We start from the raw sequence: 57,671 nt of genomic DNA on the forward strand, positions 1-57,671 counted from the left end.
AATTCTCGTGGATATGAACCATTGACCGTTAATGTCTGCTCTGTAGCCGAAAAATTAGCAGTGTTACTCGTAATGATCTGATCATCTGTTAAATTGAACAGGACTAAGCCATCTTTTGCACCATATTGGATATACTGATTTTGATACCCATGATTCCCTGCATAATCACTGACTAAAATTTCTATTTGATTTTGACCAACACTAGGTTTTTGTGAATGATCTAAAGAAATTGCAACCGTTTCGGCATTTTGATCACTAAGATCATAGGTTTTGATTTTCCCATTAACAGAAACTGTTACTGACCGTAAGTCCACTCCACTTAATTGATCGCTTAAATTTACTTTTAAGGTCGGTTCTGTCGGAGAATTATCAAAAGTAATGTGTTCAATTTTTGGTTCTGTAGTATCAACTTTGATCGGTAAAAACATTTCTTGAGCTTTTGCATCATCAATAGTTGCCTTTGCCACAACTTTCAAGTGATACTGACCATCTGGAACAATTTCATTTTTTCCTGTTTTCATATTATAAATCATACCGTCCCAATTAGCCGATTTAATGGTATGCGTCGAAAAGCGACCTATTTTGGAACTAAAGGTGTCTTTCCGAATTTTTTTTTCTTCAGCTAAGCGACGAATTACTTTTTTATTCCCATCAACAATTTCATACGTCACATTCTTGGCATTACGCAAAAAATTCAAAACGGGCTTCGCTTCATCTTTACGATTATCTTTATTTGGTGAAATAGCAACTAAATTAGGATCAATCTCATTACCTTTCAAACCTAATAACGTATTGTTTTTATCTGTAAAATGACCAAATTTTTGGATTGAAGCACTATCATAACTTGGGGCATCAATAACAGGCGCTAGGCTGTAATCACCATAAAAACCAACAAATGGCATCGTTAAGTTAGGTTGGCTATCACTCGTAAATCCAATATATCCTTCTACAAATTGCTGCTTTGAAAAGGAATCAGGTAACTTCAATTGAAGTTGGACTGTTTGTATTTCACCAGGTTGGATCGTGACCTTTTTTTGATTTGGTATGATTTGAGCATCTTCGATTTTTGTTTCATAGACTTCAGCTGTACTTGTTTGAGTTTCTGTATACACGCCGCCAAAATCAGTAAATTGGTATGTTTGAGATTTTTTTCCATTGTTTTGAAGTTTGACAGAAATTGTGGTGTTCTTACCAATTTGTTTTAATGCTAAGGCTCCATCGCCATCCATTGAATCAGTTAAACTAGTAGTGTTTTCAATTGCTTTGTCCACTTTAATTTGTCCTGCGCCTTGTCTACGTGGTGAAATGATCACATTATCGTGGTCTTTATCAAACATCGGTAAAGCCGTATTCATTACTGATAATTTAGCAAAACGAGTCAACTCGGTTCCACTAAGAGTCGTTTCCCCCTTTTTTAAAGCTTGATAAATAAGTGCTTGTGAACCTGCGACAAAAGGTGAAGACATTGATGTCCCGCTTTTTGTTTGGTAGCCGTTATTGTTGACTGTGGAGTAAATATTACCTCCTGGTGCTGAAATTTCTGGTTTAAATTCTAGATCAGGCGTTAGTCCCCATGAAGAAAAATCAGACATTTTTCCTGTTTTTGGATTGGCGAATTGATAACTACTAATATCAAAACTAAACTTTTGATCCTTCGTTTCTTGTGCTAGTTTAACCAGAGCTTCCCCATCCTCTTTTGTTAAACTTAATGTTAAATAGATGGGATTATCAAGTTGCATATTGATTGGCGCACTATTTGGTGTATTGTTGTAAATGAACGCTGCACTTGCTCCATGTTCTTCAGCAATTCGTTGTTTATCTGAAAAAGTAATTGAGCCACGCTGAATCAATACTATTTTTCCTTTTACATCTTTATTGTCATAGTCCCCATCTGTTCCCATACCAACATCAATCAAATTGGTCGGCTGATTTAGTCCACTTTTATCAGCAATTGTTGGATTAGAAAAAACGATAGCCCCTGATGGAGAAGTAGAAGTTTCCATTTTATGAACATGTTTCGTTCCATCGGAATCAACTAATTGAACAAGCAATCCTTCACTTGTAATGTAGGTATTTTCTGCAGAAGCAACTGTTAAAGCTTCTGTAGTGACCCCAGGAGAACCCAATGTTCCAGTATCAATCGTTCCTAATTTATTTTGCGGATTAACATTCGCATTGTCTGTGGTGCTAAGGCTACTATTACCAGCGGAAATTACCGATAGCACACCAGCTTCAGCAGCTTGTTTAATAACTAATTGCTCTGGTGAATCTGGATCCACAGTACCAGAAACAGAGCCTAAACTCATGTTTAACACATCTGCACCAAGTTTCACTGAGTCTTCAATAGCAGCGATGATATCATCATCTAAAGCAGTTGCTACTCGAGTATTATTCGGAAAAACCTTCATTGCTAGTAACTGCGCTTCTGGAGCTACACCTAATACAGCCTTTGCAGGATCCTCACCAATACCATTGGCAGCCACAATTCCCGCAACATGCATACCATGCATATTAGTTCCTGGATTTGTGTCTACGATATCCTCATTGTTATCAGCATAATTATGGCCATAAGGAACTTTTCTTGTGAAAGCTTGACCATATCCAATGTTTTTAACTCCTTGTTCACCTAATTGGAGTGAAATTTTTTCTTTCGTACTTTCGGACAAGCGTAAGTCTTTATGAGTCGGATCGATCCCTGAATCAATAATAGAAACGACCATTCCTTCTCCTTTTAGTTGGTGATTTTTCCACACTTGTTGTACATTTGCTAATTGATTGGCATCAATGGATGTTGGATAGTAGACTTTTGCAGCTGAAACAGACTCAACGCCACTGATGGATTTGATGGTTTCAACATCTTTGTATTTTGCATCAATCGAAAAACCATTGATTAAATATCCAAAAGCACGGTCACTTTTATTCCCAGTAAGTGTTTCAATTTTCTTTTTCACTGCAGTTTGACTCTCAATAACAGAATCGCTTGCTTTTTCAATGGATTGAACGGACGTTTTAGAACCCGTTGGTGGAGCTAATTTTTCAATTGCGGCATCTTTTTTCAATTGTACGATCAAACGAATTTCTTGGTTATCGTCAAAAGCGTTTTCATTAAATTGACTTACATCGAAACCTCGACTTGCTAGTTGGGCTTTTACATTTTCTTCGAAAGCTTTTTTGCTAAGCTCATTTACCGATGATTCGTTTTTTAGATGGGCATCTAATAATTTTTGATAATTTGTATTTTGCTTTAAAGATGTCCCTTCTTCTCCCCAAACGATTGCTAAAGAAGTATTACAACTTATTGAAAGCATTAAAACTGTCAATAAAAATAAGCTACTCCATTTCCTGCTTCTTGTGCGCCAAAATTTCCCCATGTCAAAATCCTCCCTTTTCATTTTTTACAAAAAGTTAAATAAAATAATTACATACATTCTAATCTAATTTTAATTATAATTCAATTGTTTTTTACCTTTATTCGTTTTATTAACTAATTAAACTCCTTAACTTCTTAAAAAAATGTAAAAAAAAGAACCTTTACTTTTTTAGTAAACAGTTTTCATAAAACAAAATACAGCCACCTTTTCTTCAAAAAAGATAGCTGTATTTTAGTAATCTTCATAAGTACTACTGGTTTCGACTTGGTATTTTTTTAAAGAGAATTTTCCTGATAGTAAATTTGGAAAAATATAAACTTGAATTGCGGTTACTAAAATGGATCCAATTAAGATAATAACAAACTTTCCTCTCCAAGAAGTTTCAGGTCTTATTTGATTAAGCACTGAGATGGCAAATATATGCCAATAATATATTTCTAGAGAATGTTTAGACATCCATGTTAAAATATTAAATTTGCTAATTCCAGCTTCTATTTTTCTGTTTGAAAGAATGGTATATAAAATCAGTGAAACTCCTATTCCATAGGCTAAAAAATAAGGTGATGGTGGATATTTGAACATTTGCAGTTGTCCAAAGTTTACATTTAATCCACTTAGAATAAAAATAAATACTAGTATTAATGAAAGTTGAATATTTTTTCTTATTCCTTGTTCACTAGCCTTCATCCCAACAAAGGCTGCAATACAATAACCAAAAGGTATAGCAATGTAGCTTTGAAAAATTTCTTTTGTGTGTCCAATCATATTACCAGATATATCACAAAGAACAATCTGAATAGCTAGTAAAATTAACAAAAGACCTGTTACCTTAAGAATGGTATTACTTTTTTGGGTTAAAAAGTAAATCACCGGTGATAATATAGATATAATAAAAAATACTCTAATAATCCAAACATAATTTATTCCTGATTCTAGCGTATAAGAAGTTCGTATTATTTCTGTAGTAAAAGGATACTCCCTATTCAAAAATAGGACCCCTACCCACATAAGCACAAAATACAAAGTTAGAAAAATCCACGCTGGAATAATTAATCTTTTAAACCTTTTCCACAAATATTTATGAAACTGTTCTTTCTTACTTTTTCGTTCGCTTAAAACATATGAAGCTCCCATAAGAAAAGCCATAAGCGGAACATCAAACGTTCTTATCTGAAACAAAAAGTTTGGTGGATATACATGAGCTAATAGTATTAAAACTATAGCTACTGACCTCAACAAATCTATCCTACTATCTCTTTTCACAATTTCACCCTTTTTTTCATAATACTTATACACATTAAAATTTTACCACACACCCCTAGAAAATAATATACATTAAAAAATTCTATGTAATGGATTAGAAATAATCTAAGGCTCAGAATGTAAAACAAAAGGAGTTGGTAATCAAACCCACTCCTTTATGTCTACTCTGAGAATTCTATACAAAAGAAGCTCAAATTATTCCTACATCATACCGCCCATTCCCATTGAAGGGTCCATTGGAGGCATTGCAGCTCCTGCTGGTTCTGGTTTATCTGCAACAACAGCTTCTGTTGTTAATAATAATGCAGCCACAGACGCAGCGTTTTGTAATGCTGAACGTGTTACTTTCGTTGGGTCAACGATTCCTGCTTCGACCATGTTAACCCATTCTCCATTTGCAGCATTGAATCCAATGCCCAAATCAATATTTTTTAGTTTATCAACAATTACTGAACCTTCATATCCAGCATTTTCAGCAATTTGGCGAATTGGTTCTTCTAGAGCGCGAACAACGATTTTCACACCTGTTGCAACATCGCCTTCGGCATCTAAAGCAGTTACTTTGCCAATAACATTCACTAACGCTGTACCACCACCAGAAACCATACCTTCTTCAACTGCAGCACGCGTTGCATTCAAAGCATCTTCGATACGTAGTTTTAATTCTTTTAATTCTGTTTCTGTTGCTGCACCGACTTTAACTACCGCTACACCACCAGCTAATTTTGCTAAACGTTCTTGTAACTTTTCACGATCAAAATCAGAAGTTGTTTCAGCAATTTGGTTTTTAAGCAATTGAACACGTGCATCAATAGAAACTTTTTCGCCCGCACCTTCAACGATTGTTGTATTGTCTTTATCAACAACAACTTTGCTTGCATTACCAAGATTTTCAATCGCAGTGTCTTTTAATTCAAGACCTAAATCATCAGTAATAACTGTTCCACCAGTTAGAATAGCGATATCTTCAAGCATTGCTTTACGACGATCACCAAAACCAGGAGCTTTAACAGCGACTACATTAAATGTTCCACGAATTTTATTTAAGACTAATGTTGGCAAAGCTTCTCCATCTACATCATCAGCAATGATCAATAATGGTCGGCTTTGTTGTAAAATTTGCTCTAACAAAGGCAAAATGTCTTGAATGTTAGAGATTTTTTTGTCAGTAATCAAGATATATGGATTTTCTAAAACTGCTTCCATTTTATCGTTATCTGTCACCATATATTGAGATAAGTAGCCACGGTCAAATTGCATCCCTTCAACCACGTCTAATTCTGTTTCAATCCCTTTTGATTCTTCAATAGTGATGACACCATCATTGCCAACTTTTTCCATTGCATCAGCAATCAATTGTCCTACACGGTCTGAACCTGAAGATACCGCTGCTACTTGGGCAATGGCTTCTTTAGAATCAACGACTGTTGAAATATTGTGCAATTCTTCAACCGCTGTTTTTGTTGCTAATTCGATACCACGACGGATTCCTAATGGATTAGCACCAGCTGTTACGTTTTTCAAACCTTCACGTACGATTGCTTGTGTCAAGACTGTAGCAGTTGTTGTTCCGTCACCTGCGATGTCATTTGTTTTAGAAGCAACTTCAGAAACTAATTTAGCCCCCATGTTTTCAAAGTGATCTTCTAATTCGATTTCTTTTGCAATCGTTACACCATCATTTGTGATCAATGGAGAGCCAAAAGATTTTTCTAAAACAACGTTACGGCCTTTAGGACCTAATGTCACTTTTACTGTGTCCGCTAAAATATCTACTCCACGAAGCATTGCTGCACGTGCATCTTCTGCAAATTTAATTTCTTTTGCCATAATTCCTTCACCTCAAAATTTTATTTTTTTATTTATAATTAAGTAGTTTGTTTATATTCGATAATACGTTTATTCAACAATCGCAATGATGTCTTTGCCAGAAAGAATCAAATAATCTTTTCCTTCATATTTTACTTCTGTACCAGAGTATTTTTCAAACATCACTGTATCGCCTTCTTTTACATCCGCAGGAACTTTTGTGCCGTTCTCTAAAACACGGCCTTCACCGACTGCGATAACTTTTCCGGTTTGAGGCTTTTCTTGAGCAGCAGATGCTAATACGATGCCTCCTACTGTTTTTTCTTCTTCTTTCGCGACTTCAATAATGACGCGATCGCTTAATGGTTTTAACACAATAAATCCCTCCATAAAAATTTAATTTCATTTTTAGCACTCTTGCATTAAGAGTGCTAACTCATACTATTTATAATACTCATTTCATCTTCATTTTGCAAGTCTTTTGACCAATTTTATAAAATAATTGTTACTTCGTTAGAGCGTCAGAAACAATCCTATCACACGTATTCAGCGATCAAAAAAACAAGTTTCTTTAAAGGGTAATCTCGGATCCTCTCTTTGGTGTCGTTTTCATGATAAGATGATAAAAGAAAGTGAGGCGATTAAAATGAAACAACGTGTTACAAGAGCTTTGATGGCGACTGGACTTTACTTAATTATTGCTAATACGGGCAACTTCTTTTTTGGTGTAAACAAACGCTTTGACTGGACGACTACGTTATGGGAGGCTGCTTTCTTTTTTATTTTTATCTTTCTATTGTTAGGTTATCGCAATAATCATAAATAATTGGTTGGTGTTTTAAGGATAGCTGGTTCCAATAGAACCAAGCTATGGTATAATTTTTATATTCTGCAATTATTGAAAGGAGTTTTCTGTCTATATGACAACAAACATGTCTATTAAAAAAATAAGTCTTATAACTATCCTATTGTATGTGCTCGTCTTTTTGTCTCCAATTGTTTTTAGCCCTTTTCCGCCAAATATACTTATTGCCGGCACAACAGTTATTTATATTCTTGGTGCAGCTCTGATGATTTGGCTTTACCTTAAAAACAAAAGTTCTGCCATTACTATGGTGGAAAAAGACACGAAACTGACTTCTCCTGTGTTTATGCTTTTATTAGGTATAAGCGGGATATTTATTGCTATGATTATTCAAGCTATCGTCTTCGGTATTGAAACGGCGATCACAGGTGCAGAACCTAGTTCCCAAAATACGAAAAATATTATTACAATTATTTTAGCGAACCCACTATTTATCTTAGCAACAACAATAGGCGGACCAATTATGGAAGAATTTGTTTTTCGTCGTTCGTTGATTGGTTTGACTGAACCGTATACTGGTTTTTGGATTTCAGCTATTATCAGTTCTTCTTTATTTTCTTTGATTCATCAAGATGGGCATTTCTTTGTTTATTTTTTCATGGGGTTCTTTTTTGCTCTATTATATAAAATGACTGGAAAAATTTGGACTTCAATCATTGCCCACTGTGGAATGAATACCCTTGTTGTAATCGCTCAACTTTTACTACACTTTGGAAACATTGAATTACCTAAATAAAGAAAAGAATAAAAAACTGTGAGTGTGTCTTTTAAAAAAAGTACACTCACAGTTTTTTATTCTTTTTCGTCGTCGATTTCAGTATCGACTAATTCACTATCATGGTGTAAGAAGTAAATCAATGTTTGGAGTTCATTTGTCAAATCTACATTTTGAATCAAAACATCTTGGGGTGCTACTAAACGGGCAGCTGTAAAGTTTAAAATCCCTTTGACTCCAGCATCAGCTAGCTGACTAACAACTTCTTGTGCTTTTCTCGCTGGCAATGTCAAAATTGCTACTTCGATTTGTTGCACACGAATCTGTTCCATCATATCTGTCATTGGATAAACTGGGATACCGTCAACAATTCTGCCGACAATGTCATCATTGACATCAAACGCACAACTGACACGAATACTATTACTTTGATGAAATTTATACTTCAGTAAGGCACTTCCTAAGTTACCTACACCGATTAAGGCTACATTTGTTAGTTCATCATCATTCAATGTCTTCGCAAAGAAATTCATTAAATTTTCTACATCATAACCATACCCGCGCTTACCTAATTCGCCAAAATAAGAAAAATCTCGTCGAATCGTTGCGCTATCTACTTGTACAGCTTCACTTAGTTCAGTAGAAGAAACTTTATTTTTGCCTGCATCATGCAGAATTCTCAAATAACGATAATATAGGGGAAGGCGTCTTGCCGTTGCTTTTGGAATAATTTGGTCTTTCACAATCGTACCTCCAATACTCTAAATATAGACAAATATCCAACTCTCATAATATCAGGTGTTCAAGATAAAAAGCAATATTACAGCTCAGAAAAAGAAATAATTTGCAAATTTTTTGAAATCGGCCAAATAATTTTCGACTCTAGCTGTAGTATAGGTGCTATTTTCAATTAATTTATGCTACACTAAAGGCATTGAAATAGAAATGAGGATGCCCCATGATTTTACTCCAAGCAAATCAAATCGCCCGCTATTTTGGCGCAGACACTTTGTTTGAAAACATACAAATGGAGATTAGCACAAACAGTCGGATCGCTCTAGTCGGTCGCAATGGTGCTGGTAAATCTACTCTTTTAAAAATAATTGCTGGCATTGATGCGCCAGACGCTGGAACAATTGCTAAAAATAAAACTGCTAGTCTAGGATACTTGGCTCAAGATACTGGACTTGATTCTGATAAAACGGTTTGGGACGAGATGTTGGAAGCCTTTGAAGTAGTAATTACCATGGAAAAACGAATGCGTGAACTAGAGCAGATCATTAGTGAATTACTGCCAGAAGCTTCTAATTACGAATCCGTTATGAAGGAGTATGACCGTCTCCAACATGAATTTTCAGAAAAAAATGGCTATGGTTATGAAAATGAAATCCGATCTGTCTTACATGGTTTTGGCTTTAAAGAGGACTTTTATGCAAAACATATCAGTACACTATCTGGTGGTCAAAAAACTCGTTTGGCTTTAGCACGTATGCTGCTGCAAAAACCAGATATTCTGATTCTCGATGAACCTACTAACCATTTAGATATCGATACCCTTTCTTGGTTGGAAAATTATTTACCTAGTTACTCTGGCGCTCTTTTAATTGTCTCCCATGACCGTTATTTTCTTGATAAAGTAGTGACAGAAGTTTATGAAATCAGTCGTCATAAAATGCGTTATTATAAAGGCAACTATTCTAAATATTTAGAATTAAAAGCAGAACAGCTAACAAGCGAATGGAAAGCTTACGAAAAACAACAAACTGAAATCAACAAACTGGAAGATTTTGTTGCACGAAACTTAGTTAGAGCATCCACAACCAAAAGAGCACAAAGCCGCAGAAAAACATTAGAAAAAATGGAACGTTTAGATCGACCTCAAGGAGATGAAAAATCCGCTAATTTCCTATTTGCGATTGAAAAAATTTCTGGAAATGTGGTTTTACAAATTGAAGATGCAGCTATTGGATACGAGTCTCGTATACTATCTGAACCTGTTTCTTTAGATATTCGCCGACAAGAAGCTATTGCCCTAGTTGGTCCAAATGGAATTGGGAAATCGACATTGCTAAAATCGATCATTGGAAATATTCCCTTCATTAAAGGAACAGCCAACATCGGTACTAATGTTCAGATCGGCTATTATGATCAAGAACAAGCTAACCTTCATGGTACTAAAACTGTTTTGGCCGAACTTTGGGATGAACATCCGACTACACCTGAAAAAGATATTCGCAATATTTTGGGCAGCTTTTTATTTAGCGGAAATGATGTAGAAAAGACAATTCCTCTTTTGAGCGGTGGAGAAAAAGCCCGTGTTGCTTTAGCAAAATTATCAATGGATAAAGAAAACTTTTTGATCCTTGATGAACCTACCAATCATTTGGATATCGATAATAAAGAAGTGTTGGAAAATGCTTTGATTGATTATGAGGGAACCCTTTTATTTGTTTCCCATGACCGTTATTTCATCAACAGAATTGCTACAAAAGTAATCGAACTTTCTGAAACTGGCAGTAAACTTTATTTAGGTGATTATGATTACTACCTAGAAAAGAAAAAAGAAGAAGAGGAATTGGCTCAGTTATTAGCTGAACAGAATTCTGAAAAACAAGTTGAAACAACAAAACCCAAAAATGATTTTTATCAAAATAAAGAGCAACAAAAAATTCTACGTAACTTGACTCGAAAAATTACACAGATTGAAGAAAACTTAGCAACATTAGACACGACTATCGATCAACTAGAACACTCAATGAGCGACCCTACCCTTGTAGATGACCATGTAAAACTGATGTCTCTAAATGAAGAATTAGAAACACAGCGTAAACAACAGGAAGAATTACTGACAGAGTGGGAAAACCTTAGTTTAGAACTGGAAGAGCTAGAAGAAAATAATTGATGAAAGGTGATCAACCATGACTTCAAAACGGATGAATGTGACGAAACCCAAGTATCAGCAAATTGCTGTTGACGTGGCTGCTAAAATCGCTGATCAAACATTTACAGTTGGCGATAAAATCCATGCTCGCTCTACCCTTGCCAATAAATATAGCGTTTCTCCTGAAACCGCTAGGAAAGCCATTAGTGTACTAGTTGATTTAGAAATCGTCCAAGCTAAACATGGTAGCGGATTTTATGTTCATTCAATGGAAAAAGCCAAGCTTTTTGTCGAACAATACCAAGACGTTCAATCAATTCACGATTTAAAAGAGGATCTGATTGAGAGTGTCCAAAAACAAAAAGAAGAATTAAGTCACTTCTCGGCAATATTAGATAAACTTGTGGATCAAACAAAACGTTTTGATTCCTTCAATCCACTAAATCCAGTGACATTTACGTTAACCGCTGACGCCTCTCATTTAGAGATGACCATCAGTGAATTAAATTTATGGCAAAGTACCTCAGCTACATTGATTGCAATCAAACACGGAGATGAATTACTTGTTTCACCAGGTCCATATGCCAAACTCAGCGCCGGGGACACAATTTACTTCGTTGGGCACGAATCAACATTGCAACGCGTTCAAAATTTTTTCTATCCTAATTCATAATAAAAAAAGAGCAATCGAACCTGTTGAGGTTTTGGTTGCTCTTCTTTTTATACTCCTCTTCTTACTCTAGTAATTTGACAAAGTGACTACACGATGTTAACCTAAAATGGTCACTTTTTTTACAGAAAAGAAAATGATTTTCTTTCCATGAAAATCAAGTTTTATAGTTTCACAGGCTTGCTCTTCGGAAAAAAGATAAAATAGGAATGAGGCAAAAAACGCCTCAATCATATTTTCCTATTTTTCTGTCAGAGCTAAACGAGCTTATTACACTTTATATTATCTAGCGTAATGGGCTTGCTCTTCGGAAAAAAGATAAAATAGGAGTGAGGCAAAAGACACCTCAATCATATTTTCCTATTTTTCTGTCAGAGCTAAACGAGCTTATTACACTTTATATTATCTAGCGTAATGGGCTTGCTCTTCGGAAAAAAGATAAAATAGGAGTGAGGCAAAAGACACCTCAATCATATTTTCCTATTTTTCTGTCAGAGCTAAACGAGCTTATTACACTTTATATTATCTAGCGTAATGGGCTTGCTCTTCGGAAAAAAGATAAAATAGGAATGAGGCAAAAGACGCCTCAATCATATTTTCCTATTTTTCTGTCAGAGCTAAACGAGCCCATTACGCTTTTAAATTTAGGAGGAATTTTGTTTTGCCCAAAGTAAAAGTATCGCATTTAACAAAAATATTCGGTAAGAAATCAAAACAAGCACTGGATATGATCAAAGAAAACAAAGATAAAACCGAGATCTTGAAAAAAACGGGTGCTACAGTTGGTGTCTATGATGTGAATTTTGAAGTAGAGGAAGGCGAAATCTTTGTGATTATGGGACTTTCTGGTAGTGGAAAGTCAACATTAATCCGTTTGTTGAATCGCTTGATTGAACCTACTTCTGGAAATATTTTCATTGATGATCAAGAAATCGCAAAATTGGATAAAGAAGGTCTTAGGGAAGTTCGTCGTAATAAAATGAGCATGGTTTTTCAAAACTTTGGTCTATTCCCTCACCGGACTATTTTGGAAAATACAGAATATGGCTTAGAAGTTCGTGGTGTTCCCAAAGAAGAACGGACAGCTAAAGCAGAACAAGCTTTGGAAAACTCAAGTTTACTAGCTTTTAAAGATCAATTTCCTAATCAATTATCAGGCGGGATGCAACAACGTGTCGGATTAGCCAGAGCTTTGGCTAATGATCCAGAAATTCTATTGATGGATGAAGCTTTCTCCGCCCTTGATCCCTTGATTCGCCGGGAAATGCAAGATGAGTTAGTTGATTTACAGGAAAACGTGAAGAAAACAATCATCTTTATCACTCACGATTTGAATGAAGCTTTAAGAATCGGCGACCGCATCGCCTTAATGAAAGACGGTCAAATCATGCAAATTGGAACAGGTGAAGAAATTTTAACCAATCCAGCCAATGATTATGTCCGTACATTCGTTGAAGATGTTGACCGTTCTAAAGTCTTAACTGCACAAAACATTATGGTTCCAGCACTAACAACCAATATTGAAATTGACGGACCTACAGTTGCTTTAACACGGATGCGTCAAGAAGAAGTGAGTATGCTTTTAGCTGTTGATAAAAAACGTCAACTAAAAGGTGTAGTTCGAGCAGAACGTGCTTTAGAAGCCCGTAAAGCAGGGAAACCACTAACTGACTATGTCGATACAGATATCACAAGTATTGATAAAGATATGCTAGTTAACGATATTTTCCCAATCATCTATGATTCGCCCACGCCAGTTGCAGTAACAGACAACAATAAATTGCTTGGTGTCGTTATTCGAGGCAGCGTTCTTGAAGCACTAGCAGAAACAGAGGTGACGATCAATGACTAATTATCAACTTCCTGTAGCCAGCTGGGTCGAAACAATCACAGAATGGATGACAAATACATTTTCTGGATTATTCAGTTTTTTCCAAACTTCTGGTCAAAGTTTAATGGATGGAATCACGTCTTTATTAATTGGTATTCCACCATTGCTATTTATTATTATTATGACAGCAATTGCTTTCTTTATTTCCAATAAAAAAATTGGATTGAGTTTGTTTACATTTATTGGTTTACTTTTCATCTACAACCAACATTTATGGACTGACTTAATGAACACGGTGACTTTAGTCTTGCTTTCTAGTTTAGTTTCCATCATCATTGGTGTTCCTCTTGGCATTTTGATGGCTAAAAGCAACAAAGCACAGAGTATTATTACCCCTATTTTAGATTTTATGCAGACAATGCCTGGTTTTGTTTATTTGATTCCAGCAGTAGCATTTTTTGGAATCGGTATGGTTCCTGGGGTTTTCGCTTCAGTAATCTTTGCTTTACCGCCAACTGTTCGTTTTACCAATCTAGGGATTCGCCAAGTACCAAAAGAATTAGTTGAAGCATCTGATTCATTCGGTAGTACTGGTTGGCAGAAATTATTCAAGCTTGAATTGCCTTTGGCTAAAAACACAATCATGGCCGGTGTCAATCAAACAACCATGTTAGCTCTTTCTATGGTCGTTATCGCATCTATGATTGGTGCACCAGGACTTGGTCGTGGCGTTCTTTCTGCCTTACAACGTGCACAAGTCGGAAATGGTTTTGTTAATGGTGTAGCATTGGTTATTTTAGCAATCATTATTGATCGTTTTACTCAAAATTTAAACAAGAAAAAAACAGCACCTTCGACATCTAGATTTTCTAAAAAACAAAAAATCGTTGGTACTGTCATTGCTGCTATAGCTATTATTGGTGTTATCGTTGCCCCTTCCCTTTTCTCTTCTAATAAAAATGAAGAAAAGAATATTTCTCTTTCATACGTGGAGTGGGATACCGAAGTTGCTTCAACACATGTGGTTGGAGAAGTTTTAAAAGATGTTGGTTATAACGTTTCATTAACGCCTTTGGATAATGCTATTATGTGGGAATCTATCTCAAAAGGTGAAACAGATGCCATGGTTGCTGCTTGGTTACCTGGAACCCATGGTGAACAATACAAGCAATATAAAAATAAAGTAGATGATTTAGGTGAAAATCTAAAAGGTGCTAAACTTGGCATCGTTGTTCCAAAATATATGAGCGCCAATTCTATCGAAGATTTAAAAGATCAAGCTGGTAAGAAAATCACCGGAATCGAACCTGGTGCCGGTGTTGTCGCTGCTGCTGAAAAAACAAAAAAAGCATACAGTAACCTAGCTGACTGGTCAGTTGAAACTTCTTCTTCTGGTGCAATGACTGTCGCTCTTGGACAAGCAATCAAGAACAAAGAAGATATCGTAATCACAGGTTGGTCTCCTCACTGGATGTTTGCTAAATATGATCTTAAATATTTAGAAGATCCAAAAGGAACCATGGGAAATGAAGAAGCGATTCATACAATGGCTAGAAAAGGATTAGAAAAAGAAAATCCTGAAGCTTATAATATTTTGAAAAACTTCCATTGGACGAAAGAAGACATGGAATCTGTCATGTTAGAAATCAACAATGGAACAGAACCAACACAAGCTGCTAGAAACTGGATTGACAGTCACTCAAAAGAAGTAGCTGAGTGGAAAAAATAAAAAAAAGCAGCCATAATTTTTTATGGCTGCTTTTTTTGTATATATTAACTATTTAACGATCGGTTAGGTTTGGCTTTTTAAACTTTACTTCCTTCGCCAAGTATTGTTCCTCATCTGCTCTGGCAGAGCCAATCTTTAGATTATTACTACTCTACTTTTACTTCTATGAATTTCTCTATTGTCTTTTATTTCCCAGTATAACGGTTAGTGATTCTCTAGTACGGTAACTTCGCTCACTTTGTTCGCCAAGTATTGTTCATCATCTGCTCTGGCAGAGCCAATCGCAGTGATTCACAACAAAAACCGCTCGGTTGGGTGACCGAACGGCAAGGAGTTCTTTTTACTTGAGGAGTAAAAATGAAAAAGTGTTTAGTTTGGGTTTGTTATTGGGTATGTATTTATAATAGCCAAAAGTTTTGAAGAAACTATGCCTAAAAGATTGAGGTTTTCTATAGAATGATTAAGAAAAAGTAAAAAAGTCAGTAACAACATCCAACTATCTGTTTGACGTTATTACTGACTCCTCTTATTTAAAAAAATTATTTTGGTGTTACATAAGCTAAAGTGTCTGCTGTATTTTTATCGATTACTCTAAAGGAAACCATTCCTAAACCAGCAACATTCATTTCTGAAATTAGAATAGAACCATCTTCATAGACATGTTCAACAAAAGCAACGTGTCCATAAGTTCCATCTGCTCCAGCAACAGTTGGTTGGAAGCTTACTGCTGTTCCAGCTTTTGGTTTATTTGTTACTTCATAACCATTCGCTTTTCCAGTTGAACCCCAATCCATTCCGTTACCCATAGTTGTTTCAACATAACCGCCTAATTGCACAATACGGTTATACACATACTCAGTACAGTTTCCTGCTGCATATGCTTCTGATCCAGAGTAGGTTTCACCTGAATATTCAGGGAAATCACTATCTACATGAGTATCCGCAACAATGATACCTGTTGCAGTCTTAGATGGTTCAGCTTTATCATATTCAGTCAAGTTATACTCTTCGATAAACGCATTTAGCTTTTTATCGTAACTTGTATCTGTTGCATAAACACCTGTTAAAGATTTTGTTGCTTCTTGATAAGTAGGTGCATTGGATTTCCATGTTCCAGAATAAATCTCTGAATTTGAATCAATGCCTTCTTTCATCAACTTAGCATAATCTTCAAAAGATTCTTTGTAGCTAGGATATTTCTTGAAGGCTGCATCAATTGTGTACATATTTCCAGAACCATCGTCTTCTTGAGTAGAGAAAACAACATTCTCTCCCTTGTACTCGCCTTTAATTCCGAAAAGATTATAATACGGTTGTTGACTTAATTGACTACCACCAGACCCTGTTTCTAAAACGGCTTGAGCAATCATAACTGAGGCGTATAAGCCATGTTTTTGTCCGACCGATCGAGCTTTTTCACCGATACGGCGAATAAATGTTTCAGTCGGCTCGTTTTTCACGACAGAAATCTCTTCATTCGGGTTAACAGTCAATCCATTATCCAACACTTGTGGCAATGACTCAATCGGTGCCTCTTCATTTGGAATAACTGGCTGTTGCACTTGTGGCTGCTCACTTCCATGATTGTTTGCAGGTGGTTGTACTTCTGTAGAAGATTCTGTGGTAGTACTTGATTCAGTCGTACCAGTTTCTCCTCCAGATGTTGATGAATCTGTCGTTGTTGTGGTGTCTTCAGTAGAAGAACTTTCGGTTGTTTCAGTTGTTCCTTCTTCGATAGTGCTTGAATCTGATGGCATTAATTCGTCTGCATGCCCAATGACTGGGACTAAATTAACACTAAGCAAGACACAAATCATCTGTAATGATAATAGTTTACGCTTCATTCACTTTAGTTCCTTTCATAAAATAGTAAAGTTTCAGAACTCTTTAGAATCTGTCACTCATTTTTTTCAGGTTGACTCTTTGAATATCAAATCTTTTAAATCAGAATCATACTTTCAGCAGTTCTAACTAGTAGTTATTTACAAGGACTGCTCACTACTGTCAGTGGAATTCTTTTGATTTCTCTCCATAAACCCACCTGCCCTTTGTTTCTGAAAATCGTATTTAACCTTCTATAAGTTGAATTAATTTTACCATAAGTATAGCTTAAAATCTTCCACTTGACTCAAAAGTTTGGAAAGTTTCGAAAAAAATTCACTTTTAAAGCAAAAAATAGCCGATTTTTCTTATCGACTTTTTAATTCACCAGTATGAAGTTAACTTTTAATTTAGTCGAAATAAAAAAAACGTCCTTATAAGAACGTCTTTCAATATTATTTAGTTGTCTTTAGCGAATAAAGAAACAACATTTGAGTGATTAAAATAGTCTCTATTAGATTCTTCAAAATACTTACTCAGAAATTTATTCTCAAGTCCAAATAGAGATTCTAAAAATGATCGGTCAATAGAATAGTCATTTAAAATATCATTTAAAGAAAATAGATGATTTTTTAAAATTAAGTCTAGCAACGAACGAACTTTTCCTGGTCTGACAATAGGAATATCTTCATCTAGAGGTTCGTTCTTTCTGTAGTCTTTCCGATTTAGAGTAGCACAAAAGTAACGATTTTCTTCAAATGTTAGTAACCCCATTTTATAAGCACGATACTCTAAGGCACCAATTGAAACCATATATTTCATCTTCATGTCCAAATATGATTCAGGATTTGATTTCTTTGAAATAGCTGAAAAATCTTTTAAGAATGGAGCTTTTGGAAGCAAGAAAAATGAGGCAAAGTCATTTGCTTCTTTTTCAATTGTTTTATGTTCATCTTTTGTTAAGCTATCCATATCAATTTTGTAATGCAGCAACAAATGTCCTAATTCATGTGCTAAATCAAAATTTCTTCGAACAGCTGATTTTTTTTTGTTTCCAAGAATAATAAATGGTTTTTGTTGACTAGTCCAAGTACTGTAAGCATCTATACTAGGACCCATATTTTTTTCTAAAATGGCTATTCCTGAAAGTTCAAGCTTGTAAAGAAGCTCTGAATTTGATTGCACATCCAATTTTTTCCTAGCATTTTCAGCAATACTCTCTAATTGCAAGAGTCTGTCACTTGCCTCTACTGACGTATTATAAAGTTGCATAGATTCGTCTCTTAATAATGGAAGGATGCTCGTTGGTAAATTGAGCTTATTTTCAAATTTATCTAAAAAATAACTAATAAAATCAATAAAAGTCGTCTCCATTTTTGTCTTTTTGCGAGCCTCCCGATCTTCGGCTCGATAAGCAATGCTTTCAACTTTGGAAATATTAGTTACAAATGGTTCCGTGTAGAAAAATTGAGCTCTGACATTAAAAACTTTTTTTAACTCATTAACTACTTCAAATTTTGGTACAGTATATTGATTTTCATACTGCCAGATTGCTTGTTCACTTAAATTTAATTGGTCAGCAAGTTCCTTTCTGGAGAGACCATTTAATTCTCTGACACTCTGTAATTTCTCTCCGAAAAACATTGTAATCACATCCTTGCTTATTTGTTAAAAAATTAGTTTCCCGATTCTTCTTTTTCCTCTTCAGGGATAGAATAACCAAATGCATTTGAATCACCTGAGAAAATAGTCTGATCAGAAACTTTTTCATTCATAATTGGTTCTACATCTTCAGAAGTAATTTCATACTCACTATCTTGAATAAGATAACTTAAATCTTTAACTAGCTCTAGGTTCATCGTTTGACGATTAGGCATTGTTAATTTGATTGATTCAACAAATTTAGTCTCATCATCAATTTCATAAGTCACAATATAAAAGCGTGAATATTTTTGAGTTACGTTCAACGGAGTTCCATCTAGTACAGCTCTTACTTCTTCTGGGTCATTTAATTCAAGTTGGATCTGTTCTGGTTGAACAAGAAAGTTTTGGGTACTATTTTTTAAAATATCTGTATTTATGTCAGCTAAATTCACTAAGTAGTTATCTTCTTTAGCCTTCTTTTTTTGATCATCAAAAGATTTTTGCACTCTTCTAGAATTTTTTACGATAACCATATAATCTTCAGTATTTTCGCTAACTGTAAACTGTAAATATTCCCAAGTATACCCAGCTTTTTCAATTTTAAACTGTACGTTGTGGCTTTGTCCAATTTTAGAAACTTGATCATCAATATGATTCCCTTTTGTCCAAGCGTAAGCGCCACTAACATTCATTGAATCTTTTTTGCTTTTTCTTTCTTCAAGATACTGTAAGTATCCTTTTAAAGTACCATCAACTATTGCTTTACTGATTGATTTATCTAATTTAAATTCATCCATACAACAACCTCCAATCTATTTTCTCCTGTCAGTATACAACATTTTTAAAGTAAAAACATTAATTTTCATTTTTTTTTAAAGTATCGAAATAATAAGAAAGAGACATAGAATAATGTCTCTTTTTTTCTTCAATAACGTTTAAATTTTTCTTTGGTAGAATTTTGGAAAACTGGCAGTAAAAATGGTAGCTTACTCTCCTGAATTTTTGTTGATTTAACGCGTTTTTAATGGAGTTTTCCAATCACTTACGGTACATCTTAAACTCAAGAAATAAATCATTGTAAATACCTAAATATTTTGCACCTAAATCTTCATAAACTTCTAAATGTTTAATCACTTCATCACTTGGATAAAATTGTTCATCACTAGAAATTTCTTTAGGCAGTAACTTTTTAGCTGTTTTATTTGGTGTAGAATAACCAATATATTCAGCATTTTGTGCTGCATTTTCTGGTCGTAGCATGAAGTTAATAAACTCATAAGAACCTTTAATATTTTTAGCTGTTTTAGGAATAACAATATTATCAAACCAAAGATTAGACCCTTCAGATGGAATGACATAATGCAGATGTTCATTACCATCAAGCATTTCAGCGGCTTCTCCTGAAAAAGTTACTGCAACGGCGCTTTCTTCATTAATCATATACATTTTGATTTCATCCGCTACAATTGCTTTGACATTGGTAGTTAATTTGTTTAATTTATCTGTTGCTTCACGCAACTCTTGATTATTTTTGCTATTCAGTGAGTATCCTAGACTATTTAGAGACAGTCCTAGCACTTCACGAGCACCGTCAATCAGCATTAAGTTGTCTTTTAACTCAGGTTTCCACAAATCATCCCAATGGTTGATCTGATCTTTACCGACAAATTTATCATTATAGATGATTCCTAATGTTCCCCAAAAATACGGGATCGAGTACTTATTTTGTGGATCAAAATCTAGATTTAAAAAACGCTCATCTATATTTTTCAGACCTTTTATCTTTGAATGATCAATCGGTAAAAGCATTTTTTCTTTCATCATTTTTTGAATCATATATTCAGAAGGAATTGTGATATCGTAAGCTGTTCCTCCTTGTTGGATCTTCGTAAACATTGCTTCGTTTGAATCAAAGGTTTCATAGTTCACTTTATAACCTGATTCTTTTTCAAATTTACGCAGCAGGTCAGGATCAATATAATCTCCCCAATTGTATATCGTCAACGTGTCTGCACCAGCCATGCCACTGGCTTTTTCTAACTGATGAACGCCTAAAAATAAAATTAAGATAATCGCTAAAATCCCAATAAACAAAGATTGTAGTTTTTTCATTTGAGTTTAGCCACCTCACTTTGTTCTTGACGCATTTTTTTCAGTCTCTTAGGTGTATTGTCTTGGCTGATAAAATAGTAACCAATCACTAAAATCATAGAGAAAATAAACACTAAGGCACTTAACGCATTGATTTCTAAACTAATCCCTTGTCTTGCACGAGAATAGATTTCCACTGAAAGTGTGGAGAAGCCATTTCCTGTAACGAAAAAGGTTACTGCAAAATCATCCAAGGAATACGTAAATGCCATGAAATAACCCGCAATGATTCCGGGTGCTAAAAAAGGCAAAATGATGTTCTTGATCACTTGAATATTATTCGCCCCAAGATCACGAGCTGCATCTACCATCGAGTCATTCATTTCCTGTAATTTCGGTAAAACCATCAATACAACGATAGGAATACTGAAAGCAATATGGGAAAGTAGCACACTAGTAAAACCTAAACTAATAAATCCAACAGCTGTGAAAAAAATCAAGAAACTAGCCCCAATAATTACATCTGGTGAAACCAGTAAAATATTATTAAAACTCAATAATGCCGTTCTCGTTTTTCTCCGACGTGTATAATAAATACCCATAGCACCAAAAGTCCCAATAATCGTCGCTAGTAATGCAGATAAAAAAGCCAACAAAAAGGTATTTAGCACAATAATCAACAAACGGGTATCTGCAAAAACAGCGGAATAATTAGAAAGAGTAAATCCAGTGAATTTATTCATCGTATCCGTATCGTTAAACGAGTAAAAAATCAAATAGAAAATTGGCGCATATAATAAAGCAAAAACGATGATCAGATAAAGATAAGACCATTTAAATTTTTTCTTTGTCATTTTTTCACCCGCCCTTTTTTCTTCTTCTCACCAGTCAACAGCATTACGACAAACATCGCAACAATCAATATTACCCCAATCGTAGAACCCATGCCCCAGTTTTGCGTAACTAAGAAATGCTCTTCAATCGCTGTTCCTAATGTAATCACTCGATTTCCACCAATTAAACGAGTTAACATAAACAATGAAAGAGAGGGAATAAAGACCGCTTGAACCCCACTTTTCACACCATTCAATGAAAGAGGAAAAATCACTCGCTGAAAAGTTTGAACACTATTTGCACCTAAATCACGACTAGCACTGATCAATGAAGGGTTCATTTCTTCCAGCGCATTAAAAATCGGCAAGATCATAAAGGGAATTTCAATATACGTCGCAACAAATAGAAAACTAAAATCCGTAAACAAAATTTGTTGAGAACCAATTCCGAGAAAGCTTAAAAATTGATTTACATTCCCATGAATACTAAAAATCCCAATAAATGCATACGCCTTAAGCAAAAGGTTCACCCAAGTCGGCAAAATTACTAACATCAACCACAATTGCTTATGTTTTAATTTTGTTAAAAAGTAAGCAGTAGGATAACTGATCAATAAAGTAAACAACGTAATCAAAAAAGCATACCAAACAGAATTCAGCGTCATACTTAAATAAGTGCCAGAAGTAAAATAGGTTTGGTAGTTTGTCAAAGTAAACTGCCCATTCATATCAAAAAATGACTGATAAATAATCATTAAAACCGGCGCAATTACAAACAATAACAGCCACATCATGTAAGGGACCGAATAAATTCGACGCATTGTTTTCATTATTCTTCCCCCTATTCTTCGTAGCTTTCTAAACGAGCATCGAAATCTTCTTCTGACTCATTGAAACGCATCACGTGAATATCTTCTGGTTCAAAGAAAAGCCCCACTTTTCCGCCTTCTGTGGCTTTTCTGGTTGAATGAACCATCCACTCATTATGATCCTCATCGTAACATATGATTTCATAATGAACGCCACGGAATAATTGCGTATCAACGGTCACCACAAGTTTTCCTTTATCAGGTGTTGTGATCGTCAAATCTTCTGGTCGTAAAACAATCTCAACTGGCTCATTTTTACGCATTCCACCATCCACACATTCAAACCGTTTGCCAACAAACTCCACTAAATTATCGTCAATCATTGTCCCATTAACGATATTGCTTTCCCCAACAAAGTCAGCGACAAAATGATTAATCGGTTCATCGTAAATATCAACAGGGGTACCACTTTGGACGATATGGCCTTTGTTCATCACAAAAATTTCATCACTCATTGCTAGCGCTTCTTCTTGATCGTGTGTAACGAAAATAAATGTGATGCCTAAACGTTGCTGCAATTCACGCAATTCATACTGCATATCTGTCCGTAACTTCAAATCTAAAGCCGATAAAGGTTCATCCAATAAAAGAACTTTTGGTTCATTAACAATTGCTCGGGCAATCGCTACACGCTGACGCTGTCCGCCAGACATTTCACTAATTTCTCGTGTTTCATACCCTGGTAATTGTACCATTCGCAAGGCATCTTTCACTTTTGTTTCAATTTCTTTTTTCGGCGTTTTTTTGATCTTTAATCCAAAAGCGACATTATCAAAAACATTCATATGAGGAAACAAGGCATAGTCTTGAAAAACGGTATTTACTTGACGTTTATTGGCTGGAATATCATTGATCCGTTGACCATCAAAATAAATATCCCCTTCAGTGGCATCCACAAATCCTGCTAAAATCCGTAAAATCGTTGTTTTACCACAACCTGAAGGTCCTAACAGCGTATAAAACTTTCCCTGCTGGATTTCAAAACTGACTTTCTTCAGGACTTTCTCATCGTCATATTGTTTCACGACATTTTCAAACGAAATAATATTTTTTTTCACGCATTGATGCCTCCCTGTTAAAAGTGTCATAGGCTCTGTCAGCCCATGTAACTTGCTATTATAAATAAGATTCTGTTGCTACGATCAATATTCTGCTCTTGCCTTTTGAATGATTGATCAGCTGATGAGGCTCGGCGGCTTGATAATACATTGCCTCCCCTTTTTTGGCAGAATACGTTGCTTCACCTAATAATAATGAAACAGAGCCATCGATCACATAGATAAAGGTTTCTGATAATGAGGGTTCGAAGGTTTTATACTCACCATTTTTATCAAAGGTTAAAACAACAGGCTCCATCTCTTTTTCATTGGACTCTGGAATCAGCCATTTTAATTCATAGCCGTTTTCTTCGTCATAATACAGTGTACTGTCTTCATCTTTATAAACGATTTTTTGTTCCAAGCTTCGTTCGCTGAAAAATTCTTCTGGTGTGACTCCTAAAACCTCCAAAATAGTAAAAAAGGTCTCCATCGAAGGCGAACTTAAATCACGTTCTAACTGAGAAATATAGCCTTTCGTCAAATCCGTTCGCTCACCCAGTTCTTCTTGGGTCAAGTTTTTTTGTATGCGCAAATTGCGCAGCTTCTCGCCAATCTCCATCTAACCACCTCAGTTCAATTTATCTTAACGTTTATAAAAGTTTGCTAATACTAAACTACAAGTTTAATTTTACCTTTTCTAGTATACGAAGTTTTCAAAAAATAGCAATAAATTTTTGCAATAAATTTTCATTTTTTTAGTTTCATCTAATACTTTTATACTAGCACTGTTCAGAGGTTTTTGACAAAATAAAAAAGCGCCTGCTATTCAGACACTTTCTCACTTTTCTTAGCAATTTTTAGCGGAATAAAATAATTCACTAACAAGGCAATCCCCATACCAATAAAACTATCTACTACTCGATCAAATGCATAATCGTAAGAGCGGTCAGCAGGGATCATAAAAACAATTGTCAAAAGCGTTGCACAAGCGCCCACGGTTCCTTCTTGATAGCCAAAGCTAGCTAACAAAGCAATCATCACCATAATGATCACTGGAATAAAAATCAATTGTACAAGCTCCGTTTTACCCAGTAAATGAAACACAGCAATCACTGCAATCGACATCATCGCCCCAAGTACATTACCAATAATTCGATGTTTGCCATATTTCAGGGTATTTTCCATATCTTCTCTTAATGTGAAAACCGTTGTAATTGCTGCCACCACATATGTTTCTCTTTGCAAGAGAATACTGACTAAAATACAAAAAAAGACACTTAACCCTGTTTTAAACGTTCGCATACCAATTTTAAATTTCAACAAAACGAATTCCTTTCAACCGATAAAAACTATCTTGCTTCTTATTTTCGGCTTAATACACTTAAGCACGTCCTCCCTATTCTAACTCATTTCCCCCTTATTAAGAAGGGTTCTTCAAGAAGAATTTGCTAAAGATAAAAAGAGAATATGTTATGATAGTAACAATACTACTAAATCTTATTTATTCAACTTCTCGAAAAAAAATAAATGCTTGTTTGAAGCATCCGAGAAGGATAAAAAAGGAGGATCTTATGGAACAGTTTTCTGGATTTACTGTGAAAAAAATAAATGAAATGGTTACTACAACTATAGAAGAAATCAAACTGACTGAACTATCTGAAGGAGATGTGCTTATTAAAATTGCCTATTCTTCGGTAAACTATAAAGATTCATTAGCAACAATACAAAATGGCGGGGTCATTCGTAATTATCCTATGATTCCCGGAATTGATTTAAGCGGGACTGTTTTGTCCTCTAAAGACCATCGGTTTAAAGAAGGACAACATGTTTTGGTGACAGGCTATGGATTAGGTGTAACACATACAGGTGGCTTTGCGGAAATTGCCCGTGTACCTGGAGATTGGGTGGTTCCTTTACCTAACAGCTTAAGTTTAAAAGATGCGATGGTTTTTGGTACAGCTGGATTTACTGCTGCTTTATCTATCCAAGCCCTTGAAAATCATGGCTTAGCTGAAAATAAAGAAGCAACTATTTTGATTACTGGTGCCTCTGGTGGTGTGGGAAGTTTAGCGATTGCTATGTTGAAACAACTAGGTTATAAAAATATCCTAGCCTTAAGCCGCAAAAAATCAGCCATTGAAGCTTTGAAAAAAGTAGGAGCGACTGACGTCCTTCTATTGGATGACTTTATGCCAGAAAAAATCAAACCTTTAGCCAAACAAACCATTGATTTTGCTATCGATACAGTCGGTGGGGATGTAACGGCTGCCCTATTACCTCAACTTCACTACGGTGGCAGTGTTGCTATTTGCGGAAATGCAGCAGGGATCAAGCTGAATACAACCGTTTTACCTTTTATCTTAAGAAATGTCAATTTGTTAGGCATCGATTCAGTCAATGTCCCAATGAAGCCGCGTTTAGCTATTTGGCAGCGATTAGCGACTGATTTAAATGTCAGTCATCATGAACTGACAAACGAAATAGCCTTACCAGAACTTCCAAAAATCTTGGAACAACTGCAAGCAGGCACTCACGTTGGCCGTACAGTCATTAAAATGAATTAAAGGAGCAATGTATACATGAATATTTTAATCACAGCAGGGGGAACCTCTGAAAAAATCGATAACGTCCGTTCCATTACCAATCACTCTACTGGTCGTTTAGGCAAACTCATCGGTGAATCATTTTTATCCAATGGGCATCATGTAACTTACGTGACAACGCCACAAGCTGTTCGCCCAGCTACTGAACCACATTTAACCCTTATTGAAATCGAAACAACAAAAGAACTAGAATCTGCGCTCCTTGATCAATTTCAGAAACAAACATTTGACAGCATTATTCACAGCATGGCCGTCAGCGACTTTACGACTGAAACAACTCTATCAGAAGATACCTTTATCGAAAAACTTGCAGCAACACTAATAAAAGATCAAGCCCTATCCGATTTGACCACCTTAACAGAAGCGCTATACCGTAGCATAGATGAAATTGGTCAAACCATTCAGAATGAAAAAAAAATTCCTTCTGGAACCGATCGCCTCTTGCTTTTTCTGAAAAAAAACCCTAAAATAATTGCAATGCTGCGTGAACAACAACCGCAAGCAGTTCTTGTTGGTTTCAAATTACTAGTTGGTGTTTCAAAAGAGGAATTGATTCGTGTCGGTAAAGGTATTCTTGTTAAAAATGACTGTGATTTCGTTTTAGCCAATGACCTTGAAGAGATTAATGACAAGCAACATAAAGGCATTTTGATTGATAGAGATGGACACACCCAAACCGCTGAAACAAAACCTGAGATCGCTCAACTAATCGTAAACAGCGTTGAGGAAAAATGGAGGGACCGATGATGAAAAACATATTATTAGGTATTTCCGGCAGTATATCTGCTTATAAAGCAGCAGATATAACTAGTCAATTCACTAAGTTAGGTTATAACGTTGATGTCATCATGACCACCAACAGCACAAAATTTATCACCCCATTGACATTACAATCGTTGTCTAAAAACCCTGTCCACACAGATGTCATGGAAGAAATCGCACCGGATAAAATCAATCATATTGAACTGGCAAAAAAAGCCGATCTCTTTTTAGTTGCGCCAGCTTCTGCGAATATTTTAGCCAAACTTGCCAATGGGATTGCTGATGATATGCTGTCTACCGTGGCTTTAGCTTTAAAAGAAGATGTACCAAAATTCATTGCTCCTGCGATGAATACGTATATGTATCAAAACCCTATCACTCAACGAAATTTAGCCGTTTTAAGAGAAGTTGGGTATCAAGAAATCGATCCTAGAGAAGCCTTATTAGCTTGTGGCGACTTTGGTCGAGGCGCTCTGGCAACAGTTGAAGACATTGTTCAAAAAATCAATGAAGTATTAGCGAAATAATTTTGAGGAGCCCTTTATGAAAAATACAAAAACATTTACATTAACAGCTATGTTTTTAGCTATTTTGATTTTACTAGCATCCGTCCCATTCCTAGGATTTATTCCAATTGGACCCATCAATGCCACGACAATGCATATTCCTGTCATTATTGCTTCTATCGTTTTAGGGCCACGAATTGGTGCGTTCTTAGGTGGTGTCTTCGGTATCATTAGTATGATCCGCAGCACGGTTGTTTTATCACCCTTATCCTTTATTTTCTCTCCATTCATCCCTGTAATCGGAACAGATCAAGGGAGTTGGAAAGCAATTATTGTTGCAATGGTTCCAAGAATTTTGATTGGTGTCGTTCCTTACTTTGTCTTTATGGGATTGAAAAAGATCACGAAAAATAAGCCAACCTCACAAACCATCAGCTTGTTTGTTGCAGGTTTTCTAGGTTCAGCGACGAATACGATTCTTGTGATGAACTTGATTTATTTTTTATTTAAAGATGCCTATGCCCAAAGTATTGGAGCCAGCGGTACAGCGATTTATACAGGAATTCTGACTGTTATTTTCACAAGCGGGCTTGTTGAAGCAATTGTTGCGGCAATTGCTACTGTCGCGGTGACTTCGGTATTGCTGCGTTTGGTGAAGAATAATGCGACACAAAAACTGTAATAGATAAATAATGGCGTATAGGATAAACTGTGTGGACGGTTTATTCTATACGCTTTTTCTTTTGTGTCCTATACCATGTGTTCCTTGTTTGCTTGCTGAAACGAGATTTCCACCTAGAATAACCAATACTACTTTATTACTCACTCAGCATAATCAATACATTCAATTTCATAACTATCTAACCTTCTTATTTCTTTTTTCCTCTTCACATTTCTAATCCTATCACTCTTCTTTTGTCTCTTCTCCCATTCTTTCCCAATCGACTTCGTCCAATCTAAATTCATCCTAGAAATATCAAACGTCCCTGAAACTGGATTCCATGCTGTTCCTTTTTCTACTTCGGCTAATCCTGCATCTAAGTTCGCCAACTGTGCTTCAAAATCTGCAAATAAATTAGGAGAACTGGCATTAAAATCGTACAACTTTTGTAGTTTCTCTTCATTCTTTTGGATTGAACGTTGCACGCCCAAATACCGCTGTTCCGTTCGTGGATTGGGTTCTTTTTCTTTATCCATCGTTCGTGTCATATATTGTAGTATGGCTTGTCCTTGCGTAATCTCGGCTTTTAGTTGTTCTTCGATTACATCACAAGTGTCGACGGATGATTGGAATTCTTCGGGAAATTTACTGTGTGCTTCTACAAGTGCTTCACATGCTAGTATAAACCCACTGGCTAAAGGTGGATAGACTGTAGAGAAATAAACTTTCGCTGAGTCGTAGGTTGTCCCTGAAAGTGGGGCATTCATAAAAGCGTCAACGCTATCTTTTAGTTGTTCGCAAAATTGACTGTATTCGTTGGCCATTCGTTTCGCTGCAGCACTTTGCGCTTTGACTTCTCCGATATAAAAATCAAGTCCCATCATGCATCCTCCTGCTCTTCATCAACGAATAGTTGTTTGCGCTCAATATATAATGCTTCTTCTTTGTTTCGCAGGTTGAATTCTTCTTTTACCAAGCGCTCTGCGATATCTTCTAGTCTTTGTCGTTCGTATTGATGGAAACTCTTGGCTTCTTCATCTAGCTCTATGAAATGACTGATATAGCGGGAACCTTGATTATTTTCAATCAATTCTTGATAATAGCGTTGTTCTTGTTGGTGGATTGAAAAATAATCAGCTTCCAACTCTTCTAATTCTCTAATTTCACGACAGATGTTTTCTTGCTCCATAGCAACCTGTCGCAACTGTTGATTAATTTTCAATTCTTTTTCTTGTACATTCATCAACGATTGCCACCTCCAACAGATGGTGAAAATAGTGGAAAATCAAATACTTCTTTGATTTGTTGATCAATCTCATTGAATTCTTTTGCTACTGAATGAATATTATTCCCATCGCGGGCAATCGCATTTGATACACGTAATCCTCTGCTATGAATGCATGACAAACTATTTTTTGCCTTATTATTTCCACTCACTGTGGTTCGTTCAGCTTTGCTTGTCGTTTGATTAACAGATGCAAAACCACTTGCTACTTGACTAAATTGTGTAGAAACGCCTCCTGCTATGGTTAAACTACTTTTGATTCCAGTCATTATACAAACTCCTTTACACTGTTTTCCTCTTTTGTAACTTAAAACTCCTCATCCTCTATTTTGACATATTTTCACACCAAATAGTTATCATATTTTTCTTTGAGTAACAAAAAAATTGCAAATCTAAGACTTGCAATTTCATTTTATTTTTAATATAAAAAGTAAAATGTCGGAAAAATACTCACTCACTACGGCATTTTTAGGATCATCATATTTTTTAGAAATTAAAAACAAATACAAAAAAAGAACAAAAAAATAAGATTAAGTTAGAAATTTAAAATTTTGATATCCTAAAAGGAGAATTCTCTATATTTGATGACACAGGAAAAAAATAATTTTTTTTGTTATTTTTCCTTATATATAAGGGGGTTGGTTTTGGTGTTATTTAATCTGTGATTCCTCCGAATTCCGTTGCGGAGAGTCTGGTCTTTCTGTATAATATAAGGCATAGGATAGAGATTAGAAACGTTGATTGCTTTTGATTGATGTTTCAGACAAATAAATAAAAAAATTGGCACTTCAATCGTTCGGCGGCAACCTTACGATCGAAGCCTTGTTAAGACACCGTTAACTGTCCAAACAAGTTGCCAATAGTGCTAGCAACATGTACTAGCTTCTTTATTGTACCTAAGTTAGGTTGAGATTTCTATATAAATCTTTTCTTTTTTATGTATGATTGGTTGGTTTTGTATATGGAAATAGACTATTGTCGACGGTATTGGGCATCTGCTCAATGCCGCTTTTTTCTGTCCTATAACTACTTTTGAAGGGAGGTATGGTTTTAAGAATCGATGAAAAACTGGATAAAACAAAAAAGGCACTTCACCATTTGGCGGCAACCGAATGATGAAGCCTTGTATAGAAATCCGTAACATCTCTACACAAGTTGCCAATTTGCTAGCACCGAAGCACTAGCTTCTTTATTGTACCTAATTTTCGTTTGGAATTCTAGTTTGTTTTAGAATTTCTTAGGGATATTGATTTGGTTTGATGGGGAATCTTTTGGTTTTGGTTTGGTTGATTGATAACGGTATTGGTAGTTTAGATCGAGAAAAAATCGGATTTTTCTCGCTGATTACTTTAGTATCGTTTTTTGTTTTGTCTAAAAGGAGGCCGTGCAAACTTGATCAATCGGCTGCACGGCGGAGAAAATGGTTGCTTAAGTCAATTTGAAGTATAAATAAATGAATAGCAGGCGGGAAAAAGTCGAATTGGTGCTCTTTCTCGACCTCTTAAAAGGGAGATCAGGAGAATGGAAAAACAAGCGCAGAATTTAAAGGCGGTTACTTATCAGGATATTATCGAATTAAGAGATTTAATGGAAAAGATAGCTTCATGGCAGGAACCTTTGGCGATTTTAGATCATTTTTTTGCTTTTCGGACTGGGCCGATTAATAAGAAACGAATTGTTAAAGAGTATTATGCACGGGCGCAGATGTTTCATGCTTTTTATGAAGATTATAATCGGTTGATTGAGATTGGGGATGAATTGGTGTTGGAGATGGTTAGGGCTGAGAAGGTTGAGACTGGGTTTGAGGTTAAAAAGATGGATTTGGGTTAGATTGCGTATGTTTTAAAAGAGGATGGAGATGATCCATCCTCTAATGAACAATATTATTATGTAAATTTATTTATCGATATTACCTATATCCTTAAACTCATAAGGTACTACTTTAAAAGTTCCGTCTGTATTCTCTGAGACTATCATACCTAATCCAAGAATTTGATTTACACCTTTCTTTTTCCAGTGTAGAATTCCAATGGGAATTTCATGATACAAATTAAATCTAGCTGCTTCAATATCACTTTTCTTTCTATTATCTTTTTCGCTATTAGGCGGCCTCATATCAATAGAATCAAATATTCCTTTTTCTTCATCCAACCAATTGATTTGAGGACCATAATTTTCATCTTTTTCAGTAGCTTGATAAGATAGCATATAATCTCTTCCTTTAGGTTTATAAAATCCTCTTATCAAGTCATGCATGATATGGTTAGCATCGACATACTTATCTGGTAAAACTCTTTTTTCATCAATACCTTTAATTTGCTTTTTACCATAAATTACTTGCCCCTGTAAAGCTTGAAATTTTAATAAAATCTGCCTATGTGTCTCTTCATCCATAAAAAAATCAACTCCTGACTTATTTATTTCTAACTGCCAAATTATTCTTTCTAAATTTGCTTGAGCATCGCTTTTCTTTAGTTCACATTCCCATATAATTAATACATTCCAGCCTAAATCTTCTAATTCTTTATAAACTTTAGCATCTCTTTCAACATTGCGATTTAGTTTTTTTATCCAATATTGTTGATTAGATTTAGGAAATCTAAATCTGGGACATCCCTGATGACAATGCCAAAAACAACCATTAACAAAAATTACTGTATTGTATTTATTTAGAACTATATCAGGTTTACCAGGAAGATTTTTTACATTTTTTCTATATCCAATTTTATTGAAACGAAGAAACTTTCTAACTATTTCTTCTGGTTTGCTATTTGTACTTCTTATTTTTGACATGTTCCAACTACGTTTTTCTTTTGATAGATGATCAGTCATTTTTGAATTCCACCTTTTACACTAAACGGTCAGCTCATCTGAATAAACTAAATAATAACTTAAAGTAAATCATCCAGAAGATTTCTTATCTTTGGCCTCTGGAAATTATTTTGATTATAAGCTCTCTCTATTTTTTCTTGAACATCAATTTTCCACTTTTCAAAAGCATTTGTCTCCGCTAATTCAATCTTAAAATTTTGATTATCAATTTTAACTATTTTTAAAGAGTCAACACCTAACTCGATTAATCTACTCATAGTTAAAAGCTGTCTGGCCTGTAAGTCAAATACATCATGTAATATCCACTTCCCTAAAATGCTCTGTGGATTAGTTTGCAAGCTTTTCCCATTATCTTGCGTAATGATGGCATTAATTATTTTCCCATCTGGCAAATGTAAACTAAAATAATCCGAAGCATTTCTTTCTCTTTTATCAAGTGCATTAAACCCAAAAAAATTTGGAAATACATGATGTATCCATGCAGGAATCGGAACATAAGCTTCAAAATCAGGCCTGTTAGTATTAGATCCCTTGTTTTTAGGTGCTGCATTCCATGCATTAAATCCTGATTTTTCATTTACTTTCCAATCATTATCAGAATAAATCGGTAAATAAATAGTTTCCTCAACCTTTGGCTGTTCTGATAACGTAGGTAATTGTATCATTTTTATTAATTCAAAAGGATCGTCAAATTGAAGAATAGGTACTTTAGTTATGATTTGAGGCTTCGAGGCATCAAACTCCTCAAGTAATACACTTTTACTTACATAAAACTTGTAATTCCTTATACCATCAGTAAATATGAAAGTTTTTCCATCTGATTTTATCAGTTCCAAAGAATCTAACTGTACTAAATCATAATTACTTTCAACTATATTCATTTCGTTATCGTTTCTTGTAATGTAATGGTAGATGTCTTTTTTTGTATTATACAGTCTTTTATCCAATAAAATTCTGTCATTTCTCAACTGAGATACTTTTTGAATAACATCTTCCGGAGAAGCTTGATCAATCAATGGACGAATTTCAATTGGTGCTAGTTTATTAAATTCAGCTACTTTTTGATATGTCTTATCTCCAGTATGGATCCACGTTTTTAGTCCAACTCCTACATTTTCACCATTAAATTTAGCTAAAGCATCAAATGCAGAATCTTTTCGCGTTAGATCTTCTACACTAAAAACTCGCGCATAAAGTTGCTCATGGTTTCTATAATACAAATACGGTTTTTTTGCATTCGCTCCCTCTTGATTGTCCTTAAATAGCCCAGACAATGCCCCAAAAATTTTAAGAAATTCAATATATTCTTCTTGTTCCTCTCGAGAAAACTTGTTCCAGACAATCCCAGCCATATAATCTTCCACCTTTTAGTTTTCAAACTTTGATTAATATATTTAATACAATTAATCATATCATTTTAATATGTAAAAAAAAAGAGGCACAATCTGCACCTCTTAATATAATTCTCAAAAATTTGCATTAATCGAATAAAATTCATGTTGTCCATTACGCTTTACTAATCTAGTATACTCTTCATCTGATAACAAAGGTAAAGTTGTCTCATTCTCTATATACAAAAGAGCATCTTCATAGGCATCAAAATATTTTTCAACAAATGACTCTCCCCAACTTCTTTCATACATTTTTGTATAAATTAAAGCAAACTTACCACTTTTTTTAGCGGCTGAGCTTTCTTTACCTCTTAGAGCTTTTTCAATATTGTTTGCAATTCTCTCTATAACACTAACTACTACACTATTTCCAGCTTGTTTGTATAATTGTCCATCAGCAATTTTAGGAAGATTGTAGTGCGTAGGATAACCTTGTACATTGAATGTTTCACGTGGGGTCAATTTTCTAATCCCTGTATCAGATAAAATTAATGGTACATTATGACCACCCATCCCCATATTTGCAGTTAACGTTGGAACAACACCGTTCTTATTCTCACGCACATATTGTCGTCTCCATTGATAGACTGTATCTTGACTAACTATATCCTTTTCTAGTTCATCATAAAAAGTAGGATTTTTTTCTTTTGTATAATAGTATTTTTCGTCTACTTTTTTCTTAAAATCGATATATTTTGTCAAAGGATTTGTCAACTCAATTTTTTCAGGAAATTCAAACAAATCATACGATTCTTTAGAAAGAAAACCAACTATATAAATACGTTCTCTATTTTGGGGAATATTTCCATAATCTTTTGCATTCAAAACTTTCCATTTAACATAGTAACCATTTTGTTCAAGACCTTCACGAATGACTTTGAATGTATTTCCATGATCATGAGTAACCATATTTTTTACATTTTCTAAAAAAACCACTTTTGGTTTTTTTTGAACAATTATTCTCAGTGTTTCGAAGAATAAACTTCCACGATCGTCTTCAAAACCCTTTCTATAACCGGCAACACTAAAAGGCTGACAAGGAAAACCTGCAAGAAGAACATCTGCATCCGGTATATTTTTTGCATCAATATCTCTAATGTCCTTTAACTCCACTTTTAAATCAAAATTGCTTTCATAAGTTGACTTAGCATTTTTGTCAAACTCATTTGCATAAACCACGTCAAACTTTCCTGATTTTTCAAAACCAAGATCAATTCCTCCAACTCCCGCGAAGAAACTTATGACTTTTCTAGTTTTGCTCATAATCATTCCCCTTTACTAAAATTACTAAGCAATTATAACATACCTTTAAATAAATGTGGGAAATAAACCAAACGTATTTTCGTATTAAATGTACTTAAGCTCGTATTCATAATTTTATCTAATACCCAAATCTAACTCTTAAGATTTAAATTAGGTAACCCTTTCATTACAGACTCACTCAAATCTTCAACAGATTTTACATAAAGCTCTTCAAATCGTTGTTCGTCTTCATCACGATACCCTTCAAATAAAACTTTATCAATATTCTCTTCATTAAAATATAAAACTTGTTCAGGGTTCATGCCGATAGGATAAACACAGCCTGCAAAATCATATAAACATGATATTCCTTCTTTTTCTATGATAGGTCCTCTATTGATTATCATTACTCTAGCTCGTCCATCTTTTAAATATACAATTGTTCCTAATGATTGCAATATTCTTTCTCTCAGTTCTTGATGATTTCGTTAACTGCTTTACTTATTACTTAAATTCATTATTTTAACATCATATTTTATAGGCATTTGCATCGTTTGATTGGCAAATATAAGAAACGTATAAACCATCAGAAATATCCCTAACGCTATTAGATTCCCACCAATTATAAACATCTTAAACAGTTCTAATTGTAGTGTTGACAATGATCAAAAGATAGATAATTGGAACAATTATACCCAACGTTAAAATATTACTCATAAAATAAAGAATACAAAAATAGACGATTTAGAAAATTTCCATTCTCCAAATCGTCTATTAAAGGTATCAACTTATTTTTGAAGCTCAATCAAACTCTTCACATCTTTTGGATTACCCACATCCACACTTACAACTTTAACATTGTCTAAAATATCTTGTGTCATCTTACGCACAAATTCAGGATTTTTCGCATTTTCCGCTCCAATTTGCCAGTGACTTGGTACTGGATAAACATTGATAGTTCCATTATGATTGCTTGTATAAACTATTTGCCCCTCTGCACTGATCGCTCCATAAAGTACAGTTACTTCTGCCGGATACGTTGCACCTCCAACATCGTAAGGATTAATTGGGCTACCAGCTGACTCTTTTCTGACACGTAATTCAGTCGGTTTCACCCCGATCATCGTCAACCAAACTCTGGCATATTCAATCTGATCATCAGAATACCCTGCTAATAATTTATCTTGTTCAGAAGATTGCTGTGTTGCTTGTGCTTTCGCTTTTTCTACTGCTTTTGCTACTTCTTGCTCCGCTGCTTCTTTTTGACGTGTTAAAGCATCTAATTGATTACTTGCATCAATCACTGCTTTTAACAGTACTAATTTAGCATTGAATGTCGTTTTTAAATCGTTGTTTTTCACTTTTTCTATTTCTTTACTTAGTGTATCATAATCACTTTGTTTAACCGATGTTTTAGGAACATTGCCTTCAAATACATCATTCAGTAATTTGTTAATCTGATCAATCTGTTCAACTTGGCTATTTGCGTTCTTTATAATCGAGTTAATCGCTTCTTTCCACTTTCCCTTAAATTGTTCATTCTTCTCGACCAGTTCTGTTACTTTTGAAATTCTATCTTTCGTTAGGTTTGCTGAAATTGGTAGTTGATCCTTTACTTCATTTCCTTGGATCGCTTTTTCTCCTGTTATGAAAAAACGATTCACGTCTGTTTGAATAGCCAATTTTTCATTAACAAGAATCAGTTTTTCTTGAAGTTGTTGAACATTTTTTTCAGCTGCTTTTATCTTTGCTTCTGAAGTTTGTACTTCTTTGATTTTGACTATCTTTTCTTGTTTCTTTTGAAGCTCTTTTTTGTACTCTTGGATGGTTTCCAATTTGATCTCTTTACTTAAAAAATCTTCTTCCTTGTCACTTAAGGATGCAACTTTTTTATACGTCACACCATCTTTGGCTGTATCTTTTTCGATTTTAGCTAATTCGGTTTGTGCCGTTTCTATTTTCTTCTTTTCATTTGCTTGTTTCTGGAACACAATCAAACCAATAATAAGGATTGCAACTAATGCAATGCCCACAGAAATCCCCAAAACTTTTTTCTTCATTTCCCAACCGCTCCTGTCTGTTATTGAACATATTTTATTTTTCTACCCATAAATAGTTTAACACAATTATAATTTTTTTCATTTTAAATACAATTTAATTTTTATTCTAACAATAAAAAAAGAACGTCCTTTAATTGGTCGCTCTTCATTTGAAAGAGTATTAGTAACTGTTCAGTTATTTATTGTTTAACAGCCTTAATCCGCAATCGCCGATAATCTGCTTCCCAGTGATCATCCTTAAATAAAGTATCACCTAAACAACTAATAAATAAAATTAGAGCAATTAAAGTAAAAGGACTCAAAGAAGATTTAAAAAGTACACGTCCAAATACATAGTATATAACTACTCTTAAAATCCTGAATATCTCACTTTTTTTAGTTTTTTCCTCAGAACTCTTATTTTTAAGATACGGCCACCTGTACCACTTCCAAGCCTAACAGAGGTTATCTTAATTATTATTCTCCGTACCATTCTTCTTTATAGTAGCCATACATTTCTCTAAATTCTTCTGAGTATTTTATCACTAGTTTATTTTGAATTCTTAAATCAGCTTTGAAGCTGATATAAGTAGGTAGCAAAGAAATAATTATCATAAAAAATGCCCCCGCAATTACAATTAACGTCATACTTACCCCTAAACCATTTATTGAATCATTGATACTGTCTTTATCTATCCAACTTTTATTTATTCTGTATAAATGAACAATTACTAACCCTAGAATCATTATTATTCCAGCCATTTTTACCAAGAGAGAAAGAATCTTATTGGTTTTATACTCTTTTCCAAACGTTAAATTAATATATTCTATTAACATATTCTTTTCCACTATGTAACATAGGTATAAACAAGTAGGCACATAGATAATTATAGTAACCAAATGAATAATATAATTAGAATCTACAGTTCCTATGGAACCACAAATATAAGATAAAAATAAAATTTTCAAACTAGAATATATAAACTCTTTATAACCATAGTTTTTAAGAAAGTGTCTACTTTTAAAATATGAAAATAGTGATATTAAAATTAAACTTGTGGCTGTTGTTATTGCTATAGTTCTAGAAAACACTGTTGTTACTAAATTATCTTTAGCACTTGTGTAGGACAGTATCATCATAATAGGCATAAACAAACTTATTGCTAAAAAACCTATCTTTTTTATTCTAATTGGAAATTTTGCATTAGAATCGCCTTTAATTAAATAGTCAATTTTATTTCGATCTATTTTCACATACGCCTCTTCAAAACTAATGTTGCTAACATAGTCCTCTATTTTTTTCATAAATCCGCCTACTTCATTGTATTTTACCATTTAGGTAATCCTATATTGACACGACCGTTTCGTTGCCCAAATCAGTCTTCCTTTATTGTTCCGACGAAAGCGTCCAGAAAGAATCAATGTTGCGCCCCTTCTAAATAACCAATTGATACATTCACTGTAGGATACTTTTCCTAGCATTTTATACTTATTTAATTCTATTTTTGTTCCTGAAATAAGTACTACTTCTGCTGCCGATTTTGATAATACATTAATCACGTGATTGCTAGGTGCTAATACATTCCAACTATTTAATAATATTTCTTTTTTTGTGGATCTCTTTTTAGAGTAAGTAGGGAGTTCTTTATTAATTAATATCTTTTTGACCATATCTAGGGATACGATCTGAAAAAATTAATTATCTCCATACCATTCTTTTTTTGAATAGTCATATTTTTCTCTAAAATCCTCAGCATATTTTTCAATTAACTTATACTTAACTATATTTTCTGGTTTTATCAATAAAGTAGGTAGAAGCGTTAGTCCTATTAGAAGAAAAATTAATCCTCCACCCCACAATATATATTCTGTAATGCTTACACTCTCAAATGTTATATCGACATTTAACAGCCACCATCTATTAATACGGTAAATTATTGTCCCTAAGACTATCAGAATTACAAAAATTCCTAAGAGTTTTGATGTTTTTGTTGCAAACAGCTCACTTTTTTTGCTCCATTTACTATGCCCTAAATTATATTTAGCTCTTAATAGATTCGATGTTTTAAAGTATACAATAAAAAGAGAGAGCATGTAGCTAATTGTTATATAGATTATTGGTACTATATGATATGTGTCCTTTTTTATATATAAAAAAACCGTAAGAAAAAAAATGACACCCGTTTGTACTATCATGTATAGATAAGTATTGTAGTTAACTACTTTTTGAAAGTTGTTTAAAGTAAGATATTTTATTAAAAGAAAAAAAAGTATGCTTAAAGAAACCATAGATATACCCCAGTAGTAATTTAGTGATGGAAAGCTTATCAACGCTGAAAAAAGAGACGAAAATATAATTTTATTGGTGTACGAAGAACTATTAGATGACATAGTAACAATGGTCTCTATATCATCTAAATATATGTCTTTTTCCGCTTCTGCAAATGCTATTTTATGCATATTTACCACCTCGGTAATCCTGTATTAAAATCTCCTGTATCAACACGACCGTTTTGTTTTCCAAACCAATCTTCTTTAATTGCCCCAATATCCCCACTTTCTAAATTTTCATGTCCTCTATAATAAATTTCATAGTTTCATACTACTAACATTACTTTTTCCTAAAGAAACTTGTGTCCCTTTGTTGACAGACACAGCGTTTATACCTGAAATTGCTCCAGCAGCGACCCCAATATCTGAAGCTATATTTACCATTCCAACACTCCTTTATTTGACTTTTAGTCATGTATAATTTTATCATAGACTGAAAGTCTAAGAAACTCTTTTTTATACTCCAATAGACATACGAAATCTTTATTTGTGAAGTCAAAATATTCTAGGAAACAAGATTAGAGCTGTAATTACGATCGTATGAAGTACGTAAAAAAGCGTGAATATTTTTCCACTAGGATTCATAGTACTCGTTTATTCCCACCTTTTAAAAGATAAGATTTTCGTGAAATGGATTCCCATCGATCAAAAGACAAAAAATGGAACCTCTTCGGAAAAAGGTTCCACTTTTGTCTAGCACTGCAGAGAATCATCTTATTATTCTCCAGCTGAAGGCTGTTTCTCTTCTTCGACTAAAAGGTGAGTTGTTAAAGTTTTCATTACCTGTTCTTAGGCTTTTATTTACAGCTTAACAGCCTTGATCCGCAATCGCCGATAATCTGCTTCCCAGTGATCATCCTTCCACAATCTTGGCGTCAAATCCCGTTCCAGATTCTTAAGCACCCTCTCTTTCTGCTCCTCTGACAAATTCCCCAGTTCAGTCGAATAAAACTGTTCCATCCAAGACCTCAAACCAACTCGACCACCTTTAAGTGGCGTAGGGCGTTCATACTCTAAAATCTCCACCACATCAAAATGATTTTTTTCAAGCAAAACACGATAGTCTTCCACTGATGTAAAACAAAACGGCTCCTCAAAAACTAGGCCTAACCCATTTAACTCCCGTCCAAAAGCTTGTCTAATGGACTGAACATTGCCCATTGCACCAAACTCACAAATCAACTGTCCATTTTCGTTTAGAAGTTCACTGATATTTTTCAATAACAGTTCTTGATCAGGTATCCAATGAAAAACTGCATTTGAAAAAGCAATATCATACATTTCAAGTTGATCAGAAGGATTTAAGATATCTTCTTGTAAAAAATTCAAATTAGGATGGCTCTTTTTTGCTTGATTGATCATATTTATTGATTGGTCGATCCCTGTTACTTTATGCCCAAGTTGAGCGATTTGGTTCGTTAATTCTCCTGTTCCACAGCCGATATCTAAAACTGTCTTTATTTTTTGGGGCAACAATGTCAGTAAACTTGCGCCATATTTAAACACAAAATCATGTGTTGTATTGTACTGTTTTGCATCCCATTCCATTGACACCTCTCCTAACTATATATTGAAAAAAGCTACACCAAAAAAATATTGATGTAGCTCGGCTATTTTTTTACTGCCAATAGGCTGGGATCTTCGCTTCATATGCTGTAATCTCATCCTCATGAGTCAAACTAATCGCAATATCGTCCAACCCATTCACTAACTTATGCTTCCACGTTCCATCAATTTCAAAGGAATATGTCCCTTTGGGTGTAATAACTTGTTGCTTAGGTAAATCGATCGTAATCGTTTCATCCGCTCCAAGTTCTGCTAAAGCTTTTAATTCTTCTGGTTTCAATACAATTGGCAATAGTCCATTTTTCGTGGCATTCATATAAAAAATATCACTAAAACTACCTGCAATGACCGCTCTAAAGCCGTAATCATCCAACGCCCAAGCTGCGTGTTCCCTTGATGATCCCGAACCAAAGTTATCTCCTGAAATCAAAATCGTTGCCCCTTGATATTTAGGCTCATTCAACGTAAATTCTGGGTTTGGCGTCCGATCTGGCAAATAACGCCATTCGTCAAATAAGAACTCTCCAAAACCTGTTTTTTCGATTCGTTTTAGAAATGATTTGGGAATGATTTGATCCGTATCAATATTGTCGTTCATTAGCGGAACGGTGGTTCCTGTATGTTGTGTAAATGCCTCCATTATGCACCAAGCTCCTCTCTAATATCTACAAATGTTCCTTCAATTGCGGCGGTCGCTGCCATCGCTGGGCTACACAGATGAGTTCTTGCCCCTTTGCCTTGGCGTCCTTCAAAGTTTCGATTAGAGGTTGAGGCGCAGTGAACACCTGCAGGCACTTGGTCTGGATTCATCCCTAGACACATAGAGCAACCTGGTTCACGCCATTCAAATCCTGCTTCGGTGAAAATTTTATCCAAGCCAATTTTTTCAGCTGCTTTACGAACAGGTCTTGAGCCTGGTACTACGATTGCAGTGATACCTTCTTTGACTTTTTTTCCTTTAACAATACGGGCTGCTTCTTCCAAATCGGACAATCTGCCGTTGGTACAAGATCCGATAAAGACATAACCAATTTCAATATCTGACGGTCGTTGGCCTGGTTTTAGATCCATATAGTTATATGCTCGTTCATCATTCATATCTTTGATTTCTGGGAAAGTCCCTGTGATTGGAATACCCATTTCGGGATTAGTGCCCCACGTTACAAAGGGAACTAGTTCATCTGCATTTAACTCTAGATTTGTGTCATAAACAGCATCTGGATCGCTTGGTAGTTTTTTCCAATCAGCGATCGCCGCTTCCATGTCTTCTGGTGCATATTCTCTACCACGCACATATTCAAAGGTTTTCTCATCTGGCGCCATCATCCCCATTTTTGCGCCGCCTTCAATGGCCATATTACAGATGGTCATCCGTTCTTCCATCGTTAGGTTTTCAATCGTCTCCCCATAAAATTCAACCGCATGTCCAACGCCAAAATCCACACCATATTTTGCGATCAAAGCTAGAATAATATCTTTTGCGTAAACACCTTTCGCCAATTTACCAGTGATTTTTACCCCCATTGATTTAGGTTTGTTTTGCCAAATACATTGTGTAGCAAAAACATGTTCTACTTCACTTGTACCAATACCAAATGCTAACGCACCAAATGCGCCATGCGTGGCTGTATGAGAATCACCGCAAACGATAATTTTCCCCGGTTGTGTCAATCCAGTTTCAGGTCCAACCATATGAACGATTCCTTGACGGTCACTCCCGTTATCGCAAAGTGTTACGCCAAATTCTTCACAGTTTTTCTGCAATGCTTCGATTTGTTTTTTTGCTACTAAATCCGTGATATTAAAGATATCTTTGGTAGGTACATTATGATCCATCGTGCCAAACGTTCTGTCTGGGCGACGAACTTTTCTGCCCGCTTCTCTTAGTCCTTCAAAAGCTTGAGGGGACGTTACTTCATGGATTAGATGAAGATTAACATATAATAGCTGTGGTTCTCCTGCACTGCCAGTAACGACATGTTGTTCCCAAAGTTTATCAAATAGTGTTTTTCCCATGTTAAGCACCTCTCAATTCTTTTATGACTGCTTCTGTAAATTCTGTAGTTGTTGCCCGTCCGCCTAAATCTGTGGTCAAGATTCCTTGATTCATCACACGATCACAAGCATCTTCAATTTTTTTCGCTGCATCTTCTAATCCAAAAGATTGGCGCAACATCATAGCTACTGACAAGATCATTGACATTGGATTAGCGATATTTTGATTGGCAATGTCTGGTGCTGACCCGTGGATTGGCTCGTATAATGACGGCCCTGATTCGCTATGGCTTGCGCTTGGCATCATGCCTAGTGAACCTGGAATCACCGATGCTTCATCACTTAAGATATCGCCGAATAAATTTTCTGTGACGATCACATCGAAAGCTTTTGGTTTTTGAATCATCACCATCGCTGCTGAGTCCACAAGTTGATGTTCTAACGTGCAGTCTGGAAATTCTTGTGCTACTTCTTCAGCTGTTTGACGCCATAATTTACTAGTTGCTAATACATTTGCCTTATCAACAGAGGTCACTTTCTTATTTCTCGTACGGGCAATTTCAAAGGCTTTGCGAATAATACGCTTAATTTCAGCTTTTGAATAGGTACATAAGTCAGAAGCTTCTGTTTCCCCTAGTTGTTTTTCCCCAAAGTAAATACCTCCAGTTAACTCACGAACAACAATAAAATCAACACCACGAACGTTCTCTTCTTTTAATGGAGATAAATGAGCGACTGCATCTGGTACTGAGATTGGGCGAATATTTGCAAATAAGCCTAACGCTTTTCTTAAACCAAGCAACCCTTGTTCAGGGCGTTTTGGTGCATTGTCCCATTTTGGTCCGCCAATCGCACCTAATAAGATCGCATCTGCTTTTTCGCAAGCTTCTAACGTTTCTTCTGGCAGCGGCTCCCCTTTTTCATCAATACCAGCGCCGCCAAAAGCAAAACGTTCAATATCAAATTCTAGATTATCTTGTACCATAATTTCTGCTAAAATCTTCAATGCGCTATCCATAATTTCTGCTCCGATACCGTCTCCCGGTAATGCTACGATTCGTTTGGTCATTTGGCTTTCCCCACTTCTTTTTGAAATTGTTCACTAGCTTTGATATAGGCTTTTGCTGACGCTTCTAGGACATCGAAATCGATGCCAATACCGTTAAATTGTTTATTGCTTTCAGTATCAGCTAAGGTCACGTGGACTTCAGCTTGAGCATCTTCGCCCCCTGTAATCGCTTTGATGTAATACTCTTTTAGTTCTGGTTTTTGTGCTAGTATTTTATCGATAGAATTATAAATGGCTTGAATACTTCCTGAACCAATTGCCGACTCTGTGTTAGTTTCGTTTTCTCCTGAGCGGATAGAAACGATTGCTCCTTGACTACCGTCTGATACGTATTGCAATTGCACACGTTCTAAGCGATAGATTTCATTACATTCTTGAGATTGTCCTACCATCAATGCGATCAGATCCTCTTCTGTAACTTGTTTCTTTTTGTCAGCGAGTGATTTGAAACGTTTGAAGGCATCTTTTAGCTCATCTTCTGTTAGTTGGTAACCAAGAGCTTCCATTTTTGTCGCAAAAGCATGGCGACCAGAAAGTTTTCCTAGCGGCAGTGAGTTTTCATTTACTCCAACTAATGATGGTGTAATGATTTCGTAAGTATCTGGATTTTTCAATACGCCATCTTGATGAATTCCCGATTCGTGAGCGTATGCATTCGCACCAATAATTGCTTTGTTCCGTGGTACAGACACACCAGACAAACGACTAACAAGATCGCTGGTTCTTTTGGTTTCTTTCAATGTAATATTACTTTGTGCTTGGTAGAAATCTTTTCTGATGTAAAGTGCCAAGGCTACCTCTTCAAGAGCAGTATTACCAGCGCGTTCGCCGATGCCGTTGATCGTTCCTTCAACTCTGCGAGCGCCATTTTCGATGGCCGCTAAGGCATTGGCCGTCGCCATTCCTAAGTCATCGTGGCAATGTGAAGAGAAAATAATTTCTTGGTCACTTTGGATATTTTCGATCAAAAATTTAAATAGTGCGCCATATTCAGTTGGGTTAGAATAACCAACTGTATCAGGAACATTGATAATCGTGGCTCCTGCATCGATGGCCGTTTGGACAGCTTTTAGTAGGAATTGTTTTTCTGTTCTAGTAGCATCTTCTGGCGAGAATTGAACTTTCTCGAATTTGGTTCTAGCATAACTGACATGTTCTTTAATAGAAGCTATTACTTCATCTGGTGTCATTTTCAGTTTATAGTCCATATGAACTGGACTAGTTGCTAGAAAGACATGGATTTGTGGGTACTTAGCATTTCGTAAAGCTTCATACGCACGATCGATGTCGGCTTTTTGACAACGAGCCAGACCTGCGACAGTCATTTTTTCAACATTTTCAGCGATGGCCTTGACTGCTTCAAAATCACCGACAGACGCAATCGGAAATCCCGCTTCGATTGTGTCAATGCCCCATTTTTCTAGCTGTTTGGCGATTTGAACTTTTTCTTTGGTATTGAAATTCACGCCTGGGGTTTGTTCCCCATCTCTTAGAGTAGTGTCAAAGAATTGGATCGTTTTCATTTTTCATACATCCTTTCAAACTCTTCATTTTTTGGGTTATTGGGTTAAGTGAAACGAATGAGGTTTCTCTCACTTCGTTTCGCCAAGTATTGCGCAACAATTGCTTTTTGCAAATCTTGTACTATCATCATCAACTGACTTTGTTCGTTGTGATTCTCAGCATGTTTTGCAACAAAAAAGCATCCCACGATATGGGATGCTTGTCATCCCGTTCATGCAATGCGAAAACAGGACTCTCAACGTCTGATAAGAAAAAGCTATGATTCAGCTAGTTTCTAAAATCAGTGTGATGAGTCCTTCAGTAATAATAAGAATGTAATTATTGTTGTTTGCTTGTTCATAATCATCAACATCCTTTATTGTCAGAATTTTTGAATAATTCAAACTATAGTGTTAAAGATACAGAACTTCTTACTTAAAGTCAATAGATTTATGAGATTTTTTTTAGAGAAGCTGAATAAAATGGGTTCTTTCTTCTTATCCTCCAAATTCTCTTTTACAAGTTTGTTCTAAATCACTAAAAATATCATATGTGTTCTCACTACCAATCGATAGAGGAATCTATTTTACTAATCTTCAAAGCTGATGAATGATTTTACATCGCCGACATTCGCTAGTAAATAAAATACTTTCATACAACTAATCAAACTTTGTCCTGCTTGTATACTTTTTTTTATGACTACTATTAAGTTAGATGGAACTCCTTTTTTTATCTAGAATTCATACTTTTTTCATTTTTCATAAATATTTAAAAGAAACAGAGTGTCCTATTTCTCTTTCTACTCATTTTTTATTATAATTAGGAAAACTGGAGGTCGATTTAATGTCAGCAAGTAATGAGAAAGTCGCACTACTTTTATCTTATCTATCTGAAACCCATACAAAGAGTGCATCTTTATATGATTTAGTCACTAGCCGTTCGCATTCTGAGGATACTAGAATCCTTTTGAATATCAATGAAGTATTTACATACTATCATAGTGTACGCGTTTTTTATTTCAGTAATAGTGAACTAAAGGCACCGCAAGTACAATCTTTCTTCAAAGCTTTTGAAGATTTTTATTTTGAATTAAAACAGCTCTTTTTCCTAGAGGATGATGATAGCGCCCTACTTTATAATAAGTTAACGGCTATGCAAGATTATTTTGAGCAGTTGACGAATGATTTTAATGTTTTATAATAGAGTAGACAACACGTAAAGAAGGTGCCCAAATGGATCAAAGCGAAGTAGTAGATCGCTTACGCGAAGAGTTGGAAATTCCATTTTTTAATGGAACTATCGAAGAACGTGAATACACAGAAGCAGAGTACCAAAAGATCAAATCTGACCTTGTTCAGTATTTTGATGACTATGTTCGTAATGTAGAAAATTGATGTAAATCTTATACTACTAAAAAAAGAGTGGGACAAAAGCCTTCTTTCCGAAAGGATGGCTTTTGTCCCATCGTTTATTCTCAGTTAGGGTATGAGGCAAAAGTGATTTTTACTTTTGTGTCATACTTTTTTTTGTGTCTTTTAAATCATTCTATATTCTAAAAAATAAACAAAAAAACCCAATTAAAATATAATACAAATAGATAAAATAACCTTTCTTTATTTCAAAATACAAATAATAAATATATTCCAAAAGAATAATAGTATAAATCGTTTTGGAAAATAAAAAAACCACCGGCTGAAAAGGCCGATGGAAAAGGAGTATTACTCAATAAGAGTAAAATGAAAAATAAAAAGGTTGTTGTTGGTATGAACATATAATACAACACATTTTTTCTTTTGTCTACTAAAAATAACGTTAAAAGTTAATTAGCTATCCCTTTTTTTTGTCATTTCTTTTGTTTATTTTTTTATTTTTTCAACAAAAGATTGCTCATTCGTGTGATGGCAAATGAAATATCGTCTGTTGCTTTGTCTTGTTTTTCTTCAGAGTTGTTGAATAAATCAACATCTACGCCTTTTTCTGGATCTAAAGATAAAATCATTTCATTACATCCAGCTAAATATTCGACATATGAACGTTCAAATTTTTTGTGAATACCCATTACACGTGCTGGCGGACGTAATTGAGTGACCTTTTCCAACATCGCTGTATATTCTTTAGTTCCATCTTGGAAAATACGTTGGATTTCAGCAATTCTTTCTGAGCTCAATTCAGTGACTTTTCCTTCATCGATTGCTTTACGAACTTCTTCGTAGTAATCGTTCATTTTTTCGCCGACTTCTTCTGTTTCTTTCACAATATCATTGATTTTTTGAACATAATATCCTAAATTTGGTTTCACTATCTTTCCTACTTTCTTTTAGTAATCACTTAATTTTAACTTTTTCATCCTCACATGACAAGGACTATCTGAAAAACCTTTCGTTCAAACTAAGAACAAATAAAAACTGCAAACATTTTTGCTTGCAGTTCTATACTTTATTTGATTTCGTCACTTGTTTGGATGATTTTAGAAATCATACCATAATCTTTTGCTTCGTCAGCAGACATCCAGAAATTGCGGTCTGTGTCTTTTGCGATTTTTTCATATGTTTGACCTGTCGCTTCAGCAATCAAACGGTTCACACGCTCACGCATGCGGATGATTTCTTTCGCTTCAATCTGGATCTCTGTACTTTGGCCTTGAACACCACCAGCAGGTTGATGAATCATATAGCGGGTATTTGGTAAGCTATATCTATTTTTTGCTTCAGCAGCTAGATAAATTGTAATACCTGCACTTGCAACCCAACCAGTACCAATCACAATAACTTCTGGTTTTACAAATTTGATCATATCATGGATTGTATCACCCGCTTCAACGTGTCCGCCTTGGCTATTAATAAAAATTTTGATTGGTTCATCACCCATAGCTGCTAGTAAAAGCAATTGAGAAGTAACTTCTCTGGCTAAGTCTTGATTAATCTCACCATAAATCAAAATTGTTCGTTCTTCAAATAGTTTTTTCATAAACGCATTTGGTTGTTGTTTTTCTTCTGTTTCTTCATTTTCATCTAAATAGTTCATGTCTAGTGACCTCCTTATTTTTAAAAGCATAATGGGCTCGATTATATTTTTTTCAAAAAAGTTGACCCATGCAGCTAGATAACATACAAGCTGAACAAAATCATTTAACATGTAAAGTTAAATATCTATATTAATAATACCGCAATCTGAAAATTTGTCCACTTTTTTGACTTATTTTGACCTTAAAAAATATAATTTGAATCTATTAAAAATTATACCAATAAAAAAGCAGAAATGCATCTAAAGACACATTTCTACTTTTGATTTTTCTAAAAAAATTGTATTAGCTTTTACCCATTCTACGTTGAATGAATTTCACGATTTCAACAATTGGAACAATCGCAAATGATGTCCCGGCAACAATTGCCCATTGGTAGGCATCTAAAGATGTCACGCTAAACAAGTCATTGAAGCCTGGAATCAAGATCGTTGCTGCTAATAGTAAGAACGATACTAAGATTGCCCAGTTGAATGATTTGTTTCTGAACAAACCAACTTTAAAGATTGATTGGTAAATAGATTTCACGTTGAATGCGTGGAATAATTGGATCAAGCCTAAAGTTGCAAAAGCCATTGTCAATGCATCACCATGTTGTAAATCATACAATGCAGTTGCTGATAAGTGTGGCATATTTGCAACTGTATGCGCTGGGAATTCAATCGCCATTTTATAAACGATCAACGTCAACGCACCTTGCGTGATCCCTTGATAAATGACACTGCTTAAAACACCACCAGAGAAGAAGTTTGATTTTTTCCCACGAGGTGCATGGCTCATAACATCACGTTCAGCAGGTTCCACACCTAAAGCAATCGCTGGGAATGTATCGGTTACTAAGTTAATCCACAATAAGTGAACAGGTAGTAATGTATCCCAAGCTAACATTGTTGCGATAAATAACGTTAATACTTCCCCTAAGTTGGCAGAAAGTAGGTATTGAATTGTTTTTTGGATGTTAGAGAAGACTTTGCGTCCTTCTTCAACAGCAACGATAATTGTAGAGAAGTTGTCATCAGCTAAGACCATATCAGAGGCACCTTTTGATACTTCTGTACCAGTGATCCCCATTCCGATACCAATGTCTGCTGCTTTCAAGGCTGGTGCATCATTCACACCATCACCTGTCATTGCAACAACTTTTCCTTCTTGCTGCCAAGCTTTAACGATGCGAACTTTATGTTCAGGTGATACACGAGCATAAACAGAGTAGTGTTCCACAACTTTAGCAAATGCTTCATCAGATAGTTCATTCAATTCAGCGCCTGTAATAACCGCATCATCGTCGCCTTCTTTGATGATTCCTAGACGAGCCGCAATTGCTTCCGCTGTATCTTTGTGGTCTCCAGTAATCATGATTGGACGAATACCAGCTTCTTTGGCCACTTTAACCGCTTCTGCTGCTTCTTTACGTTCTGGATCAATCATACCAACAAGACCAGCAAATACTAAATCTTTTTCGACTACATCAGAATCCATTTCAGTAGGTACTGCATCTACTAATTTGTAAGCCATACCAAGTACACGAAGTGCTTGTTTCGCCATTTTTGTATTATTCGTTAAAATCTCTTTGCGGCCTTTTTCGTCTAAGGTCGTTGTTTGGCCATTTAATAAAACTTGGTTACAACGTTTTAATAACTCATCTGGTGCACCTTTTACAGAAACTAGGAATTTTCCATCTGTTAATTGGTGAACGGTTGTCATTAATTTACGATCTGAATCAAATGGGATTTCAGCTACACGTGGTTCAGCCGCAACTTTTTCAGTTACATTGAAGCTATGATCTAAACCGTATTGCACTAATGCGGTTTCGGTTGGATCACCAATCAATGTGCCGTCTTGAGCAATTTTTGTATCATTAGTATATGTCATGATTTTTAATGCCATATTATCCATTGACACATCTGCAGTAGCTGGCGCTATGTTGTTATCAGTATATAGTGCTTCAACGGTCATTTGGTTCAATGTCAATGTTCCTGTTTTATCGGAACAGATAATATCTGTGCTACCTAATGTTTCAACAGCAGGAAGTTTGCGGACAATGGCACTTTTCTTCGCCATTTTTTGTGTTCCTAAAGCTAAAATAATTGTAACGATTGCAGGTAATCCTTCTGGAATGGCTGCTACAGCTAATGAAATCGAGGTTAATAACATGTCGATCCATGTTCTGCCGTTCATCATACCTACAACAAACATGATCGCTGCAATCACTAATATCGCAATCGTCAACATTTTACCTAATTGATTTAGATTTTGTTTTAGTGGTGTTTCTGTTTCTTGCTCGTTGGCTAACATACCAGCGATCTTACCAACTTCTGTATTCATTCCAGTACCAACAACCACACCGATTCCTCGACCATAAGTAACATTACTGTTGGAATAGGCCATATTGATGCGGTCACCAATACCGATGTCTTCAGCTGTTCCTTGTAAAACGGAGATTTCTTTTTCAACTGGAACTGATTCACCTGTCAACGCCGCTTCTTCAATTTTTAGACTAGCTGCTTCTAATAAACGTAAATCGGCTGGTACAACGTCTCCAGCTTCTAATAAGACAATATCACCTGGAACTAATTCGTCACTTTTGACTGTAATAACATGTCCATCACGACGAATATTTGCATTAGGTGAAGACATTTCTTTTAATGCTTCGATTGCTTGTTCTGCTTTGGCTTCTTGAATCACACCAAAAATCGCATTTAAGACAACAACCAGTAATATAATGATTGAATCAACAACATCATGTGAAAACACTGCTGAAATCACTGCAGCAAATAATAACACAATGATCATAAAGTCTTTAAACTGTTCAAAGAACTTTACAACGATTGATTTCTTTTTTCCTTCATCTAATGCGTTGGCTCCATAACTTTCTAACCTTTTTTTGGCTTCTTGATCTGATAAACCTTCCACAGTTGTATCAAATTTTTGTAAGACCTCTTCTTCTGACTGCGTGTAAAATGCTTCAGATAGTTGAACCTTTTTCTCTTCTGACATGTTCTTCCTCCTCTTTAATTTTGCAGCTACTTAAATCTATTTTACTTCATAAAAGCAAAACGAACACGTTTTTGAACTTATGATTGATACGCTGGTTCGCAGCAAAAACGAAAAAAAATAGACCTCTGTATGCTACCTAAATAGAACATACATAAGTCTCACCGTTTAAGACAACACCAGAAATTGCTTTCGGAGTTGGTGATGTTGTCGCAGCTAGCGCCGCCAGTTACTCCCTCATGAAATAATATGGTAGTGATTACTAACAGTAAATCACCAATAATTATTGCTAAATTGATTATACCTGTTCTTTTAGTGTTTTTCAAATGAAATCGTGTTGATTTTCAGAAAAGTCTTGGTTTGGTCTGAAAAAGCGTCCAGTATTTACATAAACGTTTAATCCAATTTGCATTTCTAGTATATTCGTCACTATTTTATGCATGATATTCCCCATTGAAAAACGGTGGTGCAAAAGCAGCTCTTTCGGAAGTAAGCCAAAATTTACCAAAAATAAAAATAAGAAGAACACTTTTCAAAAGGTCCTTCTTATTGCTGTAAAACACAACAAGGTACGAGTTGATGTTTCACAGTACCTACTTAGTTCTTGGAGCTTAATGCTTTTGTCCCAAGCTTGAGATATATTCCATAAGCTTTCACTCAGATCAAACGATGTGCTATTTTCTCAATCCTTGTTCTTTACATGCATCGATTTCATCCAAAAATCATCAGATGTTCCCCGCTCCATTCCCATAATAAATTTCTCTCGAATATCAGGATAGGTTTGAGCCATACCACTTACAAGCTGTTTGATTTCTTCCCGTTTCGTTTTCTTATCAACTGGACAAGGATTAAAAATCACTGGTAACTCTTCTCTTTTAATAAACTGAATGATCTGTTTTTCTTCCACATAAATTAAAGGACGAATTAACGTGATATCTGTATTTGATAGATAACTGATCGGTTCAAAACTAGCCATTTGTCCATGAAATAAAAAATTCATAAAATACGTTTCGATTCCATCATCCAAATGGTGACCTAAAGCAACTTTATTACAGCCCATTTCTTTTGCACGCTTATATAAAATTCCACGACGCAATTTGGCACACAAGGAACAAGGGGAACGTTCCTCTCGAATATCAAAAACAACTTGAGCAATATTTGTGGGAACCACCTCTAATTCATAACCTAATCCTTCCACAAATTCTTGCAGTGGAGTAATATTCATGTCAAATCCCATAGCCAATGTAATTGGGACGATCTCAAATTCAAAACCTAGACGTTTTTGTTTACTGATCATATCTAGAAAATACAACAGACTTGTACTATCCTTACCACCACTCATACCAATCGCTACTTTATCTCCTGGCTGAATCATTTGATGGTTCAAAACCGCTTTACGGATCGGATTATAGTAGGTTTGATTGTCTTTCTTTTTAAAGCTCATTTTATTCTCCTTTTTGATCATTTGATTCATTTAAAAAAATCAGTTTTTAAACTATAATTTTTACCAGAAACAACATCATATTGAATCAAACGATAGTCTTCATATAATTCTTCTTGCGTTTTATTCAAGGCAAGTGTTTTAGTCCATTTTTTATCTTTATAATAGAAGCCTTTTTCAAAAGCAGGTACTTGTTTTTCCAATTCAGTTAGCATTTGGTAAAATCCAGTCATCTGCATTCCGCTTTGATCAAATAGTGTTGGAGCAAAATAAAAAGGACTGCTAACAGCATCATGGGTGGTCTTTCCTGTTAATTTCCCCTGATTATCGTACATTAAGAATTCTGTTTGATGCATCTTCACTTCATCGTTTTCTGCTTTGATCTCATCTGAATAGATACTTGGCAAATGATCTCCCCAGAAAACAACTAATGTCCGTCTTTTTACGTCTTTCAATGCGATTGTAAACTGTTTTAATGCTTCACTACTGTAAGCAACATCTTGCATATAACTGTCGATAGCTTTTTTATTTCCTTGACTTCTTGAAGAATAATTGGAGGTCGTGTACTTCTCGCTATATGGCATGTGGGTTTGCATTGTCACTAAATGGACAAACTGCGGGTTTTTATCCTCTTGCAATATGTCTAGTACTTCTTTATAAGCTGATTCATCAGAAATATATGGATTGTTTTGAATCGTCTCAGTGTGTTTCATAGTATCTTCGCTGATAAACTGGTCAAAGCCCATTTTATTGTAGACATCCTTACGCTTGTACATGGATGTATTGTATGGATGGATTGCTGTCGTTTGGTATTCCTGATTCTTCATAAGTGAAACAATCGATGGAATTTCTATCATTTTTGGAATCAACATAGTATAAGGGGTTGTCATCTGCGGGTTAAACAGTTCCATTGAAAAACTAGTTAATGCTTCAAATTCGATATTTGCTGTTCCGCCTCCATAGTTTTGTGACAGCATTTTCCCACTATAGGTTGTTTTGGCAATATCATAATAGTCCTTTAATGGATCTGAATTAGCCGTTACTCCTGTTAAATTCTGAGGATTGGAAAAGCTTTCACTCATCACAAAGATAATATTTGGCTGTTCTTCTAATGAACTTTTCTCTTTTTGTGCAGTTTTGGTGTATTTATGCGTAATTTCTTCGATGTTTTCTTGTGAATAATTTTCTGGTTCATCCATCGCTTCTACCTTCAAATTATATAAAAAACCACCCATAAATCCTGTGTTGTAGTAATTCATTTTTTGGCTGTAAGGAATCCAAAGTGCTGTCCGATCGTAGGCTTTTCTCAATAAATTATTCGAATTGTTAAAATTGCTAATATAAATCAATAACCCCACTGTTACCACTAAAACTGAAAAGCGTATGATCTGTATTTTTTTCGATAATCGTCGACTGCTATACATTGCTCTTCCAAAAAAGAATAAAGCAACTGCGGCAATCAATAAAATTAAAATAAAGGGTACTGTTCCAATCATTTCTCTAAGTAGACCAAATTCTGTAATCATCTTTAAATCATCTGGATAAATCGGCTCTGTTCGATAAAACATTTTTTGATAATCCGCAAACCCTAAAATACCAATCATAATCCCATAAAGTACACTTCCTAAAACCAGTGATCCTGCTAGACTACATAAAAATAGTAAAACGATCATCAAGACAAAACAACCTAAAACAAATTTTTCTGTATGCCATGAAAAAGCAAATTTAAACACTAACTCCATTGATAACTCATTTTGACACCACTGTAAATATAAGTTACTAATAAAAACTAACAAGATCATTCCAATAATGATCAGTGGGTATTTAATTGATTGTTTTTTGAGTATTTTTAGTTTTTCTTTCACACAATTCTCCCTTTTCTCTTTCCTACACATGTTCTATAATATTTTATGCTTAGACGAAAAAAAAGTAAAGCTCCCTCCTTGAGGAACATTACTTTAAGGTTATGCTATAAACACTTCATTGGTTGATCTTTTGGATGCCTTAAGTATTTTTTCTATCAAAACGAATATTTGGCAACCATCTTCGTTTTATCCGCTTCACAAAAAACTCCTACTATTTTACATATATAACATGTAGCCTTTAGAACGAACAGTTTTTATAAAACTAGAATCGCTTCCACTTGATTCTATTTTTTTGCGCAAATGAAAAATGAGGTTCGCTATTCGATAATTTCTACCATCAAGATCTGTTTCAAATCTCCATAATTTTTCTTGAAATTCTTCATATGAGATAGTTTTACATGGTCTACTATATAAAATTTCCAGCGTACTATATTCTTTCTTGGTCAATGAAATTTCATTTTTCCCATCAATTAACACACTCAAACTATGAGATATTAGTTCTATCCCTTTCTCCTGCGAAGATTCTGGTCTATTCCCTAATAACTGATTATTTTCACTAGAGTAATGTCTAAGTAAATTTGTTAGCGTATAATAAAGTTCCTCAGGGTCCATTTTTGTAGAAAAACAAGCTTCCACTCCTAATTGCAGATAAACAATATTGGAATGAGACTCATCAATTTCAGATAATAAATAAATTGGCAAACTTGCATGTACTTTTAGTTCCATCAGCCAACGACAAATTTTGGGCATGCTACTTTCGCAAATGACAATAGCATCTAATTTATATTGATTTTTTAACGGATCATTTATATTGATTATTTGTAAATTCCAACCTTTTTCTGTCAAAAAATTGAGGTGTGCATTTTCTTCTAGCTCTTTTTCTGACAAACATCCAATTGTAAACATAAAACAGTCCTCCATTTTTTATTTGAAATCATTTTATTTTATCTATATTACACTTAATTAAAGTTAAAAAAAACAACAAGTATGCGCTTCCAAAAAGCAATTATACTTTTTTCATTTTTTTATAAGATATTATCCATCGTTTATACCTTAAAAGAAAGAAGCTAAGAGATAATTATCTCTTAGCTTCTTTTCTAGGCTTGTATTTTTTGAATTTTAATTAAATGTTTCTTTATTTAGATTACATAAAATTGAACGGTTTTGCTTTTAGTGTTTCCAGAAGAATCTGTGACACTATAATTGATTGAATAAATTCCTGAAACAAGAGTATTCACGCTTCCACTTACCTTAATATTTTTACTGATATCTCCATCTTCTTTGTCCCAAGCTTTCGCATGTTTTAAGGGTTTAAAAGAAGTCCCTTTAAGAATCACCCGAGCAGTAGCATTTATTTCTGGCTTGTTATCAGTTAATGCTTTTACAGTGATTCTTCTATCCTTAAGAACATAACGTCCGTGATCATCAAAAGCAACATAGGTTTGTGTATACGTTCCCTCTTTATGGACATTTACACGATCGCTAGAAACTGAAATTTGTGTATCCGAACTAACTTTCCCATTGTTAGACACTAATGATACACCTTTTAGCGGATTAAATTGGTTACCCAAAGGTATTGTGATATCGTTAACCCCGATGAATTCAAGTTGTACTGTTGTTTTACTTTGAGCATTTGCTTCTATTTCAGGAAGCTCTGAAGTTAAATCTGAACTAAATACAACTCCCGCTAGAATACTCGATACAATAACATACTCACAAATTTTTTTCATAAATAACCCCTCCTTCATGAATAACCACCGTTATATTAACTGCTTGTTAAAACCGAGAATTCAAAGTTATCCCTTCTTTTTTCTCGGTCATTGCAATTATTCCCTTCCTGTTGGAGCATCTACTAATTGCCATTCAAGTTGTCCTGAATATGAATCTTTATAATTTCCAGTGTTTGCTTGTTTATAAAATAATCCCCGTTTATCATTCCACTCCTTTGATACATCTATTGTTCCCGTATTTGGTTTGCTCGTTCCACTTTCAATCGTTTTGAACGAGTCTGCAGTTAGAATTTCTATCGGCACACCCTCGTTTGATTTATAAAAGTAACTCCTTAACATTGTTCTCGTTTTACTTTTCAGTTTACTTGGCTTAACCTTTAATTGGTACTTTATTTTCGTCAATGTAGTTTCCGTTGTTATCGATTCCAGTATATAAACTATCCGTGGTTCAACTTCACTTTTTCCGACGCCATAAAACGATAATAAGCACAATCATACAAATAAAGACCAAGCTGACTACCGCAATCGTAATAACTAGAAATTTATTATTCGTCTTAGTCTCAACTTCAACAGCTTCTTCATTCAAACGAGCAGCCTCTTCATCAGTGATTCTGAATTTTTTAGTAAACGTCCATTCATCATCTTTTGAGTGTGCAACAATTTCTAAATCATAACTTCCTTCTTCTAATTCTTGATTTTCTAATGAAATTGGAAAATTGAAATTGGAATTGGGAGCCATTGCCATTTCCGATTTTTCTGCTTCATAAAGTACTTTACTTGAGCCATTCTTTCTGATTTTTGCTGTTAGCGATAAGTCACTAACAAATTCTGATTTAATGTTCTGGATATTTGCGGTAATTGCCGTTCGGTAATTGAATAAACCTGCTTTAACCGTATTTAGTTTGAGTTCTGGTTTGATTTTATCCAAATTTTCTCGTAATTGTATCCCAATCACAACAGAAAAAACATTTTTTATTTGAACTTCATTTTTCTTGGATTCTGAATCTTTTATTGTATCGTTTGCCTCATCGTAAACATTAAAGCCTCCAACTATTTTTCCTTCAAAAGCTTTTTTTGGCATTTTTAAACGAAAGGTCACTCTTTTTGTTTCTTTAGGTTTTAATGTTACTTTTTGTTTCCCTGAAATCAGTCTAGTAATTGGATAAATTAACGTTGAATCATTTTTTTCAGGTTCCACACTATACTCTAATTCTCCATTTTGATTGGTTGTGCCTATGTATGGTACTACAGCTAAATTTAATACTTCTTCACTAGAACTTTTGATTTCCAACTCTATATTTTGGGTTTGTTCAGGGGTCATTTTCAAATCAAAATATGTTTTGGATTGATCGATTTGGTTTTCTGGAATGACCGCTTGGACTGAATAGCCCATGCCATCCGC

General features: G+C 35.0%; 53 protein-coding genes (2 of these 53 only partly in view). 13 read left to right on the forward strand and 40 right to left on the reverse strand.

Annotated elements, in window-relative coordinates; translation table 11 throughout:
• The 4 genes from BCR23_RS07615 to groES form a co-directional block, all read right to left on the reverse strand.
• On the reverse strand, window positions 1-3,371 hold the 5' portion of the coding sequence (locus tag BCR23_RS07615; RefSeq protein WP_069634891.1) for a S8 family serine peptidase. Its footprint begins 1,882 nt before the window's first position; 3,371 of the gene's 5,253 nt are visible here — the first part of the coding sequence; the start codon lies at window positions 3,369-3,371; its stop codon lies beyond the left edge, outside the window.
• Window positions 3,372-3,602: 231 nt separating this feature from the next.
• A complete protein-coding gene (locus tag BCR23_RS07620) occupies window positions 3,603-4,634 on the reverse strand; it encodes an acyltransferase family protein (protein ID WP_167352161.1) in 1,032 nt (343 codons plus the stop codon).
• 201 nt (window positions 4,635-4,835) lie between these two features.
• On the reverse strand, window positions 4,836-6,464 hold the full coding sequence (gene groL / locus BCR23_RS07625; protein WP_069634893.1) for a chaperonin GroEL: 1,629 nt from the start codon (window positions 6,462-6,464) through the stop codon (window positions 4,836-4,838).
• A 69-nt stretch (window positions 6,465-6,533) separates the two neighbouring features.
• A complete protein-coding gene (gene groES, locus BCR23_RS07630; protein WP_069634894.1) occupies window positions 6,534-6,818 on the reverse strand; it encodes a co-chaperone GroES in 285 nt (94 codons plus the stop codon).
• A 271-nt stretch (window positions 6,819-7,089) separates the two neighbouring features.
• Between groES and BCR23_RS07635 the strand changes: the two genes are divergently transcribed.
• Both BCR23_RS07635 and BCR23_RS07640 read left to right on the forward strand, forming a co-directional pair.
• Complete coding sequence (locus BCR23_RS07635) at window positions 7,090-7,269, forward strand: hypothetical protein (RefSeq protein ID WP_069634895.1); 180 nt, start codon at window positions 7,090-7,092, stop codon at window positions 7,267-7,269.
• Between the two features lie 106 nt (window positions 7,270-7,375).
• Window positions 7,376-8,044, forward strand: coding sequence for a CPBP family intramembrane glutamic endopeptidase (locus BCR23_RS07640; RefSeq protein WP_069634981.1), 669 nt, complete (start codon window positions 7,376-7,378; stop codon window positions 8,042-8,044).
• 56 nt (window positions 8,045-8,100) lie between these two features.
• Here BCR23_RS07640 and BCR23_RS07645 read toward each other — a convergent pair whose 3' ends face one another.
• On the reverse strand, window positions 8,101-8,766 hold the full coding sequence (locus tag BCR23_RS07645) for a redox-sensing transcriptional repressor Rex (protein WP_069634896.1): 666 nt from the start codon (window positions 8,764-8,766) through the stop codon (window positions 8,101-8,103).
• Window positions 8,767-8,981: 215 nt separating this feature from the next.
• Between BCR23_RS07645 and BCR23_RS07650 the strand changes: the two genes are divergently transcribed.
• From BCR23_RS07650 to BCR23_RS07665, 4 genes are all read left to right on the forward strand, one after another.
• Window positions 8,982-10,925 (forward strand): ABC-F family ATP-binding cassette domain-containing protein, encoded by a 1,944-nt coding sequence (locus BCR23_RS07650; protein ID WP_069634897.1) that lies wholly within the window; start codon window positions 8,982-8,984, stop codon window positions 10,923-10,925.
• Window positions 10,926-10,941: 16 nt separating this feature from the next.
• Window positions 10,942-11,577, forward strand: a complete 636-nt coding sequence (locus BCR23_RS07655; protein ID WP_069634898.1) for a GntR family transcriptional regulator — start codon at window positions 10,942-10,944, stop codon at window positions 11,575-11,577.
• A gap of 658 nt (window positions 11,578-12,235) precedes the next feature.
• On the forward strand, window positions 12,236-13,426 hold the full coding sequence (locus BCR23_RS07660) for a quaternary amine ABC transporter ATP-binding protein (RefSeq protein WP_069634899.1): 1,191 nt from the start codon (window positions 12,236-12,238) through the stop codon (window positions 13,424-13,426).
• Complete coding sequence (locus BCR23_RS07665) at window positions 13,419-15,134, forward strand: ABC transporter permease/substrate binding protein (protein WP_069634900.1); 1,716 nt, start codon at window positions 13,419-13,421, stop codon at window positions 15,132-15,134. Before BCR23_RS07660 ends, BCR23_RS07665 begins: the two co-directional genes overlap by 8 nt.
• Window positions 15,135-15,673: 539 nt before the next feature.
• Here the strand turns inward: BCR23_RS07665 and BCR23_RS07670 are convergent.
• The 9 genes from BCR23_RS07670 to BCR23_RS07710 form a co-directional block, all read right to left on the reverse strand.
• Entirely contained in the window at window positions 15,674-16,978 is a 1,305-nt protein-coding gene (locus BCR23_RS07670) for a glucosaminidase domain-containing protein (protein WP_083241917.1), read from the reverse strand.
• A gap of 436 nt (window positions 16,979-17,414) precedes the next feature.
• On the reverse strand, window positions 17,415-18,599 hold the full coding sequence (locus BCR23_RS07675; protein ID WP_069634901.1) for a spr1629 family repressor/antitoxin: 1,185 nt from the start codon (window positions 18,597-18,599) through the stop codon (window positions 17,415-17,417).
• A 32-nt stretch (window positions 18,600-18,631) separates the two neighbouring features.
• Entirely contained in the window at window positions 18,632-19,396 is a 765-nt protein-coding gene (locus BCR23_RS07680; RefSeq protein ID WP_069634902.1) for a spr1630 family ClpXP-sensitive toxin, read from the reverse strand.
• A gap of 241 nt (window positions 19,397-19,637) precedes the next feature.
• Entirely contained in the window at window positions 19,638-20,711 is a 1,074-nt protein-coding gene (locus tag BCR23_RS07685; RefSeq protein WP_069634903.1) for an ABC transporter substrate-binding protein, read from the reverse strand.
• Window positions 20,708-21,544: an ABC transporter permease gene (locus tag BCR23_RS07690; protein ID WP_069634904.1), complete on the reverse strand. Its 837-nt coding sequence runs from the start codon at window positions 21,542-21,544 to the stop codon at window positions 20,708-20,710. The genes BCR23_RS07685 and BCR23_RS07690 overlap by 4 nt, the downstream gene beginning before the upstream one ends.
• Entirely contained in the window at window positions 21,541-22,353 is an 813-nt protein-coding gene (locus BCR23_RS07695; RefSeq protein WP_069634905.1) for an ABC transporter permease, read from the reverse strand. The genes BCR23_RS07690 and BCR23_RS07695 overlap by 4 nt, the downstream gene beginning before the upstream one ends.
• 11 nt (window positions 22,354-22,364) lie before the next feature.
• A complete protein-coding gene (locus tag BCR23_RS07700; protein WP_069634906.1) occupies window positions 22,365-23,450 on the reverse strand; it encodes an ABC transporter ATP-binding protein in 1,086 nt (361 codons plus the stop codon).
• A 58-nt stretch (window positions 23,451-23,508) separates the two neighbouring features.
• Window positions 23,509-24,051, reverse strand: a complete 543-nt coding sequence (locus BCR23_RS07705) for a helix-turn-helix domain-containing protein (protein WP_069634907.1) — start codon at window positions 24,049-24,051, stop codon at window positions 23,509-23,511.
• Between the two features lie 203 nt (window positions 24,052-24,254).
• Window positions 24,255-24,752, reverse strand: a complete 498-nt coding sequence (locus BCR23_RS07710; RefSeq protein ID WP_083241918.1) for an FUSC family protein — start codon at window positions 24,750-24,752, stop codon at window positions 24,255-24,257.
• A 251-nt stretch (window positions 24,753-25,003) separates the two neighbouring features.
• On the opposite strand from BCR23_RS07710, the gene BCR23_RS07715 reads away from it, so the two are divergent.
• Genes BCR23_RS07715 through BCR23_RS07730 form a run of 4 tightly spaced genes read left to right on the forward strand, consistent with a single transcriptional unit; the run spans window position 25,004 to window position 27,985 of the window.
• Window positions 25,004-25,996, forward strand: a complete 993-nt coding sequence (locus BCR23_RS07715; protein WP_069634908.1) for an oxidoreductase — start codon at window positions 25,004-25,006, stop codon at window positions 25,994-25,996.
• A gap of 15 nt (window positions 25,997-26,011) precedes the next feature.
• Window positions 26,012-26,782 carry a phosphopantothenate--cysteine ligase gene (gene coaB, locus BCR23_RS07720; RefSeq protein ID WP_069634909.1) on the forward strand — a complete coding sequence of 257 codons (771 nt, stop codon included), beginning with the start codon at window positions 26,012-26,014 and terminating at the stop codon, window positions 26,780-26,782.
• Window positions 26,782-27,324 (forward strand): phosphopantothenoylcysteine decarboxylase, encoded by a 543-nt coding sequence (gene coaC / locus BCR23_RS07725; RefSeq protein WP_141706712.1) that lies wholly within the window; start codon window positions 26,782-26,784, stop codon window positions 27,322-27,324. Before coaB ends, coaC begins: the two co-directional genes overlap by 1 nt.
• 16 nt (window positions 27,325-27,340) lie before the next feature.
• Complete coding sequence (locus tag BCR23_RS07730) at window positions 27,341-27,985, forward strand: ECF transporter S component (protein ID WP_069634911.1); 645 nt, start codon at window positions 27,341-27,343, stop codon at window positions 27,983-27,985.
• 140 nt (window positions 27,986-28,125) lie between these two features.
• Here BCR23_RS07730 and BCR23_RS07735 read toward each other — a convergent pair whose 3' ends face one another.
• From BCR23_RS07735 to BCR23_RS07745, 3 genes are read right to left on the reverse strand one after another with little or no spacing between them, the layout of a single operon-like run.
• Window positions 28,126-28,845 (reverse strand): T7SS effector LXG polymorphic toxin, encoded by a 720-nt coding sequence (locus tag BCR23_RS07735; protein ID WP_069634912.1) that lies wholly within the window; start codon window positions 28,843-28,845, stop codon window positions 28,126-28,128.
• Window positions 28,845-29,207, reverse strand: a complete 363-nt coding sequence (locus BCR23_RS07740; protein ID WP_069634913.1) for a DUF3958 family protein — start codon at window positions 29,205-29,207, stop codon at window positions 28,845-28,847. Before BCR23_RS07740 ends, BCR23_RS07735 begins: the two co-directional genes overlap by 1 nt.
• The gene (locus BCR23_RS07745; RefSeq protein WP_069634914.1) at window positions 29,207-29,518 is read right to left on the reverse strand and encodes a TIGR04197 family type VII secretion effector; all 312 of its coding nucleotides are present in this window, start codon (window positions 29,516-29,518) and stop codon (window positions 29,207-29,209) included. Before BCR23_RS07745 ends, BCR23_RS07740 begins: the two co-directional genes overlap by 1 nt.
• 1,252 nt (window positions 29,519-30,770) lie before the next feature.
• Here BCR23_RS07745 and BCR23_RS07750 point away from each other — a divergent pair.
• Window positions 30,771-31,079: a hypothetical protein gene (locus BCR23_RS07750; RefSeq protein ID WP_069634915.1), complete on the forward strand. Its 309-nt coding sequence runs from the start codon at window positions 30,771-30,773 to the stop codon at window positions 31,077-31,079.
• Between the two features lie 66 nt (window positions 31,080-31,145).
• Here BCR23_RS07750 and BCR23_RS07755 read toward each other — a convergent pair whose 3' ends face one another.
• The 14 genes from BCR23_RS07755 to BCR23_RS07815 form a co-directional block, all read right to left on the reverse strand.
• The gene (locus BCR23_RS07755; protein ID WP_069634916.1) at window positions 31,146-32,081 is read right to left on the reverse strand and encodes a very short patch repair endonuclease; all 936 of its coding nucleotides are present in this window, start codon (window positions 32,079-32,081) and stop codon (window positions 31,146-31,148) included.
• 59 nt (window positions 32,082-32,140) lie between these two features.
• Entirely contained in the window at window positions 32,141-33,433 is a 1,293-nt protein-coding gene (locus BCR23_RS07760; RefSeq protein ID WP_069634917.1) for a phospholipase D-like domain-containing protein, read from the reverse strand.
• 114 nt (window positions 33,434-33,547) lie between these two features.
• Complete coding sequence (locus BCR23_RS07765; protein WP_069634918.1) at window positions 33,548-34,741, reverse strand: DNA cytosine methyltransferase; 1,194 nt, start codon at window positions 34,739-34,741, stop codon at window positions 33,548-33,550.
• 125 nt (window positions 34,742-34,866) lie between these two features.
• Window positions 34,867-35,172, reverse strand: a complete 306-nt coding sequence (locus BCR23_RS07770) for a DUF4176 domain-containing protein (RefSeq protein WP_069634919.1) — start codon at window positions 35,170-35,172, stop codon at window positions 34,867-34,869.
• A 330-nt stretch (window positions 35,173-35,502) separates the two neighbouring features.
• The gene (locus BCR23_RS07775; RefSeq protein ID WP_069634920.1) at window positions 35,503-36,774 is read right to left on the reverse strand and encodes a hypothetical protein; all 1,272 of its coding nucleotides are present in this window, start codon (window positions 36,772-36,774) and stop codon (window positions 35,503-35,505) included.
• 456 nt (window positions 36,775-37,230) lie between these two features.
• Window positions 37,231-38,058 carry a hypothetical protein gene (locus BCR23_RS07780; RefSeq protein ID WP_141706713.1) on the reverse strand — a complete coding sequence of 276 codons (828 nt, stop codon included), beginning with the start codon at window positions 38,056-38,058 and terminating at the stop codon, window positions 37,231-37,233.
• 30 nt (window positions 38,059-38,088) lie between these two features.
• The gene (locus tag BCR23_RS07785) at window positions 38,089-38,424 is read right to left on the reverse strand and encodes a hypothetical protein (protein WP_069634922.1); all 336 of its coding nucleotides are present in this window, start codon (window positions 38,422-38,424) and stop codon (window positions 38,089-38,091) included.
• A 24-nt stretch (window positions 38,425-38,448) separates the two neighbouring features.
• Entirely contained in the window at window positions 38,449-39,213 is a 765-nt protein-coding gene (locus BCR23_RS07790) for a hypothetical protein (RefSeq protein ID WP_069634923.1), read from the reverse strand.
• A 129-nt stretch (window positions 39,214-39,342) separates the two neighbouring features.
• Window positions 39,343-39,468 (reverse strand): hypothetical protein, encoded by a 126-nt coding sequence (locus BCR23_RS14975; RefSeq protein ID WP_276205077.1) that lies wholly within the window; start codon window positions 39,466-39,468, stop codon window positions 39,343-39,345.
• A 417-nt stretch (window positions 39,469-39,885) separates the two neighbouring features.
• Complete coding sequence (locus tag BCR23_RS07795) at window positions 39,886-40,632, reverse strand: class I SAM-dependent methyltransferase (RefSeq protein WP_069634924.1); 747 nt, start codon at window positions 40,630-40,632, stop codon at window positions 39,886-39,888.
• Between the two features lie 70 nt (window positions 40,633-40,702).
• Entirely contained in the window at window positions 40,703-41,290 is a 588-nt protein-coding gene (gene leuD / locus BCR23_RS07800; protein WP_069634925.1) for a 3-isopropylmalate dehydratase small subunit, read from the reverse strand.
• On the reverse strand, window positions 41,290-42,666 hold the full coding sequence (leuC, locus tag BCR23_RS07805; protein ID WP_069634926.1) for a 3-isopropylmalate dehydratase large subunit: 1,377 nt from the start codon (window positions 42,664-42,666) through the stop codon (window positions 41,290-41,292). The genes leuD and leuC overlap by 1 nt, the downstream gene beginning before the upstream one ends.
• A gap of 1 nt (window position 42,667) precedes the next feature.
• Window positions 42,668-43,714 carry a 3-isopropylmalate dehydrogenase gene (leuB, locus tag BCR23_RS07810; RefSeq protein ID WP_069634927.1) on the reverse strand — a complete coding sequence of 349 codons (1,047 nt, stop codon included), beginning with the start codon at window positions 43,712-43,714 and terminating at the stop codon, window positions 42,668-42,670.
• On the reverse strand, window positions 43,711-45,237 hold the full coding sequence (locus tag BCR23_RS07815) for a 2-isopropylmalate synthase (RefSeq protein ID WP_069634928.1): 1,527 nt from the start codon (window positions 45,235-45,237) through the stop codon (window positions 43,711-43,713). Before BCR23_RS07815 ends, leuB begins: the two co-directional genes overlap by 4 nt.
• A gap of 823 nt (window positions 45,238-46,060) precedes the next feature.
• Here BCR23_RS07815 and BCR23_RS07820 point away from each other — a divergent pair.
• Both BCR23_RS07820 and BCR23_RS14735 read left to right on the forward strand, forming a co-directional pair.
• Window positions 46,061-46,417 (forward strand): hypothetical protein, encoded by a 357-nt coding sequence (locus BCR23_RS07820; protein WP_069634929.1) that lies wholly within the window; start codon window positions 46,061-46,063, stop codon window positions 46,415-46,417.
• A gap of 32 nt (window positions 46,418-46,449) precedes the next feature.
• Window positions 46,450-46,611: a hypothetical protein gene (locus BCR23_RS14735; RefSeq protein ID WP_010763183.1), complete on the forward strand. Its 162-nt coding sequence runs from the start codon at window positions 46,450-46,452 to the stop codon at window positions 46,609-46,611.
• A gap of 470 nt (window positions 46,612-47,081) precedes the next feature.
• Here BCR23_RS14735 and BCR23_RS07825 read toward each other — a convergent pair whose 3' ends face one another.
• The 9 genes from BCR23_RS07825 to BCR23_RS07870 all read right to left on the reverse strand — a co-directional run.
• Window positions 47,082-47,516 carry a hypothetical protein gene (locus BCR23_RS07825; RefSeq protein ID WP_069634930.1) on the reverse strand — a complete coding sequence of 145 codons (435 nt, stop codon included), beginning with the start codon at window positions 47,514-47,516 and terminating at the stop codon, window positions 47,082-47,084.
• Window positions 47,517-47,653: 137 nt separating this feature from the next.
• Entirely contained in the window at window positions 47,654-48,241 is a 588-nt protein-coding gene (locus tag BCR23_RS07830; protein ID WP_010763181.1) for an ATP-dependent Clp protease proteolytic subunit, read from the reverse strand.
• A 283-nt stretch (window positions 48,242-48,524) separates the two neighbouring features.
• Entirely contained in the window at window positions 48,525-51,236 is a 2,712-nt protein-coding gene (locus tag BCR23_RS07835; RefSeq protein WP_069634931.1) for a cation-translocating P-type ATPase, read from the reverse strand.
• 679 nt (window positions 51,237-51,915) lie between these two features.
• On the reverse strand, window positions 51,916-52,677 hold the full coding sequence (locus BCR23_RS07845) for a tRNA 2-thiocytidine biosynthesis TtcA family protein (protein WP_069634933.1): 762 nt from the start codon (window positions 52,675-52,677) through the stop codon (window positions 51,916-51,918).
• Between the two features lie 26 nt (window positions 52,678-52,703).
• Entirely contained in the window at window positions 52,704-54,539 is a 1,836-nt protein-coding gene (locus BCR23_RS07850) for an LTA synthase family protein (protein WP_069634934.1), read from the reverse strand.
• Window positions 54,540-54,755: 216 nt separating this feature from the next.
• On the reverse strand, window positions 54,756-55,445 hold the full coding sequence (locus tag BCR23_RS07855) for a winged helix-turn-helix domain-containing protein (RefSeq protein ID WP_069634935.1): 690 nt from the start codon (window positions 55,443-55,445) through the stop codon (window positions 54,756-54,758).
• Window positions 55,446-55,678: 233 nt separating this feature from the next.
• Window positions 55,679-56,269, reverse strand: a complete 591-nt coding sequence (locus BCR23_RS07860; protein ID WP_069634936.1) for an immunoglobulin-like domain-containing protein — start codon at window positions 56,267-56,269, stop codon at window positions 55,679-55,681.
• Between the two features lie 96 nt (window positions 56,270-56,365).
• Entirely contained in the window at window positions 56,366-56,671 is a 306-nt protein-coding gene (locus BCR23_RS07865; RefSeq protein ID WP_205688501.1) for a hypothetical protein, read from the reverse strand.
• A 52-nt stretch (window positions 56,672-56,723) separates the two neighbouring features.
• Window positions 56,724-57,671, reverse strand: the 3' portion of a protein-coding gene (locus tag BCR23_RS07870; protein WP_069634938.1) for a WxL protein host-binding domain-containing protein. Its footprint extends 81 nt past the window's final position; only the last 948 of its 1,029 coding nucleotides appear in the window; its start codon lies beyond the right edge, outside the window — the gene reads right to left on this strand; it ends in the stop codon at window positions 56,724-56,726.

It is taken from the genome of Enterococcus quebecensis (genome assembly GCF_001730365.1).
Lineage (GTDB): Bacteria > Bacillota > Bacilli > Lactobacillales > Enterococcaceae > Enterococcus_L > Enterococcus_L quebecensis.

Coding starts and splice junctions, on each gene's coding strand:
- groL (WP_069634893.1), bottom strand. CDS start 6,464: ATGGCAAAAGAAATTAAATTTGCAGAAGATGCACGTGCAGCAATGCTT.
- BCR23_RS07635 (WP_069634895.1), top strand. CDS start 7,090: ATGAAACAACGTGTTACAAGAGCTTTGATGGCGACTGGACTTTACTTA.
- BCR23_RS07640 (WP_069634981.1), top strand. CDS start 7,376: ATGTCTATTAAAAAAATAAGTCTTATAACTATCCTATTGTATGTGCTC.
- BCR23_RS07650 (WP_069634897.1), top strand. CDS start 8,982: ATGATTTTACTCCAAGCAAATCAAATCGCCCGCTATTTTGGCGCAGAC.
- BCR23_RS07655 (WP_069634898.1), top strand. CDS start 10,942: ATGACTTCAAAACGGATGAATGTGACGAAACCCAAGTATCAGCAAATT.
- BCR23_RS07665 (WP_069634900.1), top strand. CDS start 13,419: ATGACTAATTATCAACTTCCTGTAGCCAGCTGGGTCGAAACAATCACA.
- BCR23_RS07670 (WP_083241917.1), bottom strand. CDS start 16,978: ATGAAGCGTAAACTATTATCATTACAGATGATTTGTGTCTTGCTTAGT.
- BCR23_RS07675 (WP_069634901.1), bottom strand. CDS start 18,599: ATGTTTTTCGGAGAGAAATTACAGAGTGTCAGAGAATTAAATGGTCTC.
- BCR23_RS07680 (WP_069634902.1), bottom strand. CDS start 19,396: ATGGATGAATTTAAATTAGATAAATCAATCAGTAAAGCAATAGTTGAT.
- BCR23_RS07685 (WP_069634903.1), bottom strand. CDS start 20,711: ATGAAAAAACTACAATCTTTGTTTATTGGGATTTTAGCGATTATCTTA.
- BCR23_RS07690 (WP_069634904.1), bottom strand. CDS start 21,544: ATGACAAAGAAAAAATTTAAATGGTCTTATCTTTATCTGATCATCGTT.
- BCR23_RS07695 (WP_069634905.1), bottom strand. CDS start 22,353: ATGAAAACAATGCGTCGAATTTATTCGGTCCCTTACATGATGTGGCTG.
- BCR23_RS07705 (WP_069634907.1), bottom strand. CDS start 24,051: ATGGAGATTGGCGAGAAGCTGCGCAATTTGCGCATACAAAAAAACTTG.
- BCR23_RS07715 (WP_069634908.1), top strand. CDS start 25,004: ATGGAACAGTTTTCTGGATTTACTGTGAAAAAAATAAATGAAATGGTT.
- coaB (WP_069634909.1), top strand. CDS start 26,012: ATGAATATTTTAATCACAGCAGGGGGAACCTCTGAAAAAATCGATAAC.
- coaC (WP_141706712.1), top strand. CDS start 26,782: ATGAAAAACATATTATTAGGTATTTCCGGCAGTATATCTGCTTATAAA.
- BCR23_RS07730 (WP_069634911.1), top strand. CDS start 27,341: ATGAAAAATACAAAAACATTTACATTAACAGCTATGTTTTTAGCTATT.
- BCR23_RS07735 (WP_069634912.1), bottom strand. CDS start 28,845: ATGGGACTTGATTTTTATATCGGAGAAGTCAAAGCGCAAAGTGCTGCA.
- BCR23_RS07740 (WP_069634913.1), bottom strand. CDS start 29,207: ATGAATGTACAAGAAAAAGAATTGAAAATTAATCAACAGTTGCGACAG.
- BCR23_RS07745 (WP_069634914.1), bottom strand. CDS start 29,518: ATGACTGGAATCAAAAGTAGTTTAACCATAGCAGGAGGCGTTTCTACA.
- BCR23_RS07750 (WP_069634915.1), top strand. CDS start 30,771: ATGGAAAAACAAGCGCAGAATTTAAAGGCGGTTACTTATCAGGATATT.
- BCR23_RS07755 (WP_069634916.1), bottom strand. CDS start 32,081: ATGACTGATCATCTATCAAAAGAAAAACGTAGTTGGAACATGTCAAAA.
- BCR23_RS07760 (WP_069634917.1), bottom strand. CDS start 33,433: ATGGCTGGGATTGTCTGGAACAAGTTTTCTCGAGAGGAACAAGAAGAA.
- BCR23_RS07765 (WP_069634918.1), bottom strand. CDS start 34,741: ATGATTATGAGCAAAACTAGAAAAGTCATAAGTTTCTTCGCGGGAGTT.
- BCR23_RS07775 (WP_069634920.1), bottom strand. CDS start 36,774: ATGAAGAAAAAAGTTTTGGGGATTTCTGTGGGCATTGCATTAGTTGCA.
- BCR23_RS07780 (WP_141706713.1), bottom strand. CDS start 38,058: ATGAAAAAAATAGAGGACTATGTTAGCAACATTAGTTTTGAAGAGGCG.
- BCR23_RS07785 (WP_069634922.1), bottom strand. CDS start 38,424: ATGGTCAAAAAGATATTAATTAATAAAGAACTCCCTACTTACTCTAAA.
- BCR23_RS07790 (WP_069634923.1), bottom strand. CDS start 39,213: ATGCATAAAATAGCATTTGCAGAAGCGGAAAAAGACATATATTTAGAT.
- BCR23_RS14975 (WP_276205077.1), bottom strand. CDS start 39,468: ATGGTAAATATAGCTTCAGATATTGGGGTCGCTGCTGGAGCAATTTCA.
- BCR23_RS07795 (WP_069634924.1), bottom strand. CDS start 40,632: ATGGAATGGGATGCAAAACAGTACAATACAACACATGATTTTGTGTTT.
- leuD (WP_069634925.1), bottom strand. CDS start 41,290: ATGGAGGCATTTACACAACATACAGGAACCACCGTTCCGCTAATGAAC.
- leuC (WP_069634926.1), bottom strand. CDS start 42,666: ATGGGAAAAACACTATTTGATAAACTTTGGGAACAACATGTCGTTACT.
- leuB (WP_069634927.1), bottom strand. CDS start 43,714: ATGACCAAACGAATCGTAGCATTACCGGGAGACGGTATCGGAGCAGAA.
- BCR23_RS07815 (WP_069634928.1), bottom strand. CDS start 45,237: ATGAAAACGATCCAATTCTTTGACACTACTCTAAGAGATGGGGAACAA.
- BCR23_RS07820 (WP_069634929.1), top strand. CDS start 46,061: ATGTCAGCAAGTAATGAGAAAGTCGCACTACTTTTATCTTATCTATCT.
- BCR23_RS14735 (WP_010763183.1), top strand. CDS start 46,450: ATGGATCAAAGCGAAGTAGTAGATCGCTTACGCGAAGAGTTGGAAATT.
- BCR23_RS07830 (WP_010763181.1), bottom strand. CDS start 48,241: ATGAACTATTTAGATGAAAATGAAGAAACAGAAGAAAAACAACAACCA.
- BCR23_RS07835 (WP_069634931.1), bottom strand. CDS start 51,236: ATGTCAGAAGAGAAAAAGGTTCAACTATCTGAAGCATTTTACACGCAG.
- BCR23_RS07845 (WP_069634933.1), bottom strand. CDS start 52,677: ATGAGCTTTAAAAAGAAAGACAATCAAACCTACTATAATCCGATCCGT.
- BCR23_RS07855 (WP_069634935.1), bottom strand. CDS start 55,445: ATGTTTACAATTGGATGTTTGTCAGAAAAAGAGCTAGAAGAAAATGCA.
- BCR23_RS07860 (WP_069634936.1), bottom strand. CDS start 56,269: ATGAAAAAAATTTGTGAGTATGTTATTGTATCGAGTATTCTAGCGGGA.